General features: G+C 45.8%; 46 protein-coding genes, 3 tRNA genes and 1 pseudogene (1 of these 50 running past the window's edge). 25 read left to right on the forward strand and 25 right to left on the reverse strand.

The window, feature by feature from the left end:
• Window positions 1-183: 183 nt before the first annotated feature.
• Window positions 184-1110: an exo-alpha-sialidase gene (locus FFR00_RS05310; protein ID WP_137672349.1), complete on the reverse strand. Its 927-nt coding sequence runs from the start codon at window positions 1108-1110 to the stop codon at window positions 184-186.
• A gap of 182 nt (window positions 1111-1292) precedes the next feature.
• On the opposite strand from FFR00_RS05310, the gene FFR00_RS05315 reads away from it, so the two are divergent.
• Window positions 1293-1679 carry a DUF3302 domain-containing protein gene (locus FFR00_RS05315; RefSeq protein ID WP_137672350.1) on the forward strand — a complete coding sequence of 129 codons (387 nt, stop codon included), beginning with the start codon at window positions 1293-1295 and terminating at the stop codon, window positions 1677-1679.
• Window positions 1679-2821, forward strand: a complete 1143-nt coding sequence (locus FFR00_RS05320; RefSeq protein WP_137672351.1) for an HlyD family secretion protein — start codon at window positions 1679-1681, stop codon at window positions 2819-2821. Before FFR00_RS05315 ends, FFR00_RS05320 begins: the two co-directional genes overlap by 1 nt.
• An 81-nt stretch (window positions 2822-2902) precedes the next feature.
• On the opposite strand, the gene FFR00_RS05325 is transcribed toward FFR00_RS05320, so the two are convergent.
• Window positions 2903-3559: a YceH family protein gene (locus FFR00_RS05325; protein ID WP_137672352.1), complete on the reverse strand. Its 657-nt coding sequence runs from the start codon at window positions 3557-3559 to the stop codon at window positions 2903-2905.
• A 289-nt stretch (window positions 3560-3848) separates the two neighbouring features.
• Between FFR00_RS05325 and FFR00_RS05330 the strand changes: the two genes are divergently transcribed.
• From FFR00_RS05330 to FFR00_RS05340, 3 genes and pseudogenes are all read left to right on the forward strand, one after another.
• Entirely contained in the window at window positions 3849-4973 is a 1125-nt protein-coding gene (locus FFR00_RS05330; RefSeq protein ID WP_137672353.1) for a GGDEF domain-containing protein, read from the forward strand.
• A gap of 107 nt (window positions 4974-5080) precedes the next feature.
• The gene (locus FFR00_RS05335; RefSeq protein WP_137672354.1) at window positions 5081-5881 is read left to right on the forward strand and encodes an ABC transporter permease; all 801 of its coding nucleotides are present in this window, start codon (window positions 5081-5083) and stop codon (window positions 5879-5881) included.
• Between the two features lie 84 nt (window positions 5882-5965).
• A pseudogene (locus FFR00_RS05340) lies at window positions 5966-6716 on the forward strand (isocitrate lyase/phosphoenolpyruvate mutase family protein).
• Between the two features lie 70 nt (window positions 6717-6786).
• Here the strand turns inward: FFR00_RS05340 and FFR00_RS05345 are convergent.
• A complete protein-coding gene (locus tag FFR00_RS05345; RefSeq protein ID WP_137672355.1) occupies window positions 6787-7356 on the reverse strand; it encodes an NADPH-dependent FMN reductase in 570 nt (189 codons plus the stop codon).
• 106 nt (window positions 7357-7462) lie between these two features.
• Between FFR00_RS05345 and FFR00_RS05350 the strand changes: the two genes are divergently transcribed.
• Window positions 7463-8359, forward strand: coding sequence for a LysR family transcriptional regulator (locus tag FFR00_RS05350; RefSeq protein WP_137672356.1), 897 nt, complete (start codon window positions 7463-7465; stop codon window positions 8357-8359).
• Window positions 8360-8376: 17 nt separating this feature from the next.
• Here FFR00_RS05350 and FFR00_RS05355 read toward each other — a convergent pair whose 3' ends face one another.
• Window positions 8377-8970 carry a DUF1287 domain-containing protein gene (locus FFR00_RS05355; protein WP_137672357.1) on the reverse strand — a complete coding sequence of 198 codons (594 nt, stop codon included), beginning with the start codon at window positions 8968-8970 and terminating at the stop codon, window positions 8377-8379.
• 273 nt (window positions 8971-9243) lie between these two features.
• Here FFR00_RS05355 and FFR00_RS21755 point away from each other — a divergent pair, with 273 nt between their 5' ends.
• Complete coding sequence (locus tag FFR00_RS21755) at window positions 9244-9420, forward strand: hypothetical protein (RefSeq protein WP_016399804.1); 177 nt, start codon at window positions 9244-9246, stop codon at window positions 9418-9420.
• A 202-nt stretch (window positions 9421-9622) separates the two neighbouring features.
• Here the strand turns inward: FFR00_RS21755 and pulA are convergent, their stop codons facing one another.
• On the reverse strand, window positions 9623-12862 hold the full coding sequence (gene pulA / locus FFR00_RS05360) for a pullulanase-type alpha-1,6-glucosidase (RefSeq protein WP_137672358.1): 3240 nt from the start codon (window positions 12860-12862) through the stop codon (window positions 9623-9625).
• A gap of 894 nt (window positions 12863-13756) precedes the next feature.
• On the opposite strand from pulA, the gene codB reads away from it, so the two are divergent.
• From codB to codA, 3 genes are read left to right on the forward strand one after another with little or no spacing between them, the layout of a single operon-like run.
• Complete coding sequence (codB, locus tag FFR00_RS05365; protein WP_137672359.1) at window positions 13757-15016, forward strand: cytosine permease; 1260 nt, start codon at window positions 13757-13759, stop codon at window positions 15014-15016.
• Window positions 15017-15027: 11 nt separating this feature from the next.
• Window positions 15028-16224 carry a PucR family transcriptional regulator gene (locus FFR00_RS05370; protein ID WP_137672360.1) on the forward strand — a complete coding sequence of 399 codons (1197 nt, stop codon included), beginning with the start codon at window positions 15028-15030 and terminating at the stop codon, window positions 16222-16224.
• Window positions 16221-17486 carry a cytosine deaminase gene (codA, locus tag FFR00_RS05375; RefSeq protein ID WP_137672361.1) on the forward strand — a complete coding sequence of 422 codons (1266 nt, stop codon included), beginning with the start codon at window positions 16221-16223 and terminating at the stop codon, window positions 17484-17486. The genes FFR00_RS05370 and codA overlap by 4 nt, the downstream gene beginning before the upstream one ends.
• Before the next feature lie 101 nt (window positions 17487-17587).
• Here the strand turns inward: codA and FFR00_RS05380 are convergent, their stop codons facing one another.
• From FFR00_RS05380 to galM, 5 genes are all read right to left on the reverse strand, one after another.
• The gene (locus FFR00_RS05380; RefSeq protein ID WP_137672362.1) at window positions 17588-19471 is read right to left on the reverse strand and encodes a polysaccharide lyase; all 1884 of its coding nucleotides are present in this window, start codon (window positions 19469-19471) and stop codon (window positions 17588-17590) included.
• Between the two features lie 75 nt (window positions 19472-19546).
• Window positions 19547-21439, reverse strand: a complete 1893-nt coding sequence (locus FFR00_RS05385) for a polysaccharide lyase (protein ID WP_137672363.1) — start codon at window positions 21437-21439, stop codon at window positions 19547-19549.
• A 119-nt stretch (window positions 21440-21558) separates the two neighbouring features.
• Window positions 21559-23175, reverse strand: a complete 1617-nt coding sequence (locus FFR00_RS21800; protein ID WP_201798702.1) for a cellulase family glycosylhydrolase — start codon at window positions 23173-23175, stop codon at window positions 21559-21561.
• A gap of 597 nt (window positions 23176-23772) precedes the next feature.
• Window positions 23773-24318 (reverse strand): lipid-binding SYLF domain-containing protein, encoded by a 546-nt coding sequence (locus FFR00_RS05400; protein ID WP_137672364.1) that lies wholly within the window; start codon window positions 24316-24318, stop codon window positions 23773-23775.
• Window positions 24319-24417: 99 nt separating this feature from the next.
• The gene (gene galM, locus FFR00_RS05405) at window positions 24418-25449 is read right to left on the reverse strand and encodes a galactose-1-epimerase (RefSeq protein ID WP_137672365.1); all 1032 of its coding nucleotides are present in this window, start codon (window positions 25447-25449) and stop codon (window positions 24418-24420) included.
• A gap of 274 nt (window positions 25450-25723) precedes the next feature.
• Here galM and FFR00_RS05410 point away from each other — a divergent pair, with 274 nt between their 5' ends.
• Complete coding sequence (locus tag FFR00_RS05410) at window positions 25724-26071, forward strand: hypothetical protein (protein WP_137672366.1); 348 nt, start codon at window positions 25724-25726, stop codon at window positions 26069-26071.
• 18 nt (window positions 26072-26089) lie between these two features.
• On the opposite strand, the gene FFR00_RS05415 is transcribed toward FFR00_RS05410, so the two are convergent.
• From FFR00_RS05415 to FFR00_RS05445, 7 genes are all read right to left on the reverse strand, one after another.
• On the reverse strand, window positions 26090-26956 hold the full coding sequence (locus FFR00_RS05415) for an ABC transporter substrate-binding protein (RefSeq protein ID WP_137672367.1): 867 nt from the start codon (window positions 26954-26956) through the stop codon (window positions 26090-26092).
• A 581-nt stretch (window positions 26957-27537) separates the two neighbouring features.
• Window positions 27538-27614, reverse strand: a tRNA-Pro gene (locus FFR00_RS05420).
• A gap of 243 nt (window positions 27615-27857) precedes the next feature.
• Window positions 27858-27933 (reverse strand) — tRNA-His (locus FFR00_RS05425).
• Window positions 27934-27962: 29 nt separating this feature from the next.
• Window positions 27963-28039: transfer RNA gene (locus FFR00_RS05430), tRNA-Arg, on the reverse strand.
• Between the two features lie 151 nt (window positions 28040-28190).
• Complete coding sequence (locus tag FFR00_RS05435) at window positions 28191-29732, reverse strand: glutamate synthase-related protein (RefSeq protein WP_137672368.1); 1542 nt, start codon at window positions 29730-29732, stop codon at window positions 28191-28193.
• Window positions 29733-29821: 89 nt separating this feature from the next.
• Entirely contained in the window at window positions 29822-30268 is a 447-nt protein-coding gene (locus tag FFR00_RS05440; RefSeq protein ID WP_137672369.1) for a DUF3291 domain-containing protein, read from the reverse strand.
• 19 nt (window positions 30269-30287) lie between these two features.
• Window positions 30288-30767 (reverse strand): GNAT family N-acetyltransferase, encoded by a 480-nt coding sequence (locus FFR00_RS05445; protein WP_137672370.1) that lies wholly within the window; start codon window positions 30765-30767, stop codon window positions 30288-30290.
• Between the two features lie 117 nt (window positions 30768-30884).
• Between FFR00_RS05445 and FFR00_RS05450 the strand changes: the two genes are divergently transcribed.
• The gene (locus FFR00_RS05450) at window positions 30885-32282 is read left to right on the forward strand and encodes an MATE family efflux transporter (RefSeq protein ID WP_137672371.1); all 1398 of its coding nucleotides are present in this window, start codon (window positions 30885-30887) and stop codon (window positions 32280-32282) included.
• A gap of 55 nt (window positions 32283-32337) precedes the next feature.
• Here FFR00_RS05450 and FFR00_RS05455 read toward each other — a convergent pair whose 3' ends face one another.
• The 3 genes from FFR00_RS05455 to FFR00_RS05465 form a co-directional block, all read right to left on the reverse strand.
• A complete protein-coding gene (locus tag FFR00_RS05455) occupies window positions 32338-33309 on the reverse strand; it encodes an aldo/keto reductase family oxidoreductase (protein ID WP_137672372.1) in 972 nt (323 codons plus the stop codon).
• 147 nt (window positions 33310-33456) lie between these two features.
• Window positions 33457-34734, reverse strand: coding sequence for an FAD-binding oxidoreductase (locus FFR00_RS05460; RefSeq protein WP_137672373.1), 1278 nt, complete (start codon window positions 34732-34734; stop codon window positions 33457-33459).
• A gap of 51 nt (window positions 34735-34785) precedes the next feature.
• Entirely contained in the window at window positions 34786-36156 is a 1371-nt protein-coding gene (locus tag FFR00_RS05465) for a glutamine synthetase family protein (protein ID WP_137672374.1), read from the reverse strand.
• 233 nt (window positions 36157-36389) lie between these two features.
• Between FFR00_RS05465 and FFR00_RS05470 the strand changes: the two genes are divergently transcribed.
• The 7 genes from FFR00_RS05470 to FFR00_RS05500 are packed head-to-tail and all read left to right on the forward strand — an operon-like array spanning window position 36390 to window position 43807.
• A complete protein-coding gene (locus FFR00_RS05470) occupies window positions 36390-37721 on the forward strand; it encodes a glutamine synthetase family protein (RefSeq protein WP_137672375.1) in 1332 nt (443 codons plus the stop codon).
• A 32-nt stretch (window positions 37722-37753) separates the two neighbouring features.
• Window positions 37754-39112 carry an aspartate aminotransferase family protein gene (locus FFR00_RS05475; protein ID WP_137672376.1) on the forward strand — a complete coding sequence of 453 codons (1359 nt, stop codon included), beginning with the start codon at window positions 37754-37756 and terminating at the stop codon, window positions 39110-39112.
• A gap of 47 nt (window positions 39113-39159) precedes the next feature.
• Window positions 39160-40269 carry an extracellular solute-binding protein gene (locus tag FFR00_RS05480; RefSeq protein WP_137672377.1) on the forward strand — a complete coding sequence of 370 codons (1110 nt, stop codon included), beginning with the start codon at window positions 39160-39162 and terminating at the stop codon, window positions 40267-40269.
• Window positions 40270-40329: 60 nt separating this feature from the next.
• Entirely contained in the window at window positions 40330-41469 is a 1140-nt protein-coding gene (gene potG / locus FFR00_RS05485; protein ID WP_137672378.1) for a putrescine ABC transporter ATP-binding subunit PotG, read from the forward strand.
• Window positions 41466-42392, forward strand: coding sequence for a putrescine ABC transporter permease PotH (potH, locus tag FFR00_RS05490; RefSeq protein WP_137672379.1), 927 nt, complete (start codon window positions 41466-41468; stop codon window positions 42390-42392). Before potG ends, potH begins: the two co-directional genes overlap by 4 nt.
• The gene (locus FFR00_RS05495; protein ID WP_137672380.1) at window positions 42392-43237 is read left to right on the forward strand and encodes an ABC transporter permease subunit; all 846 of its coding nucleotides are present in this window, start codon (window positions 42392-42394) and stop codon (window positions 43235-43237) included. Before potH ends, FFR00_RS05495 begins: the two co-directional genes overlap by 1 nt.
• A 27-nt stretch (window positions 43238-43264) precedes the next feature.
• Complete coding sequence (locus FFR00_RS05500; RefSeq protein ID WP_137672381.1) at window positions 43265-43807, forward strand: cupin domain-containing protein; 543 nt, start codon at window positions 43265-43267, stop codon at window positions 43805-43807.
• Window positions 43808-43884: 77 nt separating this feature from the next.
• Here the strand turns inward: FFR00_RS05500 and FFR00_RS05505 are convergent, their stop codons facing one another.
• Both FFR00_RS05505 and FFR00_RS05510 read right to left on the reverse strand, forming a co-directional pair.
• On the reverse strand, window positions 43885-46971 hold the full coding sequence (locus tag FFR00_RS05505; protein WP_137672382.1) for an efflux RND transporter permease subunit: 3087 nt from the start codon (window positions 46969-46971) through the stop codon (window positions 43885-43887).
• Window positions 46968-48104, reverse strand: a complete 1137-nt coding sequence (locus tag FFR00_RS05510; RefSeq protein WP_235836166.1) for an efflux RND transporter periplasmic adaptor subunit — start codon at window positions 48102-48104, stop codon at window positions 46968-46970. The genes FFR00_RS05505 and FFR00_RS05510 overlap by 4 nt, the downstream gene beginning before the upstream one ends.
• A 200-nt stretch (window positions 48105-48304) precedes the next feature.
• On the opposite strand from FFR00_RS05510, the gene speB reads away from it, so the two are divergent.
• Window positions 48305-49225 (forward strand): agmatinase, encoded by a 921-nt coding sequence (speB, locus tag FFR00_RS05515; protein WP_137672383.1) that lies wholly within the window; start codon window positions 48305-48307, stop codon window positions 49223-49225.
• Between the two features lie 338 nt (window positions 49226-49563).
• Here the strand turns inward: speB and FFR00_RS05520 are convergent, their stop codons facing one another.
• Complete coding sequence (locus tag FFR00_RS05520; protein WP_137672384.1) at window positions 49564-49773, reverse strand: hypothetical protein; 210 nt, start codon at window positions 49771-49773, stop codon at window positions 49564-49566.
• A 117-nt stretch (window positions 49774-49890) separates the two neighbouring features.
• Window positions 49891-50445, reverse strand: a complete 555-nt coding sequence (locus FFR00_RS05525; RefSeq protein WP_137672385.1) for a hypothetical protein — start codon at window positions 50443-50445, stop codon at window positions 49891-49893.
• Window positions 50446-50913: 468 nt separating this feature from the next.
• Here FFR00_RS05525 and FFR00_RS05530 point away from each other — a divergent pair, with 468 nt between their 5' ends.
• The gene (locus tag FFR00_RS05530; protein WP_137672386.1) at window positions 50914-51105 is read left to right on the forward strand and encodes a hypothetical protein; all 192 of its coding nucleotides are present in this window, start codon (window positions 50914-50916) and stop codon (window positions 51103-51105) included.
• Window positions 51106-51113: 8 nt separating this feature from the next.
• On the opposite strand, the gene FFR00_RS05535 is transcribed toward FFR00_RS05530, so the two are convergent.
• Entirely contained in the window at window positions 51114-52610 is a 1497-nt protein-coding gene (locus FFR00_RS05535; protein ID WP_137672387.1) for an aldehyde dehydrogenase, read from the reverse strand.
• Window positions 52611-52745: 135 nt separating this feature from the next.
• Here FFR00_RS05535 and FFR00_RS05540 point away from each other — a divergent pair, with 135 nt between their 5' ends.
• The 4 genes from FFR00_RS05540 to FFR00_RS05555 form a co-directional block, all read left to right on the forward strand.
• On the forward strand, window positions 52746-53471 hold the full coding sequence (locus tag FFR00_RS05540; protein WP_137672388.1) for a gamma-glutamyl-gamma-aminobutyrate hydrolase family protein: 726 nt from the start codon (window positions 52746-52748) through the stop codon (window positions 53469-53471).
• A 128-nt stretch (window positions 53472-53599) separates the two neighbouring features.
• Complete coding sequence (locus tag FFR00_RS05545) at window positions 53600-55003, forward strand: efflux transporter outer membrane subunit (protein ID WP_137672389.1); 1404 nt, start codon at window positions 53600-53602, stop codon at window positions 55001-55003.
• Window positions 55004-55021: 18 nt separating this feature from the next.
• Window positions 55022-56185, forward strand: coding sequence for an efflux RND transporter periplasmic adaptor subunit (locus FFR00_RS05550; RefSeq protein ID WP_137672390.1), 1164 nt, complete (start codon window positions 55022-55024; stop codon window positions 56183-56185).
• Window positions 56186-56222: 37 nt separating this feature from the next.
• Window positions 56223-57671, forward strand: partial view of an efflux RND transporter permease subunit gene (locus tag FFR00_RS05555; RefSeq protein WP_137672391.1) — the 5' end (the start) only. Its footprint extends 1698 nt past the window's final position; 1449 of the gene's 3147 nt are visible here — the first part of the coding sequence; the start codon lies at window positions 56223-56225; the stop codon falls past the right edge of the window.

The raw sequence follows: 57671 nt of genomic DNA on the forward strand, positions 1-57671 counted from the left end.
TCAACTTGGTCTACCACTGCCAATTTAAAGGCAAGAGAATAATTTCGTTGGGTACGTTTACTGGTTGTTTTCATGACACTCTCCAATTTCATGTTGGATATGTGTCAACCTTATTTAGGACGGTACACTAGCACTAAAAAAGGCAGCTCAGGGCTGCCTTTTTTTTGTTCATTGCGGTAAGCGCTAATCTTGGCTTAAATCTAATTCGGCCAGATAAATAGCTGTTTTATCCTCATGGCTAGAATAGTAACTGCAATATATTGCATTACCTTGCTGCACCAAGCCGGGGTAACTAGTATCGCCATCAGATGGCAGCACTTGCACCTCATTCAGTTTTCCTTGGTCGGCATCTAACCAGCACAAACTGGTACGCACGGGTTGATATAAACGTACCGCGCATAACAAACGCCCATCATCTAATTTAAGCATGGCTGGCCCACCAATAGGAATACCTAGATCCTGCCACTGCCAATCCAAATAAGGCGGTTTGGCATAACCTAGCTGGCCGGTGCCACTGTCTTTGTCACGACGTAGCAAACACAAAGCGGCGCCGTCATCTAACAAGCTCAAGTCGTGCTCGTTAGGGTAAGCCAAGCCGTTTTGCGCTAAGCTAAATAGCGGGTCTAAGTGCATTTGGTAATCACCAGCTGCATCCATTTTATATAAGCTCACTTTATCTAAGCTGTAGTTATAAGCCACCGAGTAAGCACCATCGACTAAATAGCGGCTTCGCCACAACCACATATTGGCATCACCTTGGGCACATAGTTCAGACCAGGTACTGCCATCATCAGACCACGCAGTGAAGCTTTGTAGATCAAAGGTTTCGCTGCTGCGATTAACCCCCGCGCAGGTTAATAACAATCGGCCATCAGGACTTTGCACTAGCTTTGGGTCACGTAAGTCTATGCCATCAACGTGAATAAAGGCTGCTGAGCTAAAATCGTTTTCATCAAAGCTTCGACAAAGAATACGAATATCGCCTTCAATACTCACGTGGCCTTCGGCTTCGCGAAAGCATAACCACAAAGCCTGTTTAAACTCGCAGAGATCGGTAAAGGCATTGTGTTCCCCTTCATCCCAAACTCGCTCTACCGAACATAACTTCATAAACACCCTCTGAGCGATTAAACCAGCATCTAAGCTGAAATTTTAAGCTAATGATTTAAATGGCAAAGTAACTTAACAAGCACACCGAGCTAAAGCGCCATGACTTAATACCTTTATCGACGAATATCGTTTAAGCTGAATAACAGTTTTAGTTAATCGCAAAAATATCCCAAGGAGGGACTATGTTTTTGGATTTTTTCGCTTTAGGGCTACTGTTTTTTGTTGGCCTCACGCTGTTTTACGGAATTATCGCCATTCACGATATTCCCTATGAAATATCTAAACACCGTAATCACCCCCATCAAGACGCCATTCATGTAGCAGGCTGGATAAGCTTATTTACCTTGCATGTTATTTGGCCCTTTTTATGGATTTGGGCCACCTTATATCGAGAAGATCGTGGCTGGGGCTTTAAGCAACTCGAACAACAAGAACAAACCTTAGAGCAAAAAGAACAGCAACTAGAGTCTCGCGAAGATGAGCTTACTGCAGAAGTGGCTAAGCTCAAACGCCAAGTCGCCATTATTAGCAAACATGTGCAGCAGCTAGAACAACAGGAGAATCAATAATGGATTTATTGCTCATTCTCACTTACACCGGCATTTGCATTGCGGTGTTCAAAATATTCAATATTCCACTCACTAAATGGACAGTACCTACTGCGGTGCTTGGCGGCATTGTTATTATTGGGGTGCTGCTCATTTTAATGAATTACAACCATCCGTTTACCGCCCAAGCGAGGCAAATATATACCTCAGTGCCGATTATGCCCCTAGTTAGAGGTAAGGTTATTGATGTACCGGTAGTGCCAAATCAGCTGATTAAAGAAGGCGACATACTGTTTAAGTTAGACCCAGAGCCTTTTGAAGCCGTGGTTGCACAACGTGAAGCAGAAGTTGCAGCAGCGCAACAGCAAGTACCACAGCTATTGGCACAATTGGCCAGTGCACAAGCCACTACCAACGCAGCTAAAGCCGAACGAGACCGCACACAAAAGGCTTACCAACGTTATACCGAAGGCCGTAAAAAAGGCGGTAAAAACAGCCCCTTTACCGAGCTTGAAGTAGAAAATCGCCAACAAGCTTATTTGGCAGCCGAGGCGCAACTACAAGTGGCCGAAGCCAATGAAACCAATGCGCGATTGGCCTACGAGTCGCAAATAAATGGGGTAAATACCAATGTAGCCCGCTTGCAAAGCCAGTTAGATAAAGCCTTATTCGACTTAGAGCAAACAGTGGTACACGCCCCTACCGACGGCTATGTAACCCAAGTAGGTTTACGCAAAGGCATGGTGGCAGTCCCCATGCCGCTGCGCCCGGTAATGACCTTTATTCCTAAAGAAGAAAGTATTTTTGTAGGGGCTTTTTGGGAAAACTCTATCAAGCGTTTAAAAGCAGGAGACGAGGCCGAATTTATTGTCACCGCTCAACCAGGCATTGTGTTTAAAGGTACCGTTCTCCAAGTTATGCCAACCATTGCCGAAGGTGAATTTCAAGCAAATGGCAGCTTACGTGGTGCAGATGCCTTGTTTAAACACAGCCGTAGTTTAGTGATAATTGACCCAGAGCCGCGTTTTGACGACTTCGACTTTCCAATAGGGATCAGCGGCCAAGTGGCGATTTATACCGAACATTTCCATCATGTATCGGTGATACGAAAAGTACTGTTACGTATGCAAGGCTGGGTAAACTACATTTTCCCCTTCCATTAATGGCCCGTGACCCGTCCTAAAATAGGTTGACGGTTTTTAGGCCAGCTCCAGTAGCTGGCCTTTTTATTTGGAATAGATTCTTTATTGTTCTAACTCAACAACTCGTTGTTTGAGAACGGCTAACTCTTGGCGTAGCTCATCAATTTGCTGTTGTAGTTCAGCTTGTTGCACAGGCGCAACAGCAGCACTAACAGCACTAACAGCACTTGGCGCTGCGGCGGCAAACGAAGGCTCACCAGAGAACAAATGCGCATAACGAGACTCACGTTTACCGGGCTCTCGCTCTAATTTAACAACCAACTTACCGCTTTCGTGATCAGCAAGTGCTTGTAAGCTTTGCTCTACCTCTTGCACGCTAGCAAAATTAGCTAAGCGTTGGCTGCGAGTACGCAGTTCGCCGGGGGTTTGTGGGCCACGTAAAAACATTAAACACACAATAGCGCGTTCGCCTTCACTTAGCTGTAAGCCGCCAAATTGGGTATTACAAAAACGGTGCTGGTAACGGACTACGCGCCCCGACATGGGCGCTTCGGTAACAATCCGTAAATCTTGCAACTCCACCAAAATATCTTGAACTTCGGCTTCACTTAAAGCCATTACCGGTTCACGATTGCTTTTTTGGTTACACGCTAAGGTGAGCGCATTTAAAGACAGAGGGTATTGGTCAGGCGTGGTGGTTTCTTTCTCTAACAACGCACCTATCACTCGAGTTTGTTCTACACTTAAATTTTGTTCCACTCTACACCTCTCATTATCAACTAGGCTTACGCTAGAATTATGACATTTAGAATACGTTAAATAGCTTGCTTAAGCAGCTCTTGCTCGCACATTTCCGTACGCTAAATTAAACAAAGTTTTCAGCTTTAAGATTTCTTTTAATAAAGCCTCTTATTTGATGTTTTTTTGATGTAGATTAGCTTAACAGGTCTGATTACCCGCTAAGGTAGGCGTCCGCTCAACACGAGCGATTAAACGCGCATTGCCACCACGTGAAACGCTTAAGTAGGGACTTGCTGGACGCTATAGTATGGAATCATTTCGTTGGACTGCAGACTTTGAAACAGGTATCTCTGTTGTTGACGATCAACATCGGCATTTGATTGATCTTATTAATCAAATTGGCGATTTACTTACCGAAAATCAAGCCCCTAAAGGTGCTATTCAACAACTTAGCCAAGAGTTGGATACCTACGTAAAAGAGCATTTTCAAGAAGAAGAGATGCTAATGGCTCAGCATAAGGTAGATGCTCGCCATCGCCGCGCACATGTAAAAGCCCATCAGGAGTTTCTAGGTGAAGTGGCTAAACTCAGCCAATTCAACCACAACAGTCAACAAAGCAAAGTAAAACACCTACTCGACTACTTGATTCAATGGCTGGCTTACCACATTCTCGGCATTGACCAAGTATTGGCTAAACAGCTGCACTTTATTGAGCAAGGCGATAGCCCAGAGCACGCCTACTGCCAAACAGAACAACCCAATGATTTGGCGACCGAACCGCTCATTGCCGCCTTGCGTGGCTTGTTTCATCAAGTGAGTGTCCGTAACCACGAGCTATTAAAGCTAAATCAAAACCTTGAGCAAAAAGTGCAAGAGCGTACCCTTGCATTACAGAAAACCAACCAGCATTTACAGTCTTTAGCGCATACCGACGTGCTTACTGGCTTACCTAATCGCCGCCATGCCATGATCCAACTCATGGAGCTATGGAAACAATCAGTGGCTAACGATACCCCTTTAGCTTGCATGATGATTGATGCAGACCACTTTAAGCAGATTAACGACCGCAATGGTCATGATGCTGGTGATGCAGTATTAATGCTGCTGGCGAGAGCCTTGCGCGAATCGGTGCGTAACGACGACGTTGTAGCTCGTTTAGGGGGCGATGAGTTTTTACTTATTTGCCCTAATACCGACGAGCAAGGTGCATATCGCTTAGGAGGATCAATTCGCGAACGCATCGAGAATATGCAACTAAATCATCAAAAATATCAGGTGAGTGTGAGTGTTGGCGTGGCTAGTCGCAGCCCCAAAATGCCACACCACGAAGCCATGATGAAAGCCGCCGACAAAGCGGTATACCAAGCCAAAGCCGAGGGTAAAAACTGCGTAAGACTGTATAAACACAGCACCAGTAAACAAGCTTGTTGAGCCGCTAGCCCTAATCAGCACAAGACTCTACCAAAGCCCCGCGCTACACTAATAGCATGCAGGGCTAAGGGCTTGCTCGATGGTTTGTTTTAACGCTGGAATTCCTCATGACAATAGACATTAGCTGGTCGGCCCTAGGGCTATTTTGCCTAGTATTGCTTATTCCAGTGTTTATTAACTGGCGCTTTAATTTAGCCTTGGGTAAAGACATTGGCATCAGCCTAGTGCGCATGTTGTTGCAACTTGCTCTGCTTGGTGTGTATCTGCAATTTCTTTTTGAGCTAAACAGCCTGTGGATAAATCTACTATGGTTAACGGTCATGTTGTTAGTGGGGGCCAGCGCCATTATTGGCAAAGCCAAATTACCACGCAAAGCCTTATTTTTTCCGGTATTAAGTGGCTTAATATTGGGTTTAAGCCCACTACTGGTAATTTTGCTACTAGCACTACTCAAACCCACCCCAGCCTATAGCGCTCAATACCTCATTCCTTTAGCCGGAATGCTTTTAGGCAATAGCCTTAGTGGCAACATTGTGGCCTTACAACGGCTATTTAGCGCCTTAAACGAAAAAACCACTGAGTACCAAGGTTACCTAGCCCTTGGGGCTAGCCGCCAACAAGCCACCCAAGGTTTTGTGCAATCGGCTATGCAACAAGCGTTTGCCCCTGTTTTAGCCTCTATGAGTACCGTTGGTTTGGTTACCCTACCCGGTATGATGACTGGCCAAATCCTTGCAGGTAGAGACCCAATGGTGGCTGTTAAGTACCAACTGGTGATCCTTATCGCCATTTTTGTCATGCTCAGCATTTCTATCGCCACCACCCTTAGCTTGAGTATTCGTGTCGCCATTGGCCAAACGGGCTTGGTAAAGTTTGGTATCAACAAAACCAATGCTTCAACGGCTTAATCATTCAACATACTTGTTAAGTTTTCGGTTGTGGCTAAGTCAGTGTTCATAGTAACTTTTAGCTTTACCGCAAGGAGCATAACTATGACATTCAAAGACTTACACTACCAAACTGCACCATTGTTACTTTGCAATGTATGGGATGTCGCTAGCGCCCAACTCGCCGAGCAGCTAGGCTTTAAGGCTATTGGAACCTCAAGTGCAGCCATTGCGGCCTCGCAAGGTTTTGCCGACGGCGAGCAAATGCCTTTTGACAGCCTCTACTCAATAGTTAAACAAATCCGCCAACATTCAACACTTCCTTTCACTGTCGATATCGAATCTGGTTATAGCCGCGAAGCAAATAGCTGAGAACATAAAACGACTGAGTGACGCTGGTGTAGTAGGAATCAATATTGAAGATAGTGTGGTAGCTCAGCAACGCAGTTTATTAAACGCCGACGCGTTTGCAGCGACTATTGCACAAGTAAGGCAACAACTTAGCCAGCAGCAAATAGACATATTTATTAATGTGAGAAGTGATGTGTTTTTATTAAACACTCAAGATGCTATCGAACAAGCTAAACAACGCATCGCGCTTTATACCGCAGCAGGTGCTAACGGTATCTTTCTGCACTGCTTAGAAAAAGCGGAGGATATACAAGCCATTTGCGAGTTTAGTGAACTACCCATTAATGTTATGTGCATGCCACAACTAGCCGACTTTACTCAATTGCAAGCGTGGGGAGTGAAGCGAATCAGCATGGGTAACTTTTTGTTTGAGAATATGCAGCAGCACCTCAAAACCCAGCTTAATTGTATTACACTGCAGCAGTCTTTTGCGGGCTTGTTTTAAACCTGCACCTCTCCCCTAAACAGCACTATTAACCATGTGAAAACATAACTAATAGCCAATGCCAGCAGATTTAGTTGGCTAACTTTTTAGCGGTTGCTGCCACTTCTGCCCCTAACGCTTTTACCCGTTGCTCCATATCTGCATCGGCTAACTGGCCTTCGGCGTTAAAAGCTTGGTAAGACGAACCTACTGCCACTTGCTTAGGGCTAACCAAAACGCCTAAGTTGAACAAAATATCGCGCGTATGGGCTAAGCCACGTATGCCGCCTAAACCGCCCGGCGAGGTAGCCATAATACCGGCAACTTTACCTTGAAAGGCAGACCCAATATCAGCGTCTTTAGACGGACGCGACAACCAATCTAAGGCATTTTTTAGCACCCCAGAAATAGAACCGTTGTACTCTGGGCTAGCCAACAAAATACCATCGGCTTGGGCGAATAAGTGCTTTAAATCATTTACCGATGCCGGTGTGCCTTCGGCTTCTAAATCTTCTGAGTAAAGTGGAATAGCAAAATCGGCTAAATCAACGTAGCGTACTTCTGCGCCAGCTTCCTCCGCGCCTTGAGCGGCAATTTTTACTAAGTTCTTGTTAAATGATTGAGCGCGTAAGCTACCTGCAAGTGCGATTAATTTAGTCATTTTATGCTCCTCAGCATTACCTTCTAGATGAAGTTATTGTCGATTTGAGAACATTGTTGCATAAGCAAATTTGAAGAAGAACAACATACGTGCAACACTTCTGTGCATGAATGCACATAAGAATGATTGGAACGACATCCATATTGCTTACCAAGTGGCTAAGCTAGGCACACTTACTGCTGCGGCAGAAGCCTTGGATGTTCACCACAGTACGGTACTGCGCAGAATTAATGCCTTAGAAGAGCGGCTAGGCACCCGCTTGTTTCATCGTCATGCTCGCGGTTATCAGCCAACCGAATCCGGCATAATGCTAACTCAAGCCGCGGAAAGTACGCAAAACGACTTTAGCCGCTTATTAGGTAAGTTAGCAGGCACCGACAACCAACTGTCGGGGACTTTGGTGCTCACCACCGTGAACAATATGGCAGATATTTTGTTGCCAATATTGGCCGAGTTTCAAGCACTGTACCCACAAATAAAACTGGAATATGCAGCCGACAGTCGTATTTTAAAACTGGAACATGGCGAAGCCCATGTAAGCATTCGTCCAGGCAAAAAACCTAAAGACCTTGATTATGTGGTGCAAAGCCTAGGGGAAATACCCGTCACTTTGTATGGCTCTAAAGACTATGTAAAACGGTACGGGAAAATTGCGTCACTAGAGCAGGTGGTAGGCCATAAGTTTATTTCAACCATTGAGCCCTACTCGCAGATTAGTTTTATTGATTGGATGAATAGCGAGTTAGATCCGCAACAAATTGCTTTGAAGGTGAATGACTTTAATGCCTTTGTTCCTGCTATAAAGGCAGGCTTTGGCGCAGCGCCACTCAATTGTGAAACCGCCAAAGCCTATCCTGACCTACTGCCACTTATGGCACCACCAGAACATTGGGCGATTCCACAATGGCTTACCACACATGTAGATATGCACCGCACCAGTAAAGTACAGGCCTTTACTCAGTTTTTAAAGCAACGTTTTAGTACCTTAACAAACGCCAATTAGCCTGAATGTAGCGAGTACTACTGATTACTTTCACTGGGTTGATACCGATAATGGCCAGTAATTTGATAGCTAAATAGCATGTCTTCTAGTTGAGGCCCCAAACCAATGTTGTGCACTATTTTAGGCACACCATCGGCTGATAACTGATCACTCACAATACCAATATGCGGCAAGTTACCCGGTAGCATCCAGGTGACTATATCACCGACTTGGTAATCGCTAGCTTGCTGGCTACGCTCGAACGACTCGCCATGGCGAGCAAAAAACACCTGTAAATTAGGTACCCGACGATGATCAATATTGCGATCGGTGCGGCTTAAGCCCCAGATACGTTTAGACGGATACTGCGCAAAATGCTGCTTCATGTCTTCATGTACTTGAACTTGTAAATCAATGCCAAGTGCACGGTAGGAACGAATAAGCACATCGGTGCACACCCCAAAGTGTTCGGGCACATCACCATTAGGATAATCCAGTGCAAAGTAGGCACCATTGTAAATCACCGTGTGCTCTGTTCGCGCCAAGGCAGCATCAACCAACTGTTGCGAAAAAGTGCTGCCAAGCACCGGTAATGAAATCACGCCTACTAGCAACAACACCAACCTAAACATAATACTCCCTATCGATGACTTACCATTCACTCACTCAACGCTATCTTACATACTTTCGGCATCATTACTAACAATTGAGTCAATGTGAAGACGCCATTCACCCATATTTATCGATGCGAGCTTATAGTGCATAGCTAGATCAAGCTCACTAAATAAGCAAAATTCTCTAATACTATGGAGGTAGCTCTAAACCTCAATTGATGTAGATCATTTTTTGTAGGCTACTCGCTGGTTATGTTGAAAGTGTAACAACAATCAATAGAGGTAATAAAAATGGAATTAATACAAGATCCGCGTTGTTATACCGACGTTTGTATAGACGGCCAATGGTACCACTACGACCATTGCGGCACTTCAGCTTATATGCTTAAAGGTGGAGCGTCTTCGGGTATAGAATTACAAAGCATTCCCACCACCGAAAACGAATTAATCGAATTACTGTCTAGATAAGAGCTGGTAACTTACACCTGTTCGAGCTGAACGGGTGGCTAGTTTTGCCAAAGCATGCGCCACACATTGATTGGCTAAACAGCTAAGTGCAAGGCCTCCATTTCTGCTTGTGCCTTTCCCCTACACCAAAGACTAGCAAAGAAAAACGGCTACCCGAAGATAGCCGTTGTTGCTGCAGTATCGGCTGCAGTGTTTACCAGATTTATCCCTTCACTGGCAAGCCATCACCACGTGCGGCCAAACGAGGCTGAACGAATACTGCAGTGGTCATAGCAGGTACTTCAAAAGTGCCATCAGCAAACTCAGCGTCTTTAACCACTAAGTCTGTTGAACGTTGCTGTACGGGGTGCAACTCAAAACCCTGCGCATTGTTAATGCTAATTTGCTGGGTTTCTGCTGTTGCGTTCACCATAACCACAATCGCATCATAGTTACTGTCTAGGTCAGCACCTGAATGAATACCATTGTCGATTGATTGCACAATCACACCCGGTATTTGGTCTACCCCGGTATTGTGGAAGTCGATACGCGCCATAATGTCTTGCTTAGCATTCATGCGGAATAGCGTTGAGCTGGTGCGCATTTCCATTAAATCAAAGAAGCGTAGTTTGGCATCTTCAATATGTTGCGGCTCGGCTTGAGTTTCAGGGTTAGCAATGATTTTCTTAATCACATCATAGTTTGCGCCATCGATGTGTTTCATCGGCAAACCCTTGTTCCAGTTGTTATCTTGGGCGGTGAAATCAACACGGTTGTACCAATCGCCCGAGTCGTAGCTATCACGCTCCATTGACTTAGAACGTAGCAACTCTGAGCCCATGTGGATAAATGGTATACCTTGACCTGTCATCACCGTAGACAAGGCAACGGTTTGTATACGTGCACGTTGCTCTGGCGTTAACTCTTCGGCCAATTTGTACTGATTAATGTCCCACAGGGTTTGGTTATCGTGCTTAGATACGTAAGAAATATTCTCTTGGGCACTTTCGGTGTAGCCTGCTGGTTGCTCATCACCACCATAAAGCAATTCACTGCCTTTAATGCGATCGCCATTACGGTCAACAAATTGGAAATCAGCCAAGTTACCCGCCATGCCTACACGGATAAGGTCGGCGTTGTACATCCAAGTTTCGTTGTAAGTGCTGTCAGGCGTATCGGCATTGAGTTCATTGGCTAAAACCGCATTGGCAAAACCTTGCTGCTTACGTAGCTGATCACCATCATCAAATGGGCTACCACCACGAATACCATCACGTAAACGGTCAGAGAAGGTACCTATCCCAGTGCCAGCCATGTTTAGCTGGTTTGCTTGAACAAAACGAGCGTCATCTTGCACTTCACCAAAGGTCCAGCCTTCGCCGTAAAAGTAATTATCTGACGATACTTTTTGCACTTCTTCTAGTGCTTCGATCATTAAGTCTTTTGGTTGGTGACCCATTAAGTCAAAACGGAAACCATCAATTTGGTAATCACGCGCCCACACAATTAACGAGTCAACCATCAGTTTACCCATCATTTTGTGTTCGGTAGCAGTGTTGTCACAACAGGTTGAGTTTTCCACTACACCGGTATCAATAGTTAAGCGTTGGTAGTATCCCGGTACAATTTTATCCAATACCGACTTATCGTTGCTAGGGCCAGAACCATGGGTATGGTTATACACCACGTCCATAATCACTCGCATATCTTGCTGATGTAAATGCTTCACCATTTGGCGGAATTCTAAAATACGCTGTTTGCCATGTGCATCAGTAGCATAGCTGCCTTCTGGCACATTAAAGTGGAACGGGTCGTAACCCCAGTTAAAGCTATCGTACTGGCGTAAATCGTTCACTAAAGCTTGCACTTTTTCAGTGGCAGGGTTTTCATCAACATAAGCTTGCAGCACATCTTCAATCACCGCCGACTTATCGGTACCGTCTTCACACACGCCAGCATTGGCATTTAGCTCACACAACTCACCAATGGTGCCATCAATGTCTACGCGATTTACTTCATCAACCGTAGCAATATCAAACACTGGTAACAGGTGCACATTATTTAAACCGCGATCGCGTAACTGCATTAAATGCTTGTAACTGGCGCGTTCTTCATCGGTAAAGGCTAAGTACTTACCGGTATATTCTGGGTTACCATCTTCATCGGCAAAACTAAAATCTCGTACCTGTGTTTCGTACAATACGTAATCGGTAGGAGAGTCAATGGTTGGCGGAACAATGCTGTCCCAACCACTTGGGAACAATTCACTGTCATTTTGTAAATCGACAACCTGCGAATGGGTGCTATTAGCCGATAAACTTAGTGAGTAAGGGTCGGTCACCATTAGCGTTTCAATACGCTGGCTATTTGGGTGGTATACCTCAACTTGGTAACGGTAAAAAACATCCACCATATTAGGCATCGCTTCGCTAGACCAAATACCCGTTGCAGGATCAAACTCCATAGCCACAAAGCCCTGATCGGCGTGTGCGCTTAAGTCTTCATCGTACAAGGCCAGTTTTACATCTTTAGCCGTTGGCGCCCAAAGACGGAAAGTTGTTAAGCCATCTTGAATCACCGCACCCAGCGGCTCATCTTTAGCATTTTCCCAATATAGGTCATCTAGCGCCCCAGGAATTTGCAACAAGGTAGCGGCAACCACCTCTTCATCTTGATTATACGCCGCTGCCACTAGCTGACCTTTTATCACCTCGGCAGCTTGTTCTGCATTTAATTCGTAAGCTTGTAAATGCGCCAAATGAGGGAATTGAGCTTTCACATCTGCTGGCATCTCGGTAATGTTTAATTCTAAGGCTTCGCCACCCTCTATTGTTTTATCTTCGACATTTACCGAAATGCCGGCATTAGCAGAATGGTACAGTTTAAACTGGCTGCCATTTGCATCCCATAGAATGAGGTTATCACGCACCCAGTGTGCACTTGCGCCAACAATGCCAACTGGAGGTTGGTTTACCTCGGTGTAATCGGTATCTACATACACGTTGTCATCGCCCGTCTTTATCAAGCCATGTTTGTAGTCAGTGTAGTAGAAGCGTAGGTCACCAGTTTGGCCACCCTGCTCTAAATTACGCGGGATCATATTGATACACTCACCAGCATGATAAGCGTCAATCACCCAGTAAGCGCCGTAAGTCTCGTTAATGCCGGTGTATGCCATGCCAGCATCCCAACCACCTGTAGCATCACCATCGCTGCCATCACCCCAACCATTACAACTGGCATCGTTCCAGCCGTGAATAGTCCAACCTTGGTAGTACTCCTCTAAAGACTGATTGCTTGCTTTAGCATCGTCTAAACGGTAATAAACGGCAATTTGACCGTCTTTTAGCTCTACAAGACCGTTTTGATCACCATTGTCATTGTTACTGCTGCTATTACAGGCAGCCAACGAAACAGCCGCCAGCACTGGCAAAGTTAACTTTGCAACTTTGGATAATTCCATTCCGAGATAACCTCATTAGTTTTATTTTTATAGTGTTTAATGCTTTGAAACTTTCATTTTTTAGCCTATACACCTAAATAAACCAAAACTGTGAGATATGCCTAGCTCAGGTTTAAGCGCTCAAATATCAACCAAGCAGTTTCTAATTTGCCAGCCTTTGTCACTATATTATTCTAAAAAATAAAAATAACTTAGATAATAAAACCATAAACAATTGTTATTTCAGACCTTTAAGGACTTTGAGAGGTAATTTTCAAGCACTGACTTAAAAAAGAAAAGCACCAGTAATCAGAATTAGTGCTTAAAAAGGGGCTAACTTTCCATTGAGTAAGTGCTAGCAGATACAGCACTAAACTAGGGTCTGTTGATCTTTGGTGTTGAAATGTTGTTCGAGATAAGCGGGCTTTAATCGCGGCGAGCACTTAGAAGCCTAGTGGGCTAAGCTAGAAGTGCTTAACAAAGAGTAAAGTTCGCTTATCCAAACCCTTCGGGCAGCATTTCTTAGCCATTTATTTAGCGTTAGCGAGTGATTATTAAGCCCACTTAACTGCACACTCAATGCCTTGCCTAAATGGCTAATAAATTGCTGCAAAAACCATCAGCAAAGATCAATATACCCTAGGCATAGTTACGCCCCAAAAACCATCAGATACGCGCCATAGTAGTGCGTTTAATTGCAGCCTTTTTTGAAACAAATTTCTCCAGCCCTACTCGCAGCAATTTTATGTGCAAACGGTACATTTCGTGCAGAACAAAAATCACCCATTTGCACAACAAAACTCAAGCCAAAAGAAGAGCATATTTGGCACAGCTTTTGGAACGCTTAACACGATGGAATAACTAGCGTGACCACCAATATAGCGATTGTTGTCACCAATAGATGGAGTTAACACAATGAGCCAAACTAACGATTTTCCACTCTCGGCGGTTCCACAAGACGCCCGTAAAGGTTTTTGGTCTACCGCTTTTGTACTTTTAGGGTTTACTTTCTTCACTTCCACCATGTGGGCAGGTGGCACACTCGGTACCTCATTTAGTTTCACCGAGCTGCTGTGGATCATACTAATAGGTAATTTGCTATTAGGTAGCTATGCCGCAGGGCTGGCTTATGTGGCGTATAAAACCGGCTTAAACTCGGTATTGCTAGGGCGATACTGTTTTGGAGAGCATGGTAGCAAGCTATCTGACATTATCTTAGGTTTTACCCAAATAGGCTGGTACGCCTGGGGTACCGCCACCATAGCGATTATTTTGCTTAAGCTGCTCAACTTACCCGAAAGCTACGCAACACCTTTAATGGTGCTGTTTGGTTTTGGCTTTTGTATTACCGCATTTATTGGCTACAAAGCCTTAGAAATTCTTTCCAAAATATCTGTCCCCGCCATGTTGGCATTTATCGGCCTATCGATTTACCAAGGCAGTATTGATATAGGTGGCCTCTCTCAACTTAGCAGCATTGTGCCAAGCGATACCATGGCATTCTCTGCGGCAATTACTTTAGTATTTGGTACCTTTGTGAGCGGCGGAACCCAAGCAACCAATTGGAGTCGTTTTGCTAAGTCTGGCCGCATAGCGGTTATCACTACTTTGTTAGCTTTCTTTATTGGCAATGGCTTAATGGTATTTGTCGGCGCGTTCGGCGCGATGGTTTACCAGCAAGCCGACATCGTAGACGTACTAGTAAGCCAAGGCTTTATTCTGGTTGCTATTCTGATGTTATTTGCCAACATCTGGACAACCCAAGACAACACTATTTATAACTTTGCCGCCGCCGGCTGTAACTTGATGAGAACCGACAAACGCCGCTTAATTACTCTAGTAGGTGCGGCCATCGGCACCCTGCTAGCAGTATTTGGCATGTATAACCTGCTTATCCCATTTTTAATCCTTTTGGGTACCTTTATTCCACCCATTGGCGCCATCATCATGGCTGATTTTTGGTTTAAACATCGTGGAAACCCACCAGCATTAGAGCAAATTAAGCTACCTAGTTTCGATAAATGTGGTTTAGCTGCGTACGCGGTTGGTTCGGCTGCAGCCTACTATTCCCCTTGGATAGCGCCGTTAGTTGGGATTGTTGTGTCGGCCAGTTTCTATGGTGTATTGCTGCACATTAGCTCGGCTCAGCCCTTAGCCAAACAAACGGCCAGTTAAGGAGGTAGTGCTTGGCTATTCGCGCTAAAGATATTCCCCTAATCCCCGGTTTAGAGAGCATTAACTTGCTTACCGGGGAAGCTTCTCAACAAACTATTCGCTGGCCATACTTAGCAGAGAACAAAGAGCTAGCACCTTGGTTAACCGGTGGTGAACTCGTCTTTGTTACCGGTATAAATTTGCAACGAAGTGAACAAGAGTATTATCAACTTATAGATGAAGCTTTAGAGAAGTCGGCGGCAGGCATGGTTATTCTGACCCACTCAGAATTTATCGACACCATTCCCGAGAGCGTGATTAGCTATGCCAACCAACATCAATTTGCAGTACTAGAGCAGCCTTACAGCTTGCCTATGGTTAAAGTTACCGAGCTAATTTGTAAGGCCTTAATTCAAGACAACCTATCTAGCCACTCGCTACAGCATTTCATTAGCCATGTGATTAATAGCCCCAACCAACTATCGATGTTGTCTCGACACCGCGCCAAAGAATTAGGCTTAAACTTTGATGCGGCGATTAGTATTGCCCAACTACAACCACAAGTTAGCGATGCAAGTGACTTAAATGTTTGGGTATTTCAGCTTCGCCAGTGGCTAAATCACATGCGAAGCCCCTACCCGCTAATTGAAGATCATCACGGCTGGTATTTATTGTTGCCCATTCAAGCTCAAGACTCTTTAGAGCAACAGCGTATCCTTTGGCAGCAGCTCAATCAGTATTTAATGCCACAAAAGCTTAAATACAATTTGGGTGTGAGTGTTAGCCCACAAGGGCTAAACCAGTTGGCCAATGCCGCTTTGCAGGCTAGACAAGCTGCAGAGTTTAGCCAATTACAAAGCCATCATTCCGCCATTGTGCACTACTTGGATTTAGGGGTGAGCCGAGTATTTGCCGCCATTGAGGATCCACAAATTTTACTGAACTTTTGCTGCGACAAACTCGGGCCCTTATTCCATTGCCAAGAACCTAGCTTAATCACCCTTAAGCATACTCTACGCTGCTACTTTGACAATTTAGCCAACCTAAGACAGACCGCCAAAGAGCTAAATATTCACCGAAATACGCTCAGCAACCGTCTCGCCAAGGTACAAACACTCACTGGTTGCGACCTAGAACAAGCGCAGCAACGTCTAGAATTACAAAATGCCCTGCTGATGGAGCCAATTACAATCCAGCGGCAACAACATTCTGTTCAAGGATTATCATGAAAATTATTAACGCACGTTTAAGAGGGCAGACAGAGCTGTTTAGTCTATCTGTTACCCAAGGGCTAATTACTCATATCACTCCGCAAACCGCGGCTTTATCAGCTAACTTGCCAGAATATGAAGAAGCGATAGATGCCGCCGGTAATTTATTGTCTGCTCCTTTTGTTGAGCCGCATATTCACTTAGACGCAGTGCTCACTGCCGGGCAGCCCTCTTGGAACATGAGCGGAACCTTGTTTGAGGGGATTGAGCGCTGGAGCGAACGTAAACCGCTGCTCACCCCCGAAGACATCGAACAACGCGTGTTAAAAACTGTGCAACTGTTGGTTGAAAATGGAGTGCAGTACATTCGCACCCATGTGGATGTGACCGATCCACAACTCACCGCACTTAAAACCATTGCCAAGCTAAAATCTAAGCTGTCTTCTGCAATCAATTTACAAATTGTTGCCTTTCCCCAAGAAGGGATCTGGTCTTTTCCCAATGGCAAAACCTTAATGGAGCAAGCCATTAAAGAGGGAGCAGATGTAATAGGCGGAATTCCCCATTTTGAATTTACCCGCGAATATGGGGTAGAGTCGATGCACTGGGTGGTGGAGCTCGCCAAACAACATGATCTATTGGTAGATGTGCACTGCGACGAAATTGACGACGAAGCATCGCGCTTTTTGGAGGTGCTAGCCACCGCAGCCCTAGAGCTTGATATGGGCGAGCGCGTTACCGCCAGCCACACTACCGCGATGCATTCTTACAACAACGCCTATTGTTCTAAATTATTTAGGCTACTCAAAAAATCTAAAATAAACTTTGTCTCTTGCCCTACCGAGAGCATTCACTTGCAAGGCCGCTTTGATACCTACCCTAAACGACGCGGCGTAACTCGAGTGAAAGAGTTATGTGAAGCCGGCATGAATGTCTGCTTTGCCCAAGATTCTATTCAAGACCCTTGGTATACCTTAGGCAACGGTAAACTTCTAAGAGTATTAGACGCTGGCTTACACATCTGCCACATGATGGGTTATAAAGAGCTATCTAAAGCCTTGGATCTTATTACCAACAATGGCGCTAAAACCTTACAAGTAGAAGCTGAATACGGTATTGAGGTAGGCAAACCTGCAAACTTTATTTTGCTAGAAGGAGAAGACGATTTATCGGTGATTCAACGCCAAGGCGAAGTACTGTTATCGGTACGAAATGGCGAAATACTGATTCAGCGTCAACCAGCTAAGCTAATTAAACATTGCTCTTTCTCTAAAGAGTAAACCTCGGTAAGTCATTAGCTTGAATGCGGACTTGCAGGCAAAAATAGGGAGCATTACTCAAGTAAATGAGCAGTGCCCCACTACAGTTTTCTCACTAAAAACTAGTCTAGCCAAGGACCAGGATAACCAATGCGATTAGGCGAGATGATAAACTCATCAAACCATGCAAACTCGTCTTTGGTGGCATTCCATTGGTCGCCACTGCTTCCGCCAAAAAAGGTACTAAAGAACACTTTGGTAATCTTATTGTTTGGCTCATCGGCTGCACGGAACATCACTTCGTCGTAGTAAGCGGCTTTTTTGCCATCTAACCAGCCTTCCATTAAACCATCGGTATACCCTGGAGTATTTAAGCGGAAGTGCATTTCCACATGGTGCCATTGGTTAGGAATAAACTTCGCTTGAAAACCCTCGGTATTCCACCACCAGCGGGTGCGGTCATGCGCAAAGTGAGTATAGAACTCGGCTTTACCCGCTTCGCGCCACATTAAACGCCCCTTCCATTCATGAGTTCGGTCAACAAAAGAAACCGAGCCAGACAGACCAGGAAGTTTACCGCCCAGCACAAAATCGAAGTTTTCATCAAACTTCACCCAGTAGGACAAGTACATTTCTTCGTATTCACCATTAATACTCATATGCCACTGAGCACCACTGTCAGAAGACGTTCGCTTACCTTGAGGGTAAAGGGCACGCACTGATTTTCCTGTTGGGCCGTAATGTACATCCTCGTCCACAAACAAACGCTGCTCCACAGCACCATTTACCCACTTGGTAGGAGACCAAGCATTAACCCACTCTTTTTTAGTCGGAAAGCCTGAGTTGAGATTGTCCATGTTGTAGTAAGCCACACCTTCACTTGGCTCTGGCGGCTCAACTGGGTCAACTGGAGAAATTAAGTCGTCGCCTTTAGAAAGGTCAACAACCCGAACATTATCGTAGCGAATATAAGTGGTTTTACTTGGTGCCCAACTCGAATCTGCACCACCATAAAAGGTGCTAAAGAAGAACCGGTTAATCAAGGTTTCATCGTTAATAGTGCCACGAAGGTCGATGTTCTCAGCAGAAGACACAACATCACCATCCACTTTAAGAACCACTTTACCGTCGTAGGCCTCAGGGGCGGAATTCAACTTTACTTCCAAGGCCAATTGCTGCCACCGACCACTAACAAACGCGCCCTCATAGCTGCGCTCACCATCGCCGCAACGTTCAATGCGATTTTGGCCGTAATAGTACGCTTGAGCAGAGCCATTAGGTCGCCACATGGGACGTACGCTCCAGCCATTTGGAATAGCTTCAGAGCACCCCGTTGTATGCACCGTTGGTGACAAACCCGGCAACTTGCCGCCACGAACAAACTCAAAACCATCTTCAAAAAAGATGTCATAAACTAAACTGTAATGTTCACCGCCGGGAATAGACACTTTAGTTTGCAAGCGTTCTGAACCTCTACTGGTAGGCGCATAACTCACCCGCAAGCACTGGTCGCGCCCATCACCACAGTCTTGAACAACAGTGGTATCGTTAACATTTTTCCACTCATCTCCAGAGGAATAGGACTCGAAATCTTCAATGTAAACGAGGTTTCCTTCTGGCAATTCTGGCGGCTCAGGTATTACCGGCTCGCCAATTTGACAGCTAACCTGGTTAAAACTCCCCACCCCTTTAATTCCAAAGTCGGTACTTTCTCCGGGTTTTAACAGGCGGTTAAACTCGCTACCAGAGGCTGTAAACACTTGTCCGGTATCTTTAACATCAGCACTCCACGCGCTGCTTAATGCCACATCGTTATCAAAAACAATATTCACATTCCAAACTTGGTTACTGCTTCCAGCATTGCTAACTTCAATATCTTTAAGCATGAAGCGTTCGCCACTCCAGTTCTTAATTGTGCCAATGGAACAATCAAGACCAGCGCTTGCTTGGCCCGCATAGGCAACTAACAATAAAGCCAATGCTGGGCTTAGCGTTGCAGTTTTCATGGTATCTCCCAATATATATTTCAAATTTTGAGGGTGGTGCAATCGTCAATACACCACTTTGGTTTAATTAAAAGCTTAAAAAATACGTATTTTCACGAAATCACAAGCGTTGCTGGCATAAAAGTTAATGCTGGTGCCGCTTATCTGATTACTTGAGCGATAGTTGCTATCGACATTCAATTGGCCTGCGCCATTGAGCGATTCCACCACGCCGCGAAAATCACACTGTTTATTACTGTCACTATCCCAAACCTGCAGGGTTCTATTCACTAAATTCTTGGTTAAATCGACGCAGCTCGAGGTGCGTAAATCCAACTCAACTCGGCCGTTGCCGGAATACTGATGACAACTGCTAGAGGGTGGAACAGGCTGATCGGGTAGTTTCTCTTCGCTACTTGGAATGAGCCGTAACCAGTTAAAATTAAACTGACCACTATGTACTTCTATGCTTAGGTCGTGGGAACCAGCACTTAGCTCACCAAGAGAAAAGCGCTGGGTTTTATAAACATGGTAATCACCGGTGTTATCGACAAGTTCATTAGAGAGGCGCACCTCTCCGTCAAGCAATATAGAAATCAACCCCGTATCGCGATTGGCCCCGGTTCGTAACTCAAGGTCATAATCCTTAGTTTGGTTTAACAGCAAGTCATAACTCAGGCTTTCACCATTGGAAATCCAACCAATGTTGTAACTACCGCTCGAATCTTGGGTGGCTTGTATATCTACATCACCAGAACGGTAAGCCCCGCCTTTGTTGCCGGCTGCACTGTCAACGGCTCTGGCGTAATCTTCAGCTTGTATAGTTAACTCGCCTGAGCTTTTAGCAATAGGAAAGGTGAAATCATCATCGATATTCTCGCTACTACAAACCCACCACGGTTGCCCATTTGCATCTCGTTGATCGCAATCTTTACGCAAATAATCAGCACACTGCTCAGCAAAGTTATCCTTGGCTGTGCCTAAGAGTTTAGCTGCTGTAGTACAGGACAGATCATTCTTGGTGTCTACTGGCGTAATAGGCTGCGAATCATCAGGGTTGGAACAATCAGTCCACACCTTAAAGTCATCCATATAGATGTACTCGTTTTTGGGGGAATGAAAACGTTCATCGGTGGCGCCACCACCGCGATAGGTATGGAAGATCAGGTCGTTAATCTTAACGTTGCTTTTTCCCGCTCCTCGGTATTCAACGTCATCCATATCCAGCCCCACTTCACCATCAATCTCCATGCGAAGTAAGCCGTCTTTCTGTCCTGGGGTATTTAGTTTGATGTACTGCCGAATGGTGTACCAACGATCCGCTTCCACCTGAGCAAACTTATAATCAATACCACAGTTCCCCTGCCTTGGTTCTAAGCGATTAGGAAAATAGCTATACACAACCAAATTGCCATTTTTGCGCCACATTAAGCGAGCTGAAAAGCCGTTTTTAATAGTGTCTAAGTTTTGGGTACAGCCAACCGGGATCCGTCCTGGCCCACCAGCTAAACCCGGCAACTTACCACCCGAAGCCCAAACAAAATCTTTGCCAAACTTGATGCGGTATTGCATTACCGCTTCATCGCTTTCAGTAAACTTTTGATCAAACAAAATACCACTGTTTGTGCCGCCAGCTATGTTGGCGGGATAATGAGTTCTTAGCACGCCATTCCCCACTGCATTGCGAGCACGCCAAGTGGTTCCCGCGCGATCTAAACCTCGAACATCACCCGCTGCATTTTTTTCTAATACACCAAAGTCTGTGGTGGCCATCGCCTGGGTGTAGGAGCTAAATGCCCCCGAATGCTTATTAAAGTTGATGTCTTTGACCAATTGACAACTATTGGCAGAGTTAGCTTGAGATGAAACGCCAGCTAGCATAGCGCAAGAGGCTAATACCAACGCTTGGTAACCAGGCTTATATAATCGAGTGGGCACTCTAAACTGAACAGCATTGGATGCCATTTGGTTTTTCCGTGAATTAAACATATGAAACTCTCCAAGCAAAAACCTGTAGCGAACACTAAGCTACTCAGGCAGCAAGACGAGGCATGCTGCATGAGTAAGAGATTTAAATCGCGAGGTTTAAGCTCAAAATAGATGAATGATTATTGGCTACAGTTTGATAAAAACTGCCAGGAATTATCGCTACCGGGCTCAGTTTTGGTATACCACTTGGCTAAGTAAAGCTTGCCTTCATGCACCATTTGGTCTCCCTTCTCAAGGTGATTGGCTTCGCCACCAGACCAATCTTTGCGGGTCCAATTGGGATATACAGTTACACCTTGGCATTCACCAGCGTTATCTGAGTTATCGTTCCCACCGTTGTCCGAATCAAACTTTTCAAGCTGAAGCCAATTTAGATTCCAGGCGCCATCAGTGGCTTTAATAATCAAATCCTGTTGACCTTTGCTTAGCTCAACCTTATGGCTAAGAGTTGTCCAGTTTTGCCAGCCGCCTGTAGGGGCAATATCCAATAGCCCATAAACCTCGCCATCAACTGACTGCAGCTGCAAAGCCGTTTGGCGCTCTTGCGCTGCCACCCGATAGGAAACTATATATTGTCCCGCTTCACTAACATTGACCCGATAGGCCATGGTGTCACCAGCATCAACCCAACCAACATTCTCACCACCACCCACATCTGTGGTTGGCTGTGTTTTCACACCATTCATTGTGCAGTAATCTTCGGCCTGAATTTTTCCGGGAACAACGATGACCTCACAAGCTGGATTGTCATTACCGCCGTTATCGCCCCCATTATCTTCTCCGGCAGTTGGCCAGTTTAAAATAATGTCTCGCGCTTTCTGGCCTGATTCAGTGTATGCACCGGAACTATCTAGTGCTGAAGCCCCCTCTAACTTGTCGTTATACGCCCAATTGGCATGGCTAATGTTGTTTTTCTCCAAGAAGGCCATCCAGGCATCAGTGCTGCTGTGGTCAACAGAACCATCTCCGTTAGCACTCACACTACCCCATTCTGTGGCAAATAAAGCAATACCGTTATCTAGGGCCGTTCTTGCAGCAGAGCGCAGCCACTCGCTGTGAGTTGCAGCATAAAAATGTAGGGTGTAGGCAATGTTGACTCCATCAATAGGATCTTGTGAGGCTTCATCTACTTTTTGTGACCACTGAGGAGTACCAACAACAATCAGATTGTCAGGGTCTTCAACACGAATGGCAGAAATAACAGCTTCTGAATAAGGCTTTATCTCAGACCAAGGTACCTGTAGAGGTTCGTTATAAATCTCGTAAATCACATTCTCATAGTGGCCATAATCTTTAGCCATGCGAGAGAAAAAGTTAATCGCTTCACTCCAATCGTGTTCATGGGCATGGTGAGAATGCCAATCAATAATCACGTACATATCATTGGCAATAGCCGCTTCAACAACCCTACGAACCCTAGCTTCATTGCCATCGGGATCATCAAAGTAGCCTCCATTTTCATCAACACCCATTGCTGCACGAACCAGCGTGGCATTCATGTCAGACTTCATTTTTTCAACTGCTGAGGCCTGGTAAAACTTTTCGCCACCCCATCCATTGTTACTCCAAAACAGGCTCATACCAGCAAAGCTTTTAGGCTCACCGCCAGCCAAAATTTGGTTCCCACTCACTGTTAATGGCTCTAGAGCATAAGCAAAAGATATTGCAAATGTACTGGCTAATACACAGCCTTTTAACACTGCAGAACCAACATTTAATTTATTCCTTATTTTCATTTTTATTAATTCCTTTTTAGTCACCTCATTAACACCAGGCCACTCAATCAAGAAAAACGTTTAATAAATGACCAAGCCGCTAATTATTAAAAACACATAAAAACCAAACAATCAATAAAAATCATCAACAGAAAAAATAATGTGAAAAACCATGAAACAAGTGAGATCGGCCACCAAATTTGTGACAAAAAACACCAAGGATTAAAAAATTTAATAAAGCAAAGAAATAAAAAATAAACCATTTAAAATACAAAAACATAAATAATATAAAATTTACAATAGGCTTTAAAAACTCATTCTTTATCAACGATAAAATCAACTAAGACAAAGTAAATTGTTTATTCATATGGAGGAATATAGCTTCCATAGATAATGAACGAGTCACTAAAATCTAGGCCATATAGAATATAGCCAAGTGTAAAATTTGGTCTTGAACTTATCGCTTAAAATAGCCTTGCTTTATAAAGATCAAGGCTAACAACAAGGTAAGGAAATAAATCGATGAATTTAATTTATTGGAGAAATGGATTGAAAACTTGGCATCTAAAATAATAACGGGCCTAGTAGGCCCGTTATTGGATAACAGTAGCTATATATTTATTCGGCAGTAAAGTTAAACTTTTGCCCGCCAATACTAGCTTCGTACATTAAACCGCCTTTAGCTAAGGTAAATACTGCGTAGCCACTCACGTAGTGGGCTTTAGATTGAGTAGTGCCTGCTGCGGCACCAGTGCCAGATGTACCCGCTTGAGCAGACGCACCAACCGTTAAGGCCACCGCACTGGCTTGCGCGCCAAATTCAAAGCTGCCACTGGTAAATTCGTCGAAAGCACGTTTGTCTTGAAGGAAGATGATTTGGCTAAACGCTTGCCCACCAAGCTGGAAACCAAGTGTAACTTGACCCATATTCACGCTGCCGGTAGATGCTCCGCCTCGGTAAACTTTACCTTCACCGTAAGCACCACCAATACCAATGCCACCTTTCCCTATAGTAGGAAACACCGCATAGCCATAAGCATTGTTAAAAAAGGGGGTGGTTCTATCAGATTTTTTAAACTGTTGTATTGTTGTCTGATAATCATCAGCCACCGCTTGAAAGCTCAAGACCAATACACCAATACACAGTGCCAACCATTTCTTCATAAATAAACGTCCCTAGATGTGGAGTAAGGTGCAAGCAGCATACACGATGTATATAAAAATCGGTATGCTGCGCAAAAATACTTCTAAGGGACTGTAAACTTAGGCCTTTGGTTGATATATGTGATAACGCGTTTGATAGCGGTAGGTTTCGCCAGGTTCTAGCCAGCAACTTTGGTGCGGCCAATCTGGGCGATTAGGTGAATCTGGTAAGAACTGAGTTTCTAACGCTACGCCGCTATGCGCTTGATAAGTTTCTCCGTTAAACCCTGGATTACCGGTTAAGAAGTTGCCGGTATAAAGCTGAATAGCCGGTTTGTTGGTATACACCTCCATGGCTAATGAGGCATCGTCGGCCACGATTCGCGCCACAGCCTCTCCACTCTCTATTACAGATTTTTGCAATAAGTAGCTGTGGTCATACCCGCCGACTAGTTGTTGGTCGGCGTCTTTTTTCAAATCATCGGCAATGGCTTTAGCCTGCCTAAAATCAAAGCCTGTATCACTCACCTCTTTTAATCCGTCTACCGGAATACCATCTTCTGCTACAGGCAAGTATTGGTCGGCGGCAATGTATAGTTGATGCTGCAAAATAGTAGAACTCGCGGCATTCAAGTTAAAGTAACTGTGGTCAGTTAGGTTCACTGGGCAGGCTTTATCTACTGTTGCCGAGTAGTCCAACACTAATTGGTTATCTTCATCTAGGGTGTAATCAAGCTGTGCTTGCATGTTGCCCGGAAAACCACATTCGCCGTCTGGCGAGATAATGGTAAAGCGTACTTTGTTGTCAGCTAGTTGTTCGCCATGCCAGTCTCGGTGACTAAAGTCACTGGCGCCATGCAGTTGGTGTTCACCTTGGTTAGCTTTTAAAACAATGCCTTTGCCTTGATACTCGATATGCGCTTGTTTAATACGGTTAGCATAACGGCCAACGGTAGCGCCCAAAAATGCGTTTTGTTTTAGGTAATCGTCAAAGCTGTCGCAACCCAGAACTACTTCTCGTAACTCGCCGCTGCTCATTTTAATCTTTAAGCTGGCCAAGGTTGCCCCCCAAGCCAGTAGCGTTGCTTCACTGCCTTGTTTATTTTTTAAGGTAAACGTTTGCACTTCGGGGTTGGATTTAGCGAACGACATTTACAGCTCCTAGATAAATAATAATAGGGGGTAGGTTAAGTCTTTACGCTTGGCATAAACTAAAGCCAAGGCCAGCGGGGCTTACAGAGTACTTAACCTAGATGATTACACGATAATATATTTACCAAACAAATCTACCTAAGCATAAAAAACATAATGCGCTTAACAAGAAATTTGTGAGGCTTATCGCCTTATCCTAGCCTTAAGCAAGCGGTGTTTCATCACTTACACGCCAGCGTTATACTGTGTTTGGCGCAAACCATAAGGATTAGCTTTGTCATACTCGTTGCTTCATACAGGTGTTATTGGAATAACCACATTGCTGCTCACCGCATGCTCTACTGGGTATCATGGCTCTTACGCCGAACGCAGTTTTTATCAAGGGGATGCCAGTAGCCTTAACTATATTGGGCCAGCAAGTGGCGAACACTGCCAAACTCATGCTTTATACCTTCTCCCATTAAAACAAAGCCCTTCTACTCAGCTGGCACTGCAGCAAGCTAAACAGTCACAAGCGGCCACTTTAATGCTAAGCGATGTAAGCATTAGTGATACCACTAAATGGCGAGTAGGTTATGCGATACAGTGCATTACTGTTGAGGCCGATGCTTACGGTAAATAGGCTTACATTTACCGATGATTAGTGCAGCTTTAGCCACAAAGGGCTGTGCTCGCTTGGAGTGTCTGGGTGCAGATAAGGGTTGTCGAGCTTAATCACTGTTCGTGTAAGTAGCTGTTTGGCTAAGTCATCGTAATGATAGCGCGCAAACAACTCGTCAAAGCTGCCATCACTAATGGCAATCCACAATCCTTGCTCAATTCGGGCGGCTAAGTCGAGATTATTGCTATTAACAAAGAAATAGATCGGGGCGCGGTAGCTAATAGCCAAATGAGGCTCGGCAACAAAATCTTCTTTAGGGTGCTGCTTTAATTCGGCAAAGATTTCATTAATGCCACGGGGGAAATAATCAAAGCGCTGCCGCTGTAACATGCCAAATAAGCCCTCGTAACTCATGCCCTCAACCACCGAAATTTGGTTGGCTTCGAGTATTTTATTATCAGGCCAGCCTTTACCTTGCCCCGCAGTAAAGGCCTGTAAATCTTGCAGAGTATTAATATGAGCAAAACGGCCAAGATCTTCTCGCCGTATCATTAACAAGCGCTGTCCTAATAAACCTTTTAACAAAGGAATACGTATCGGTAGATAGTTGGCTTCGCGCTCGCTAGAACTCATGGTCCACACCACGTCTATATCTTGGCTTTTAGATAATTGCTGTAAAGCGCGGTTTTGGCTCATTTTTACATTGCTACTCTCTAAGCGAAATGGACCTAGATCTGTTTTCGTTTTACTTAAACTCAGTGAGAGTAGATCAATGAAATAAGCGTTGCGGGTATCTTTGTCACTTTGCGGGGCAACATGCTGAACCACCAGCGTATTTAGCTCAGCAGCAGTAGACGCTGAGCAAAAGGCAATAAACAGTAAAGAGGTGGCTAATAAGTGCTTCATATTAAATAAATTACTCAGTCATCAGACTTTAAGTGTACAAAATATCTACGCTCTTCAATAGCGCTCAACTCTAAAGTTCTCATAATAAATTGATCAGTCTGTAAATAATTCACACATTACTACTATGGATAAATATAGCGGCGATTGAGCACATCGTTTAGCCAGCGGTATAACAAAGGTAAAAAAGCCAAATCCAGACTTGCTTACCTCAGAATACGGACAAACTGCAGATACAAACATGCCCGTCATTTCTAACAAGGCTTTGAATGTGGTCGGTGATGAGCAAGGTTAAGAGGGAACTCCCGACTCTAGGTAGAGAAATTACCCAAACCCTAAGCCTGCTCAATGAGCAGGCTTATTTAATGCGGTCGGTGATGAGCAAGGTTAAAAGGCGAACTCCCTGCTTTCTCACCTCAAAACATGGACACAATGCCGATACAAAAAAGCCTCGTTATTTCTGACGAGGCTTTGAATGTGGTCGGTGATGAACAAGGTTAAGAGGAAATTCCCGACTCTAGGTAGAGAAATTACCCAAACCCTAGAAAGCAAAAAGCCTGCTCAATGAGCAGGCTTTTTTAAGGTGGTCGGTGATGAGAGATTCGAACTCCCGACCCTCTGGTCCCAAACCAGATGCGCTACCAAGCTGCGCTAATCACCGATTTCTTAGTGTTTATAGAGGCTACCCTCTGGTCCCACTCTTTATGAGCTTCGCGATGATGCGCTACCAAGCTGCGCTAATCACCGATTTCTTAGTGTTTATAGAAGCTACCCTCTGGTCCCACTCTTTATGAGCTTCGCGATGATGCGTTACTAAAAACACTATCACCGATTAAGTTACTTTTGGATAAATCCAGTGCCTAACTTTAGCGCTTTAGATTAACGAATTTCGCTAACCTGAATATGGGGTGAGTAATGGGGCTTGAACCCACGACAACCGGAATCACAATCCGGGGCTCTACCAACTGAGCTATACCCACCATAGAGTTTTCAAGCGTTTCCGAAGTAATGGCGCACCCGACAGGAGTCGAACCTGTGACCTTCGCCTCCGGAGGGCGACGCTCTATCCAGCTGAGCTACGGGTGCTCAACGCTGGAGGAGCCGTATATTAGGGTTTTCGCCCCCTTCTGTAAAGACATTTTATAAAAAAAAATGTATTTGCTGGCTTTTCTTACAAGTGCTGAAAAAGCCGCCAGATTTATGCCCCCATTAGTACTTTTTATCGCCAGCTACACGATTACGCGATGGGACTAAAGCCCGCATAAGCTACGCCACTAAGATGCGCCATTTCTCGATGCCACGTTGCCAAATCCTTTTTACTGAACTGATTTAAATGCTCATGACCGCACGCTCTGGCCATCACGGTCATTAATGCCACCGAGGCATCAAAAAAGTTAGCCAATTGTTGAGCCGATTTATCAACGTTCAAACGTTGGCGCAAGTCGGCATTTTGAGTAGCAATGCCTGCCGGACAGTTATTGGTATTGCATATTCGAGCCGCAACACAACCAATCGCCTGCATCGCGCTGTTAGAAATCGCAATACCATCAGCGCCCAAAGCCATGGCTTTGACAAAGTCCATTGGCAAACGTAAACCGCCGGTAATAATGAGCGTAACTCTGCCGCTTGCACCTTGCTGATCTAAGTAACGGCGTGCCCTAGCCAAAGCTGGAATAGTGGGTACGCTAATGTGGTCTCTAAATATTTCTGGGGCTGCACCCGTGCCACCGCCACGCCCATCGAGAATGATGTAATCGGCACTAGCATCTAAAGCAAACTGAATATCACGCTCAATATGATTTGCACTTAACTTAAAGCCAACTGGAATACCGCCGCTCATCTCGCGCACGCGATCTGCGAAATGCTTAAAATCACTCACGCTGTGCAAATCTTGAAATGTAGGCGGCGAAATCGCCGATACACCTTCTGGAATGCCCCTTACCAAGGAAATTTTACCTTGGTTTTTATTACCCGGAAGATGTCCACCAGTGCCTGTTTTCGCCCCTTGCCCCCCTTTAAAGTGAAAAGCTTGCACTGCTGCTAGTAAAGACTCTTTATAGCCAAACTTGGCACTGGCTAATTCGTAAAAATAACGTGAGTTTTGTTGCTGCTCTTCAGCCAACATACCACCTTCGCCAGAACATATCCCAGTACCGGCTATTTCAGCTCCCTTGGCCAAAGCAATTTTGGCTTCTTCAGATAACGCTCCAAAGCTCATATCGGACACAAATAAGGGGATATCTAAGCGCAGCGGCTTTTTGGCCTCTGGACCAATAATCAACTCCGTAGAAACAGGATGGTCTTCTAACAAAGGTTTGGTGGCCATTTGCGCCACCATAATTTGAATATCGTCCCAATGCGGTAACAAATGCCTCGGTACTCCCATCGAGGTCATGGCGCCGTGATGCCCAAGTTGGGATAAACCCTCGCGAGCTAACTGGTGAATAAACGCCACGGTAGGTTCTTCTGTTGTAGGAGTTGCACTAGGCGCAACATTAACCGCGCTAGCTTGCGGAGCTTCTTTGCCGATTTGCTCACTGCTTATTTGCTTGTGGCTACCGTCGCAAAACGGGCTATTAGCGGTGGTTTTACAGGCACATAAGTAGGCGTCACCGGATTGTTCTGCCTTAAAAGCTTTAGGGCTTAAGCCTGTACCGGCATGGCTGCCATCGCAAAAAGGCTGGGCTTTAGAACGACCACAACTGCAAAAGTAATATTGGTCACCTTTTACTAAATTTACCTTTTTAGGTTTGTTATCGGCAATAATTGCTTTGCTCATACACACTCCTTACGCTAACTTGCCTAGGCTAATTTACGCTGCCTTGCATTCAATCAGCTTAGTCGCTTTTGGCTGGCATGAGGGCTTAGTTACTTAGTCGCTGGCGCTTTGACCTTACTTTTAAAACTAAAAGCATGTTCAGATTCACCATGCTCTCGCAAGTGCTCTAGTCGCGCTAACGCTTCCTCTATCGTTGGCCGATACCCCGATTCAACCCACCACAATACATAGGTCGCCAGCGGTGATTTATCAAACCTCTCACTGCGGCGGCGCATAAAATCAACATGATGAGTCTTAAACATAAATGCCTGTAAACTGGCTACCGACTGCCATACCGACATATTCACAATGATTCTGGGATTGCTAAAAGCCTGTATCTCGGTCGCGTTGCCGGTCTCGTCTTTTAATCGCCATATAAACCCCTCGCTGGCTTCGGCCAGAGCATTAATCGGTTCAAGATTGTCTACGAACTCTTTCAAGCGAGGAGAACCCAATTCATCTTTAGCAGTGGCAATATTAAGCTGAGCTAGATGCATGTTTTTATCCTGTTGTATGTTAAAGAACTAAGCGCATTGGAACATCAATAATCCCTTTGGTTTCACGGCGTTCTTGTTCAGCCACAAAACCCCATGCCTGATAAATCACCTTCGCGTTAAGCGATGCGTTTACCGTAAACTCACCACAATTACCATTGGCTAAGCAAGACGCTTTAGCTTGCTGCCACAAGCGCGACGCTAATCCTTGCCCTTGAACGCTTTCGGCGACAAACAGATGATACAAATGCTGATTATCTCGCGTAGCCACCACCCCCACCAGCTCAGTATTATTTTCTAATGTTTGCTCAGCAAGGTGATAACGAAAGCCTTGTTGAAGATAAGAGCGAACCGCCTGTTCGCTCATGGCATCTAGCAAGCGAGCGGCGCCAGCCGGGCTAAAGTCCTCAACCAAAAAGCGCCGAGTAAGTTGACTGACTAAAACACTAATGGCCGCAGCATCATCAAGCTCAGCCAAGCGAACGGTGAAGCCTTTATCCATCTAGTATCCTTAAGATTAACCGCAGCTTAAACCAACTAAAGCCTTAAGCTTTGTACAATCAGTTAAGCATATACCTTAATTCGCAGTTTTCCTCTTGCCTGCTTAGGTAATCCGAATATGATGGTTGCACTTTCACTCCTTAGCTTTACCCAGCGTTTAGAACACAAGTGGCTGCTCATGCTCAGTAAAAATATTACTCAACAATTTTGGCGTTATTCCATCCCCTCTGTGGTCGCAATGATCGTGAGTGGCATTTACTTGATTATAGATGGAATATTTATTGGCCAAATATTGGGTGCCGAAGGCTTGGCAGCGATTAACTTGGTGTGGCCAATTATTTTCTTAGTCACCGGCTTAGGTTTAATGGTAGGGGTGGGGGCAGGAGCACTCATTTCGATTGCCAGCGGCGAGGGAGACAAGCAACGCGTACAAAGCTTGTTTAACCATGCCTTATTACTAATGGTGTTAATGGCGCTCATATTCAGCGCTATTTTAGCCTTACTGGGGGCCAACCCAATTACCTGGCAAGGCGCCAGCGGTAATATTCAGCAATTGGCAGAAAGCTACTTAGGCATACTGGGCAACGGTGCATTAGTGGTGCTGTTTAGCTGCGCACTGCCTATTTTGATCCGTAACGACAACTCGCCCAATTTTGCCACCATTTTGATGGTAATAGGCGCATTAGCCAATATCGGCCTCGACTACTTATTCATTGTAAAATGGAACTGGGAACTAGCGGGCGCCGCCTACGCAACTTTGGGTGCACAAGCCATTGTGATGCTGTTAGCCCTCGTTTATTTTGGCTCACGCTATAGCAACTTACATTTTCAGTTTAGTGGTTTTAGGCTAAATACCCGCTACTTGGCGAACATTTCTAATTTGGGCTTAAGTAGCTTTTTCACCACCGTTTATACCGCTTTTATTACGCTGATTCATAACTACCTCTTTTTACGCTACGGCAGCATAACCGAAACTGGCGCTTACGCGATTGTGCTTTATCTGAGTGTGATTTATTACTTTATCGCTGAAGGTTTTGCCAACGGTATGCAGCCGCTAATCTCTTATAACTATGGTGCCAAGCGTTATGACAACGTACTTAAAGTAATGGCCTTGGGGTTTAGCATTATTTTGGGTACTGGGGTGGCAGCCGTACTACTGATGAATGGATTTAGCGAGTTTAGCGTGGGAGTGTTTAATAACGATGACCCAGCTCTGCTAGACGCCACCGTAAGCGGCATTCGCTTGCATCTTTGGGCTATGCCCTTAGATGGCTTAGTATTTACCGGTGCAGTGGTGTTTCAGTCAATCAACCGGGCCAGCCGTGCCACCTTTATTTCGCTTGGCAACATGGCTATTCAACTGCCCTTTATATTGGTTTTACCATTCCTGTTTGGAGTAAAAGGAATTTGGCTGGTGATGCCCTTATCTACGGTGTTGCTCAGCCTGTTAGTTGCATGGTGGCTGGTAAAACTGGTGCAACAGTTTAAGGCTGAACTCGCTTTAAAACAGGCCTGAGAAAGACATAAAAAAAGCCGAGCATCAGCTCGACTTTTAAAGATAAGTCATCAGCCTATGGTAAGGCCTGACCACGCGAAGTGACGTAAAGTTGGTACCACTGCTCGCGGCTTAGCTCAACTTTAGTAGCATCTGCACAGGCGCGAATGCGATCAACATTAACACTACCAATCACCGGCTGAATACCCGCTGGGTGGCATATTAACCACGCCAATACAATGGCCTCAGGAGAGGTAGAGTACTGGTCTGCATACTGGCGAACTAACTGCGCGGTATCGCGCTGTTGTTGATTTGCGTTAGATAGGTCGGCACCACTAAATAAACCACGCGCTAAACTGCCCCAAGCTTGAATTTGCACCTTATTCATCGCGCAATATTCTAGGGTGCCCGCAGCAAAACTATGCCCTTTCACTTGCTCGTCGTTCACTGCAATGTTGTGATTTAACCAATCAAGCTTAGACAAGCTCATTTCTAGTTGGTTAGCCACCAGCGGGAAGCTGAGTACTGATTGCAAATGTGCAATTTGAGCACCGCTCATGTTAGACACACCAAAATGCTGTACTTTGCCGCTGTCTTTAAGCGCTTGTAATACTTCGGCTACTTCATCCATTTCAGCTAGCGGATCAGGGCGATGTAGCATCATCACATCAATGCTGTCACTTTGCAGGCGACGTAACGAGTCTTCAACACTTTGACGAATATAATCTGCCGACCAATCGTAGCGACCACACCACTGATCATCACCAAAGCGAATCGCACATTTGGTTTGCAAAATAATTTGCTCACGTAACTCTGGGCGCTGCGCCAATACCTGACCAAATACCTGCTCGGCCTTACCCATGGTGTAAATGTCGGCGTGGTCGAAATAGTTAATGCCAATCTCTAAAGCAGCATCAATTGCCGCGTTCGCTTGATTTACATGGTCTTGGTTTACTGGAGAGTTGTCCCAGTTACCGCCTAAGCCCATACAGCCATAAACGAGGCGGCTCGCCTTAGGTAAAACTAAATTAATTGGAGATGCAGCCATTTGTCGCATGCCTTTATTGTTACGAATATTGAGCAAGTATAACGATAAATCTTCACAGGCTAATAGGTTTATAGGCAGAATTTACGCACTATAGTTCGAATCAGTAAAGCAACGCAGAGCTAAACCAAGTAAGCACTGCATTAAACTTTAAAGAAGATCGCGTAAGCGATAGTAGCTCATGGCTAATACCAAAGCCGGCGTGCGTAACAACCGCCCACCAGGGAAAGGCATATGGGGGATTTTTTCAAAAATATCGAAGCGTTCAGATGTTGCCATAATCGACTCAGCCATTAGCTGGCCAGCCAATCCGGTAGCGGCAATGCCATGCCCAGAAAAGCCCTGCGCAAAATATACATTAGGGGCAATACGGCCAAAGTGTGGGGCGCGGTTAATGGTTATGCCCACATTGCCTCCCCACGCAAACTCGACTTGTTCATCTGCCAATTGCGGGAATACCCAATCCATACGTTGCTTCATGGTTTTTGCGAGATCGCGAGGCTCTATGCCGGAGTAACTCACCCGGCCACCAAACAACATGCGATGATCACCAGAACAGCGGTAGTAATCCAATACAAAATTAATGTCACACACTGCCATATTGTTAGCAATTAACTCACGAATTCGCTGCTCGCCTAAGGGCTTGGTCGCGCAAATGTAAGTACCCACTGGCATCACTCGGCTTTCTAATTTGCTATTCAGCCCTTCCATATAGGCGTTACACGCCAGCACCACATGGGAACAAGTCACACTGCCACTGGCAGTGGTTACGCTTACTTTACTGCCATGCTCAATCTTGGTGACTTTACTGTCTTCATAAATCTCGGCGCCTGCTAATTCAGCGGCTTTAACTAAACCCAAGGTATAATTTAGTGGGTGCAAATGGCCACTATTGGGGTCGAACATGCCGCCTAAGTAACGCGGACTAGAGAGCTGGCTTTCTAGCTTGTCACGGTTCCAATATTCTAGTTGGTCATAACCATAATCGGTGCTGAGTTGCTCATGCCATGCTTTAAGCTCTGTTACATGGCGATCTTTAATTGCCACATGAATTTGACCGTCTTGCCAATCACAATCAATTTTGTGCTTGTTAATATTGGCCTTGGTAACGGCTAAAGCCTCTACCGATAAATCCCACATCTTTTTCGCATCATCTTTACCCATTAGCTTTTCAAGCGTTGACTGCTCCGAGGCCCAGCCAAAAATTGCTTGGCCGCCACTGCGACCCGAGGCGCCCCAGCCTGCTCCCTCACCTTCCAATAAGATGACTTTATAACCTTTGCTGGCCAACTCTAGGGCGGTAGTCGCGCCGGTTATGCCTGCACCAACCACACATACATCTGCTTGCTGGTCTCCTTTCAGTTGCGGATAATCAAGCTGCAGATTCGCACTCGCCGCATAATAGGAATTTGCATGTTGCGCTTTCATGTACTCACCTTTGATCTAAAAATAAACTACTGCTTCTCTGCTCGCTAAGCGCTACACCATTTGTTGATACCACTGCTGCTCTAAGGGCGAGACTTGTGCTTCAAAGCGATGCCATTCGCTGAGCTTATTAGCGTGATAAACGTGGCTAAAGTCCTCACCTAAGAGAGACCATAACGTAGAGTGGGAAAAAGTCTTTAAGGCTTGCTGCCAATAGGTAGGTAAAGCCGGCGCGTTAGCTTTACTGGCGTCACCACTAATCGCTTCGGCGCAATCTAACTGCTGTTCAATGCCATAATCAATACCCGCCAATAAGGCCGACATAACAATGTATGGATTACAATCTGCGCCTGCTACGCGATGTTCAATACGTGTATTCGCCTTACTACCAGAAGGAATACGCAAGGCAACAGTGCGGTTATCCCAGCCCCAGTTTGCCTGTAGCGGCACAAACATATCGGGTTGAAAACGGCGATAAGAGTTGGCGTTAGGTGCCAGTAAGGCAATGGCTTGTGGCATGGTGTCGAGTAAACCCGCAAGGGCGTGTTCCAACAAAGCGCTATCTTTAGCAAATCGATTATTGCCCAATTCATCTAACATGCTGATGTGCACATGGCAGCCATTACCCGAATGCTCGGCATAGGGCTTGGCCATAAACGTGGCTAAATAACCATGTTGTTTAGCCACTGCCTTAATGGCGCGTTTAAGCAAAATGGCTTGGTCGCAGGCTAAAAGCGGATCTTCTTGGTGCTGCAAGGTCACTTCAAATTGGCCGGGCGCATATTCGGCAATCACATTGTCGCTGGGAATGTTTTGGGTATGGCAGTATTCTTGAATGTCTCGAATAAACTCAGAAAATTCGTCTAGCTCATCTAGGGAGTAAACTTGGGTTTGCTGCATGCGTTGTTGCGATTTAGGTAATAAAGGCGCTTGCGGTTGGCGATTTTCACTACGCGCATCCAGTAAGTAAAACTCCCACTCTATAGCAACACAAGGGAACATACCGCGCTGCTGCAAGCGGCTAAGGGTTTTAGTTAATAACTGACGAGGGTCGGCAAAAAATGGCTGGCCGTCCACTTCATGCATAGTGACAAGCGCTTGCGCGGCGTTTTTCTTCCATGGGATAACACTTAAACTATGCGGCAGTATGTGACAAATTCTATCGCCGTCACCCTGTTCAAAACCTAGCCCTGTTTCTTCAACTGTTTCACCACATATGTCTAGGGCAAACACCGATGCAGGCAAACACATACCTTCTTTGGCTATTTTTTCCAAAGATGCCGCTTCAATACGTTTACCACGGATCACCCCATTCATATCTGAAAGCATTAAATCAATGCTTTCTAGATGCGGATGAGCGGCCAAAAAGTGGTGTACTTGCTCAAGCAAACTATCTGCTTGTTCCTGCGGCTGGTGTTTCAACATAATTAACAGTCCCTCAGTAAAAACGTCCCTTACAGCCCTTAGATTTACAACATAGTGTTAAGTATAATGCAAATAATTTTGCCTTATAAGCCAAAAAAGACGCTATATTTAGGTTTTAGTTAACACCTTGTTGACTTTATCGCCAAATCGTGACAATTCTAATTAGCACGGAGCAAAAAGCCGAGGGCGTCGATATATGCCCTAGTTTACTTAACAATAAATAACAGGTAATTATGGATAACGTCAGGAAGTGGTTTGCGGATAACAAGATAACCGAAGTTGAATGCCTCATCCCCGATATTACCGGTAACGCCCGCGGTAAAATTATCCCCGCAAGCAAATACCTCAAAGAAGGCGGTATGCGCCTTCCAGAATCAATTTTCTACCAAACTGTAACTGGTGACTGGCCAGATGACGATGAACTGTTCGACTGGACCGAAAAGGACATGAACCTTGAACCCGACACCGACAGCGTACGTTTTGTGCCTTGGGCAAAAGAACCCACCGCTCAGCTTATTCATGATTGCTACACCGCCGACGGTGAGTTAATTGGTATGGCGCCGCGCTCGGTGCTAAAAAAAGTGCTGGCCTTATATGAGAAAGAAGGTTGGAAGCCCATTGTTGCCCCAGAGCTCGAGTTTTTCTTAGTGAAGAAAAACGTCGATTGGGACTACCCCCTTGAGCCGCCCATTGGTCGCAATGGTCGCCCAGAAACTGCTCGCCAATCATTTAGTATTGACGCGGTAAACGAATTTGACCCGCTGTTTGAAGATATGTACGACTACTGTGAGGCGCAAAACCTCGATGTAGATACCTTGGTGCATGAATCCGGTGCTGCACAAATGGAGATTAATTTTGATCATGGCGAGCCAGTACTCGCCTGTGACCAAGTCTTTTTGTTTAAACGCACCATGCGCGAAGCCGCGCTACAACACGATACCTACGCCACGTTCATGGCTAAACCTATGGAAGATGAACCCGGTAGTGCCATGCACATTCACCAAAGTTTGGAAGATTTTGATGGCAACAATCTGTTTGCCAATAGTGATGGCAGCAACAGCGAGCAGTTTTTAAGTTTTATTGCTGGCCTACAGCAATACACTCCCGCCAGCATTGCCTTTTACGCACCCAACGTGAATAGCTATCGCCGTTTAATGTTTGGAGACTCAGCACCGATTAATCTGCAATGGGGCATCGACAACCGCACCGTAGGTTTACGTGTCCCCTTGTCTGATGCGCAAAACCGCCGAGTAGAAAACCGCTTTGCTGGCGCCGATGCCAACCCTTATTTGGCAATGGCGCTTACCTTGGCCTGCGGCTACATAGGCATGAAAAATAAACTCGTACCGTCTGCCCAAGAAACCGGAGACGTTAGCGAAGACCGCTACACCTTGCCCGGCACCTTAGAAGAAGCGCTGGTTAAGCTAGAGCAGTGTGACGAACTCAAGGACATTCTCGGCGAGCGTTTTGTTAACTGCTACGTGGCGGTGAAGCGCAAAGAATACCAAACCTATTTCAAAGTGATTAGTTCATGGGAACGTGAGTTTTTATTGCTCAACGTATAAACAATCAGTTACCCCGGCCATTAGGAGGCAAAATGAGCACAGCAACATTAACGATACAACAACAAGACAGCGCCCACTGCTTGCACCCTTTCACTAACTTTAAGGAGTTAAATGAGAAAGGAGCTAGAGTGATAGAACGAGGCGAAGGTGTTTTTGTATACGATAATGAAGGTAACAAGTTGCTCGATGCCATGGCCGGACTATGGTGTGTAAATTTAGGCTATGGTCGCCAAGAGTTGGTTGATGCGGCGGCCAAACAAATGCAGCAACTGCCGTACTACAACTTGTTTTTTCAAACCACTCATAGCCCAGCGGTAGAGCTGTCTAAACTGTTGGCTGAGCTTACGCCCGAGGGATTGAATCGAGCATTTTTTACAGGCTCAGGATCAGAATGTAACGACACCGTGGTGCGTATGGTACGCCATTATTGGGCCAGCAAAGGCCAACCTAACAAGCTCGAAATCATTAGCCGTAACAATGCTTATCACGGCAGCACTATGGCGGGTGCAAGCCTTGGCGGTATGGGTTTTATGCACGCCCAAGGTGGATTACCCCTGCCCAACATTTGCCATATAGACCAACCCTATTGGTTTGAAGAGGGCCAAGGCCAAGATCCGCAGGCCTTTGGTGTAGAGCGCGCTCGCCAGTTAGAGCAAAAAATCCTCGAATTAGGTGAAGACAAGGTCGCCGCCTTTATCGCCGAGCCCATTCAAGGAGCTGGCGGAGTAATTATTCCCCCCGACAGCTACTGGCCAGAGATTCAACGGATCTGCGATAAGTACCAAATATTACTGATAGTAGATGAAGTGATTTGCGGCTTTGGCCGCACTGGCGAATGGTTTGCCAGCCAAACCTATAACATTAAGCCCGACCTGTTGTGCTTAGCCAAAGGCATTACTTCAGGATACTTGCCACTGGGCGCAGTAATGGTGTCGGATAAAGTGGCACAAGGCTTAATTGACGCCGATACCGAGTTTGCCCACGGCTTTACTTACTCCGGTCACCCAGCGGCTTGCGCTGTAGCCATTGAAAACATTCGCATCATGCAGCAAGAAAACATCGTTAACACTGTGCGTAACGACACCGCCCCTTACCTTGCCCAACGCTGGCAAGAGTTGGGCGAGCATCCTTTAGTGGGTGAAGCACGCAGTAAAGGTATGGTGGCCGCCATAGAGTTAGTCGCCAATAAAAACACCAATCAGCGCTACGGCAAGGATGTTGGCGCTGGCGGCGTATGTCGCGATATATGCATTAACAATGGATTAATTATGCGCGCCTGTGGCGACACCATGATTATTTCCCCTCCATTGGTTATCACTAAACAACAAATAGATCAGTTAATCACACTGGCAAAACAAAGTTTGGATGACACTCTGCAGGCATTGAGTTAATCCGCGAAGCAGTACGAGCAAACACCACATGGAATTGGAGAACATTGATGAACAAAGCTAGCCTGAAGCTAACCATAGCTTCCCTGTTAACTGCCAGCGCAATGAACCTGCAGGCAGCAGAAGAAAAAGTGCTTAATGTATACAATTGGTCAGATTATATCGCCGAAGATACCATTGCTCAGTTTGAAGCCGAAACAGGCATTAAGGTGGTTTACGACGTATTTGACTCAAACGAAGTGCTAGAAGCTAAAATCCTATCGGGATCAACTGGCTTCGATCTTGTGGTTCCTACCTCAGACTTTTTAGCTCGCCAAGTTCAAGCAGGCGCGTTTATCAAATTAGACAAAACAAAACTCACTAATTATAGCAATTTAGATGCTAAAATTATGGACATGCTTGATGACACTGCAGATCCGGGCAACCAATATGCAGTACCCTATTTATGGGGAACCACAGGCTTAGGTTACAACGTAAACAAAGTTAAAGAAGTGCTTGGCGAAGACGCCCCCACCAATAGTTGGGATTTAGTGTTTAAACCAGAGAATATGGAAAAACTGCAAAAGTGTGGTGTCGCATTTTTAAACGCCCCAACTGAGCTGTTTGCAGCGGCGCTGCACTATGTGGGTAAAGACCCAAATAGTGTTGACCCTAACGATTACAAAGACACCGGCGAAGCTTACCAGCTGCTAAAAGCAGTTCGCCCTTACGTCACTTATTTCCACTCTTCGCAATACATAAATGACTTAGCGAATGGGGACATTTGTGTGGCTATTGGTTGGTCTGGCGATGTGCTACAAGCCTCAGATCGCGCGGCAGAAGCCGACAATGGCGTAGAGGTGGAATATGTAATCCCGCAGGAAGGCGCTTTAGCGTGGTTTGATCTCATGGCCATTCCAGCAGATGCGCCACATAAAGATAACGCGCATAAATTCATTAACTTTTTATTGCAGCCTAAGGTGATTTCAGAAATCTCTAACTACGTGTGGTACGCCAACCCAACGCCAGCGTCGAAGGAGTTTATTGATCCCGAAATTATTGAGCACCCAGGTATTTACCCAAGTGACGAAACCCTAGCCAAGCTGTATGGCGCAAAGGTAACGCCAGCGAAAGTGTCACGAACACTCACTCGCTCTTGGACTAAGTTTCTTCAAAACTAGCGAGTCGCTTGCCACCTAAGGGTGGCAAGCACGTTTTTGTTTCATGATGGAGGATCCGCAATGGCTGCGGTGTCACACATTTCAAAGCTTCCGGTAGACGGAGAAAAGGCTCCGGAGCCTTTGTTACACATTGAAAGTATTAGCAAAGATTACGATGGAGCCATCGCGGTAGATAACGTAAGCCTTACCATTAATAAAGGTGAGATTTTTGCACTGCTAGGTGCATCAGGTTGTGGTAAATCAACGCTGTTAAGAATGCTGGCCGGCTTTGAAAAACCCAGCTCGGGCAGCATTATTCTCGACGGCCAAGATCTTATTGGCGTGCCGCCGCATCGACGCCCCGTCAATATGATGTTTCAGTCTTATGCCTTGTTCCCGCATATGACCGTAGAACAAAACATCGCCTTTGGTTTGAAACAAGACAAACTCCCAAAAGACGAAATAGCCGACACCGTGGCAAGAATGCTTGAATTGGTGCGCATGAGAAACTACGCCAAGCGTAAGCCTCATCAACTATCTGGCGGCCAGCGCCAGCGCGTAGCGCTTGCCAGAAGCTTAGCCAAGCGCCCTAAATTACTGTTACTAGATGAACCAATGGGCGCATTGGATAAAAACCTTCGTGGGCAAATGCAGCTTGAAGTAGTGGATATTCTTGAGAAAGTGGGCGTAACTTGCGTAATGGTAACCCACGACCAAGAAGAAGCCATGACCATGGCTAGCCGGATTGCGATTATGAATCGTGGCCAGTTTATTCAAGTGGGCGAACCAGAAGAAATTTACGAATACCCCAACTCGCGTTTTAGCGCCGAATTTATTGGCTCGGTGAACGTGTTCGAGGGTGTATTACGCGATAACGATAACGACAGCGCCACCATTGATAGCCAAGAACTGGGCTTTCCCATTAGCCTCAACCACGGTGTATCTTCAGCGCCCGGCGTACCATTTATGGTCGCGGTACGCCCCGAAAAAATGAGTATTTTCAAAACTCTAAAAGGACGTACTAACAACGTTTGCCAAGGCACCGTAGAAGACATTGCCTACTTAGGCGACCAATCAATTTATTATGTGCGCTTGGCCAGCGGTAAGCGGGTAACGGCAGCCATGCCTAACAGCAGTCGCCATCGCAACAACATGCCCACTTGGGAAGACCAAGTTTACCTATGCTGGCAAGCCGATAGCTGCGTGGTGTTAAAAATATGACCACTCAATCATCAGCCAAGCTCAAAAAGTGGCTCACTCGCCTTACGCCCAGTGGCCGCTGTGCGATACTCGCCGTGCCCTACTTTTGGTTATTTCTATTCTTTTTGATGCCGTTTTTCATCGTCTTCAAAATTAGTTTTGCCGAAGCGGTTATTGCTATTCCACCTTACACTCAGCTGATGACAATGGCCGAGGAGCAGGTGCAAATACTGCTTAACCTAGGCAACTACGCTTACTTAATTGAAGACAGCCTGTACATTAGCTCTTACTTGCAGTCGGTACGAATTGCTTCCATCTCAACCTTGTTATGTTTAGTTATTGGCTTTCCCATGGCTTGGGCAATTGTTCACTCTAGCCCCGCCAATCGTAATATATTGTTAATGCTAATTATTTTACCCTCGTGGACCAGCTTTTTGATCCGTGTTTACGCATGGATTGGCATTCTTAAAAACAACGGCTTCTTAAACAATATCTTGATGTACACCGGGATTATCGACGAACCTTTGCGAATATTGCATACCGATACCGCGGTGTATATTGGCATTGTATACACCTATTTACCGTTCATGATTTTGCCTTTATATACCGCCTTAATGCGCGTCGATTACTCCTTAGTAGAAGCCGCTCGCGACTTAGGTGCGTCTACCACCACCGTGCTACTTAAAGTGCTGTTGCCATTAACCAAGGCCGGTATTATTGCCGGCTCGATGTTGGTATTTATTCCAGCCGTGGGCGAGTTTGTTATTCCTGAATTATTAGGCGGCCCAGACTCCATTTTGATTGGTAAAATTCTCTGGCAAGAGTTCTTTAATAACCGCGATTGGCCGGTGGCTGCCGCCGTTGCCTCAGTGATGTTACTGCTATTAATGGTGCCGATTATGTTCTTTTATCGCTATCAAAAACGTGAAATGGAGGCCGGCTAATGGACGCCATCCCCGTTTACAAAACCAAGTGGAAGTGGGCGATACTCGGCTTAGGCTTATCTTTTCTTTACTTGCCTATTTTAAGCCTGATCATCTACTCGTTTAATGCCAACCGTTTAGTCACGGTATGGAGTGGTTTTTCTACCAAATGGTACGGCGCCTTGTTTGACGACGCCCTACTAATGAACGGCATTACGCTTAGCTTGTTAATTGGTTTTATGTCGGCCACCGCCGCAGTGGTACTGGGCACGTTAGCCGCTTTTGTGATGACCCGTTATAACAAGTTTAGAGGCGAAACCAGCTTTGCCTTTATGATTACTGCGCCCTTAGTTATGCCAGAAGTCATCACCGGTTTAAGCCTGTTACTGCTGTTCATTTCTTTGGGCCAAGTGTTTGATTTATTTAGCCAACGCGGCATGTTAACCATTTGGATTGCCCACGTTACTTTTTGTACGGCCTATGTCTCGGTAGTGGTGAGTTCGCGCCTGCGTGAGCTAGACAAAAGCATTGAAGAAGCCGCCATGGATTTAGGGGCAACCCCCTTAAAAGTATTTTTTGTGATTACCTTACCCACCATTTTACCGGCGATTGTGGCGGGTTGGTTATTGGCCTTCACCTTGTCCTTAGACGACTTAGTCATCGCGAGCTTTGTCTCGGGCCCGAGCGCAACAACCTTGCCAATGGTGGTATTTTCTAGCGTAAGGTTAGGGGTAAGTCCCAAAATTAATGCCCTAGCCACACTGATAATTGGTGTAGTATCTGTCGCTACTTTTATTGCTTGGTGGATTATGGCCAAAGCAGAGAAACGTCGCTTGCAGGAATTAAGAACCGGCAATGCTAAATAGGCGTTAGAAATTGAGGAAACAAACTTAATGGATGTTGGAAAACGCCTGAAAAGTATTCGCTTAATGCGCGGCATTTCGCAACGAGAATTAGCAAAATTAAGCGGGGTCACTAACAGTATGATCTCGCAAATTGAGCAGAACCAAGTTAACCCTTCGGTAGGCTCTTTGAAAAAGATCCTTGATGCAATTCCTATTTCTATGGGCGAGTTTTTCACCTTAGAAATGGAAAGCGACGACAAGATTTTTTATAGCGAAGACGAGCTCACCGACTTAGGTGATGGCATGGTAAAAATGCTATTGGTAGGCAGCAAACATAATGGCCGCCAGTTGGCTATTTTACGCGAAATTTACCCACCCGGCGCAGATACCGGCACCGAGTTTATTCAACATGAAGGCGAAGAAGGCGGGATTGTGATTCGTGGGGAAATTGAGATTACCGTTGGCAGCAAATCTAAAGTATTAAAAGCCGGCGACTCCTACTACTTTGAAACCCGCAAACCGCACCGCTTCCGCAATAAAAGCAAAGATGAATGTGAGTTAATTAGCGCCGCGACTCCGCCAACCTTCTAGCCACAACATTCAGATAAATTATTGCTACAAAAAAGCCGCTATTAGCGGCTTTTTTGTTTGTCTTTATTTATAGCAATTTAGTGAGCCACTGTGGGTTCGCCCACCGATGGAATTTTACGTTTACCTTTTGCGATCAAAGAGAACACTACCGGCACAAAGAAGAACGACAACATCGTGGTTAATACCGTGCCGCCAGCAATGGCCACCGCAAACGGAGGCCAAAAACCGCCACCTTCTAATATCAGGGGTAAAAAGCCACCCACGGTAGTAATGGTGGTAGAGCTAATATGGCGAGTACAGCTTAGCACTCCAAAACAAATTGCTTCTGCTTCACCAGCACAGGCTTTGGGATCGGATTTCAGCTCGGCCACAATCACAATGGCCGCGTTAATCGCCAAACCCACCAAACCTAACAAACCAATAATCACGGTAAAACCAAAGGGGAAATTGCCTAAATAAACACTTAGCAAACCCAAACCCGCTGCTTGAATGGCGGTAATCATAATTAGAAAGCTCAAGCGGAAAGAGTTAAACGACACCACCACCACGGTGACCAGCAGTACTGCAATAATCCCCACACTGGCGAGTAAGTTGCCAACGGCTTCGTTACGCTCGGCTCCTTCGCCACCAAACTCAATCGAGTAACCTGCAGGCAAAGGAACGTTCTCTTCTTCTAAACGCTGACTAAATACCTCTAGCACTTGGTCAGGTAAAATATCGGTTCGCAAATAGCCTTCTACCACGTTTACTCGCCGACCATTACGCCGCGGTATTTCGCCGCGACTTGGCCTAATTTCTAGCTCTGCCAAAGAGGCCAAAGGAATATTGCCGGCAATTTCACTGGTTAAAGTAATATCGCCTAAGTTTTCTAGTTGCTGGCGCTGGTCATCGGCTAAACGAATACGCACCGGCAAAGACTCGCTGGCTTCTAATACGCTACCGTTAATTCGGCCTTGCAAGTTCGCCTGCAACTGCCCTGCAATTTGAGTAAGCGCGACACCGCTTAAACGAGAGGCCTCTTCATTTACCTTTAGCCACACCTTGGGCGTACCCGCTAACAAGGTGGCGCGGGTATGAGTAACATACGGGATTTCTGAGAGTATGCGTCGGTATTCGTCACCAAGCTCTTTAAGCTGATCCAAATTTGGCCCATAAACGCGTAGCTCAATAGGCGCATTAAACGGAGGGCCCTGCTCAAGTTTTCTTACCAGAATTTGCGCCTGAGGATAGAGCAAATCAAACTCGGCCTGCAGGTTTGGAATCAATCGGTTGGCGGCGCGAAAATCGTCGGTGGTAATCATCGCTTGGGCGTAGTTTTTTGCCCCTTGCTGGCGCAGCATTAAGTTGTAATAAAATGAAGGAGCATTGTTACCAACAAACCAACTCACCGACTTAATGCCTTGTTTTGCGTAAAGATGCTCTGTGAGCTCTTCGGTTAAACGCTCGGTAGCGTAAATGCTCGACTGCGGCGCCATGTACACTTCAATTTGGAACATGTCACGGTCAGACGGCGGGAAGAACTGCTCGGTTAAACTGCCAGCACTGTAAAAGCCAAATAATGGCAAGGCCGTAACCAATAAAATAGCAATTTTAGGGTAGCGTAAACTAGCGTGCAAAACAGCCTGAAAACCACGACTGAGGGCAGGAAACTGGATGCCTTTCTCATACCAATGATCCGCGGTTTGTTGCGAAGGTAAAAAGTGACCAGAGAAGGTGGCCACTAGGGTATGCGAGATAAAGTAAGAACCAATCAGCGAGAAAATAACACTTAAGGCGATACCGCCAACAAACTCGCCAGCCGGCCCAGGCATTAAAACAATTGGCAAGAAGGCCAAAATAGTGGTTAAGGTTGAGCCTAACAGGGGTAACCAAAGGTGGCTTAGCGACTCTTTCACCGACTGCAAACCGCTCTTACCCTGCTGACGTTTTTGAGCAATGGTATCGGCCATAACAATGGCGTTATCAACCATAATCCCCAAAGCCACCACCAAGCCAGTTACCGACATTTGGTGGATCGGCAGACCATAAAACTTCATACACGCCAGCGTGAACATTACCGTTAAAGGTAAAGACAAGCCCACAATTAAGGCTGAGCGCCACCCCAAAGTAAGCAACAGCACTACCACAATAATGGCAAAACCAATCAGTACATTTACCACCAGTTCGCCAAGGCGTTTAGCGGTATAACCGTCTTGCTCAAAGATAATGTCGGCGCTTACATTGGTGGGTAAAATGCTTCTAAATTCATCAAGGGTTTGATTAACTCGAGCACTCCACTGATCCACTCGGTATTCGGCCAACATCCGCACACCCACCACAATCGCGTAATCACGCTCAACCACGGCAATTTGTTCTGGTGGAGATTTTAGCTGGCGGGTCACGGTGGCCAAATCACCTAAGCGGTAAACATAACCATTTTCGGCGCTGCTAACCGGGATGTTTTTAATCCGTTCTAAAGAGTTGAGTTCGCCCTCAAGCTCCAACTGCATGCGGGTGTTTTCGTTAGTGAGTTCACCGGCAGATACTTTGGCATCGGCCCCTGCAATAATTTGCGATACTTGATCAGTGGTAAGCCCCATGGCCCCCGCTTGATATGGCTCAATCTCAACCAGAATTTCTTCTTCACCCTGCCCCTGCAAATCTACAAAGTCAGTACCCGACACGTTACGTAAACGGTTTTGTAGCTCTTTGGCATAACGGCCCAAAATGGCTAAGTCGGTGTCGCCCGGCCCCGTCCAGCGCAGTGCTATTAAGCTGGTAAAGGCATAACCTCGGTCATCATCAACGACCGGTTCAGAGGAGCCATCAGGTAACAGTGGCGGCAATTCGCCCACCAAATCTCGCACCCTTGCCCAAACCGGTACTACATCAATTACGGCGTCTTTTAATTCAACTTGAAGTACCGAAAAGCCAGGGCGAGAAGACGACTGCACTCGCTTAATCTCGGGAAGTTTACGAATTTTGTTTTCGATAAGCTCGGTCACCAAGGCTTCTACGCGCTCGGCGGAAGCGCCAGGGTACTGAGTAACAATACTGGCAAAACGGCTAGTAATTTTAGGGTCTTCGCTGCGCGGCAGGGTGCTTACCGCGCCCATTCCCGCCACAATAATTAGCGTGATTAACAGGGCAATTAAGCGCCCATTGTTAAAAAGAGCGCCTATCATTGGCTTGCCTCTTCCAAGGCGCCGCTCGGATTAACGGTTTGCCCCGGCACGTAACGGTGCATGCCAGTCGCTACTATGGCTTCGCCCGCTTGCAAGGCACCACGCACAAAGGCTTGGTCTTCGGTAGCATAACGAACGCTTACATCACGCCGTTCTAGTTTAAAATGCCCGTCACTTTGCGCCACAATGGCGTACACATTCCACAAACCTCTAATGCCGTCGGTAATGGCGGTCACGGGAATCCAGTAACCTGGCTCTTCTACCGTTTCTACCACATTTAAGTAAGCCAGTTGGCCACTCACTAAATTATCGTTGTCAGGCAAGGCAAAGCGTAATTGAACAGTTCGAGTAACCGGATCAACTTGGCCACCAGCAGCCACCAAGTCTACGGCGTAGTGGCGCTTAGCCACAGTAACCGACTTAGGTTTCACCATATCAACTTGTTCTAACAAACGCACCGGCACCCCTACTTTTACCTCATTCGCGCCTTTTTGCAGTACCGTTAGTACCGGTTGAGACGCCCCCACTACTGCCCCCTCAGATACAGTACGGCGATCGATAATGCCGCTGTACGGCGCGACCAAGGTAGATTTTTCAATACGGGTGCGGTTAGCTTTAATAGAGGCATCAATACGGGCTTTATTGGCCCACAAGGATTTTTGCTGCGCGACCAGTTCATCAACATTTTGCGCCGAGGCATAGCCGTCATCATTCAGCGACTTTACCCGTTTCAAGTTCGCTTTAACCAAAGAGGCATCGGCGGCAAGCTGTTGTAGCTGTGCTTGAAGGTCAATGTACTCAATCTCGAGTAGCTCGGTATCAAGCTGCATTAGAATAGCGCCTTGCTCAACCCTTTCACCTTCATCTACATAAATATTAGAGATTTTACCCGCAAGTTCAAAGCCAATATCAGCACGTTGCTTAGCAATTACTTGCCCTACAAACTGCCGCTCTACGGCATAATTGTCGCTAAGAACCGGCACAAAAGCTTTCACTTGTGCAATATTAATAGGCTCGTTGGCAAGGCTTGTAGAATCGTCGGCATGGGCCAAATTAGAAGAAGCATTCACTAACACCGCTCCTACAAAAAGAGAGGCAAACAAAAAGGTGAATGAAAATAACGACCTATGCATATTAACGTCCGTGTGACTTAGTGGTAAAAGCTCTACTCAGTGTAGGAAGTGTGCTCATTAGTGTCTAGTGTTTGCGCATTCTATTCACAAAAAGATTCATATAAAAAACCGTTCAATGTAGCAAAATACAAAACACTTGCGCTTATAATCAGCCTACTACAAAATAAATTGTTAATTATTTTATAACAACGGATGTTTTTATGAGTACCTTGGCGGATCACCCAGACTATTCTCTATATTCAAATGCGAATACTTTTTTACGCCAAACCTTAGATCATCGCCCTGTGCTTAGCTCGGCTGATGTGGTGATTACCGGCCTCCCTTTTGATTTAGCCACCACTGGCCGTTCTGGTGCCCGCTTAGGGCCAGATGCGGTGCGCCGAGCATCAGTAAATTTAGCCTGGGAAGAGACACGTTGGCCTTGGGATTTTAAGTTGTTAGAGCGTATCAGTTTAGTGGACGCAGGCGATTTAGTATTTGATTGTGGCGAGCAAGCCCAGTTTACTCAGCGAGTAGAAGACTATGCCACCAGCTTACTTAAAGCGGGCAAAACCATGCTGAGCTTGGGCGGTGACCATTTTGTTACCCTGCCGTTGTTACGTGCCCATGCCAAACACTACGGTAAAATGGCGTTGCTGCACTTCGACGCTCACACCGACACCTACAGCGCAGGTAGCCGTTACGACCATGGCACCATGTTTTATCACGCGCCCAAAGAGGGATTAATCGATCCCGCTTGTTCCCTACAACTAGGCATTAGAACCGATTACGAGAAAGCCAATCATCCCTTTGAAGTGATTAATGCCGACCAAGCCAATAACTTAAGCATTGAGCAAATTGTTCAGCAAATTCGCCAACGCATCGGTGACAAACCCTTATACCTTAGTTTTGACATTGACTGCTTAGACCCCGCTTATGCACCGGGCACCGGCACACCAGTAGGTGGCGGATTAAGCACTAACCGAATCCTACAAATCCTGCGTGGCTTGCAAGGCGTAAACATTGTCGGAATGGACGTTGTAGAGGTGGCTCCTGCTTACGATAACAGCGAAGTAACGGCACTCGCGGCCGCAACCATTGCGGTTGAGCTACTGCACTTGTGGGCTGTTAAACATCGATAATTCGCTATTGAAAAATAGATTAAGGTATGAAAAGGGCTTTCGCGCAGTTGAAGAATGAACGCTTCAATAACCGGCGCAGCTTTGCTGCGTCCGGCGCCGAAGGCGCGTAGTTGATTGACTTGTTACATGCTTTACACGAAATCATTTAAATCCAGTTCTTCACGACTGCCAATAACGCTTAAATATGGCTTACTGAAATGCCGGCCTGCCGGAGTATATGACAGACCTAGATCATACAGTGGTTGTTCTGCATTCAGGTGTTCAGTGATGTTCTTGTGATACTTTTTTCTAGCACCATAGAAGTAGATGCCAGCCCCCATGAGGATAATTGGTAAAGATCAGACACCCAAGGTTCCTATGCTTTCTTGTATTTCGTAATTACCAGACAAGACACCAATAAATAGTATGCCGCTAACAAATGCAGCGAAGCCACATTTTACTTTAGCTGAATCATACGCTTCGAAACTTTTATCGTATTCTGGCTGCAATCTATCCAGCTTTCGAATTGCAGAAGCCACAATTTTTTTCTGATCTTCATTCAAATCCATGATGCTCTCATAGGCATGTAACGCCAAGCTAAGAGGCGGAAAAAGTTTTGGCTACACTGGCGAAGAATGAGCCAAGCCAAACTTTTGGAGTCCTTGCTTGAGCGCCTTGTTATATTTTTATTTAATCGACTCAATAAATTTTGAGCCAACATTTTCATATTTATAGTTTAAATTGCTACTTACACTGGTGATACCATTTTTAGCCATTAAACCTAAAACTAAGTTAATAGATGTTTCTACTAATTCTTTAGCAGAATCAAAGGTTACATTATGCTTAATGGTTTCATTTTGACTACAGAGAAGAACTTTATCATTGTGCGCCAGTTTAAAATCGCGATACTTTTTAACGCTAACTTCGCCCCATAATTTTGATGTTTTGTTTCGGAGATTTTGAAGCTTTTCATCTAGCGAATCTTCGTATTTTAATATCAAGTTACGTTGGGAGAGATATTCGTGTCGCTCGTTTTTACTTTCATAAGCATCTGTGTCAAATAGTCTAGCTAGTGAAATTAAGATCTCATCATGCATTGAACGTTTTAGAATCGAACCAAACTCTATTGATTTAGAAGATAGAATATCAATAGATTCTCGACAGTCGAATATTTCGCTGTATACCTGAATTGTTCGTCGCACTCTAATCGCTTCTGATAAATATCTGTTGAACTGATCCATGAAGCGAAACTCTCCTAAAAATATAACAGCTTATTAAGAGGAAAAATTCCTTGTTTAAACAAGGAATTTTTCCTCTTATCACGCATTTATTGAAATGCCAGATTATCACTTTTCCTTGGCATCATCAGCCACCTAAGACAAGAAATAACAAAAAGCTCAGCACGAAAGGATGCAAGTGTTTGTGGAAAGGAGGAATCTCAAAAAGGCTGTGTGAAAAAACAGTAAATATCAAGAAATAGACAAAGAATCGAGGGCGCTAACATTGCCCCTTTTTACCCAAATAGTGAGCTTATCCCCTTTGTGTCAGTCAATACTTGCTTAAGGTCGACGAGCCAATTTCAATAAGATAAAACGCAAGCATTGCTCGCCTTAACAAATTTGCACAAAAGCTTGGCGAAAACGGGCGAATACACCTCAGTTTAGGTGGGGGCAACTATACTTTAGGTACCCATGTATGGAGGGCTAGCGATGAGCGATTGTTACTTGCTGCCCAAGGGAACTGATTTGATTCGAGCGGTTAAGTACATTGGCGAGCATCATTGTCATGATGCTCGTTCTCTCAACGAAGTTGCATTTCGATTTGATTTAAACCCTCTCGACCAGCAGTTTATCTTGGACCACTTTATTGAAACGCCCGACACTCACGAATCGGGCAAATAGCCTTGTCACTAACTTAAGTCTATCCAGGTTGATTTAAGTTCGGTGTATTTTTCGAGTGCGTGCAGCGATTTGTCTCGGCCATTACCCGATTGTTTAAAGCCACCAAATGGCATGGTCATATCGCCACCATCCCAATTGTTTACAAATACTGTTCCTGCTCGTATAGCACGTGAAGTGCGCACTGCGGTGTTAATGTCGGCAGTCCACACCCCTGCAGCTAAGCCGTATTCGGTATCGTTGGCTAAGGCGATTCCCTGCTCTAGTTCATCAAACACTTGAATCACTAACACGGGGCCAAACACCTCCTGTTTTACAATGTCTAAATTGGCATCAACGTCGTCAAAAATAGTCGGTTGAATATAAAAACCACCGCTTTCTTTACGTGTTTGCTGACCACCACATAGCAACTTGGCTCCTTGTGCTTTAGCCGCCTCTATAAAGCCGAGTACCCGTTGCATTTGGCCTTCGTCAACCATTGCCCCCATGCTGGTATTAGGATCTAAAGGATTGCCTGGCTGCCACTGCTCCACTGAGGCCAACATTTTTTCTACTAAGGCTTGATGCACACTGCGATGCACAATTAAGCGCGATCCTGCGGTACATACTTCACCTTGGTTATAAAAAATTGCGGCTACTGCGGTGGCCGCCGCTTTGTCTAAATCGGCAACGTCGGCACACACTAGGTTGGGGCTTTTACCGCCACATTCCATAAATGCACGCTTAAGGTTTGATTGACCAGAAAACTCCACCAGCTTTTTACCTACCGCAGTGGAGCCAGTAAAGGTGATGCAATCTACGTCCATGTGCAGCGCTAGGGCTTGGCCTGCAGTGTGGCCGTAACCTGGCAATACATTGAATACGCCGTTTGGTATACCTGCTTGTTTGGCTAATTTGGCTAAATACAGTGCGCTTAAGGGGGACTTTTCTGAAGGTTTTAAAATGACCGAGTTACCGGTGGCGAGAGCGGGACCAATTTTCCATGAAGCCATCACCAGTGGGAAATTCCACGGTACAATAGCAGCCACCACCCCTAAGGCTTCACGCGTAACTAAGGCCAGGGCATCGCCAGTGACAGGAGCGACTTCGTCATAGACCTTGTCTATTGCCTCTCCATTCCAGGCGATACAACGTGCGGTGGCGGGCGCGTCGTAAGACAAGGCATCACCAATTGGCTTGCCCATGTCTAAGCTTTCTAATAAGGCGAGTTGCGCTTGGTGCTGCTCTATTAGCTGTGCAAACACCTGCAATACTTGTTTACGTTCTGCGGGGGCAAGGTTTGACCACACCCCACTTTGGTAGGCATTGCGAGCAGCTTGCACGGCTAATTCAACATCTGCAGCGTCACATTCCGCCAGCTCTGCTAAAATTTCACCAGTGGCCGGATTAATACTGGTAAAGGTTTTACCTGACACAGCATCAACAAATTCACCGTTAATAAATGCTTGTTTTGGGAAGTCTAAATCTAGTGCCTGTTGTTGCCAATATTGTAAGTTATGCTGAACCATGATCCCTCCGGTTTATGCCGCCACTCGTTACGTTATATTTAACAAAGCTACACAAATTTAGATAATTATTCCATACTTGATACAGTTTATTTAACAGTTGGTTTTTATACACATTGCTTTTTCTGGGTTTTTACTATGCAAATAGCGCTTCTTAATTGCGACCGAGTTGACAGCCAATTAGTTGAAGAATTTGGCGAATATCCCGACATGTTTAAGCAGCATCTATTGGCTCAAGACAGCAAGCTACAATTCGACGTGTTTGACGTGCTCAACAACGAATTACCGAAATTGAATCAGTTTGATGGATTTTTAATTACCGGCAGCCGCCATAACGCCTACGACCAACAACCATGGATTTTGCAATTAGTAAGCTGGGTTCAACAGTGTGAACAATTACAACGCCCCTTGGCGGGCATTTGTTTTGGGCATCAAATTATCGCCCGTGCTTTAGGTGGTAAAGTAGAGAAGTCTGCCAAAGGATGGGGCTTAGGTGTCGCGGCCAACAACTTGTTACAAAAACCGTCTTGGGTCAGCCCCTCGCTTGAGGATGAGGACACAGCCAAAGCCGAACCGTTTCGTATTTTAGTTAGCCACCAAGATCAAGTGACTCAATTGCCTCCGCAAGCAGAGTTACTGGCCAGCAGTGATTTTTGCCCTAACTTTATGTACCAAATAGACCAGCATATCTTGGCTATTCAGGGTCATCCCGAATTTGCGCCAGACTACGCCGCAGCACTAATAGATAAACGACAAATGATCTTATCCCCTACCCAGTTCGTTCTAGCTAAAACAAGTTTGAAACGTCCGCTCAATGCAGACTCGGTGTTCGATTGGATAGTGCAAATGTATAAGTTGCAATAAGCACCTAGCTTTGGAATAAAAACCAAAGCGACTGTAAATTAAGGTAAAAGCAATAATCTGCACTCGACATCACTGGCTAAGCAACGTTAAATAACACCATCTGTAGGGAAATAGACAAAGGAACAGCAATGCGCTTGGCTGCATGGGTTTGGATACCAGCACTACTTGCCACCTTAACCGGTTGCAGCATGACCGATACCCCGAAGCACCAGCCCTCTGGTGAGTTGGCGGCAAGCAGTTGGACCAGCCAATTTCAGCAAGGCGAGTTTACCGAGCAACGCTTTGAGCAAGCACTCCCGCTTTCATTGCAACCGCTACTTAAAGAAGCATTACGCAGTAACCCGCAACTGCAACAACAAGGGTTTGCTCTAGACCAACAGCTTTATCAAATTCGAATTCAAAATGCTCAGCAGTGGCCCAGCATTGACGCCTTTGTAAGTGGCCAACGTAGCGGCACTAATAACGATAGCGCCAGTCAGTTTAGAGTAGGCTTAGATTTTAGTTGGGAAATCGACTGGCTTGGCAAGCTAGATGCTCGCCAACAAGCTGCAGTATTAGATGCCAAAGTTAGCTTTGAACAGTGGCAACAAGCTCAAATTCGCTTAGCCGCCAACACAGCTCAACAATGGTATAACGTGATAGAAGCTCAGCTACAAAAGCAACTAATTGCCGAGCGTTACGATAACTTAAAAGCCAACTTACAAATTATTGAAGAGAGCTACCAAGGCGGCCTTAACAGCGCGTTAGATGTATACCTTGCCAGGGCAGATTTAAGCGCTGCTCGCGCCCAGTTAAATTCGCGAACCACCCAACTTACCCAAGCCCAACGAGAGTTGGAGTTGTTGTTAGGTCGCTACCCCAGTGGCCTTATTCAAGTAGACGGCGTATTAGATGTACCACTGGCGGCAATGCCAGCGGGTGTTCCCTCAGAGTTGCTTAATCGACGGCACGACATTAAAGCGGCGCAATACCAACTGGCGGCTGCCGATTTACGAGTGTATGCCGCGTATCGAGATCGCTTCCCTAGCCTAACGCTTACCGCCAGTGGTGGTGGCCAAAGTGACCAACTCGGGCAACTGTTGGATGCAGAATCTTTGGTGTGGTCTTTGTTTGCTGGGGTGACAGCCCCCATTTTTGACGCAGCCCGCCGCGAGAATCAACAACTGCAGCAATACGCGAAAGCTCAATCTCTCAATGCCGCTTATGTAGAACAAGTATTAAATAGCTTTGCTGAAGTAGAGCAAAGCTTAAACCTTGAACCCAGCCTGTATCAAAATGCCCAACTACTCGCCACTGCTGCAGAAGATTCTAAACAAGCCGAGTCATTGGCCTTTGAAAACTATCTGGCGGGTTTAAATGAGTATGTCACAGTGTTGGAATCGCAACGCCGCGCCTTTGATGCGCGTAGCAGTGCCATTAACGCCTTAAACTTGCAGTTACAAAACCGTATTGAGCTTTACCTGGCACTAGGTGGAGGCTTAAACCAAGCCCAAACTACGCGAGAGGCCTTTGCCTCAGAGCCATTATTTTAACAGGGAGTTACGCCTAATATGGCCAAACTGATACGTCTTAGCTTGCCTCTATTGGTGATCATCACTGGTTTACTGATAAGCCAATACATTAAGGCAAACAAACCTCAGGCTCAGCGCAAACCTCAAGCCCAGCTAGCTGAGCTGGCGGTAGAAGTGATGCCATTAGCCACCCAACGCTATCAAGCAAAAGTTAACTCTTACGGCAGCGTACAAGCACATACCGAAGCCAGTTTAATTGCCCAGGTTGCCGGCAGCATTACCTACGTATCAGACAGTTTTCGTGAAGGGGCTTTTTTTGAAAAAGGCGAGGTACTGGTAAAAATAGATGCCCGTGACTACCAAAATGCCATCACCATTGCCGAAGCAGAGTTGCAGTCAACTCAGCTATTGCTGGCCGAAGAACAAGCCAAAGTGGAACAAGCCTTACGCGACTGGAAACGCCTAGGCAAAGGTAAACCCGCCAACGATTTGGTACTACGCAAACCGCAGTTGGCAGCCCAAGAAGCGGGATTAGCCTCGGCCAAGGCCAAGCTCACCAAGGCCAAATTAGATTTAGAGCGCACCGTTATTCGCGCCCCCTATGCTGGGCGAGTTTTAGAAAAAAGTGCGGAATTGGGTGAATACGTGAGCAGCGGTAAATCGCTCGCCAGCAGCTACGCCATCGACTATTTAGAAGTACGCTTGCCACTGAGCTTGAATGAGCAAAGTGTGTTGAATATTCCTGAAAACTTCCGTCGTTCAAACGCTGATGTGGTTAAACCGCAAGTGAGTTTACGCTCTAACTTTGGCGCGCATGAGTATCAGTGGAACGCTCAAGTTGAGCGCAGTGAAGCCGCCCTAGACAGTGCCAGTCGTCAGTTGTACCTAGTGGCACAAATTAACGATCCTTACGGCCCTGCCAACGAGAACAAGCCTTCTCTTAAAATCGGCCAATTTGTACGAGCCACCATTCAAGGTAAAACCCTAGAGCAGGTATTTGTAATACCGCGCAGCGCTCTGTATTCAGGCCAACAGGTAATTATTTTGGAAGACGGTTTATTGCAACGCAAAACCGTAAGCATTATTTGGCAAGACCAAGATAGCTACATTGTAGAAAGCGGTATAAGTGCCGGACAAACCTTAGTTACTACGCCACTCGGGCGTGTGATAAGCGGCACTCCTGCCAAGCCGATAGGAGCCTAACCATGCACCTCTTAGCTACTTTACCTAGGATGTTATTATGCATGGATTAATCGCCTGGTTTACGCGTAACCATGTTGCCGCCAACTTGCTAATGGTGTTAATTGTTGGTTTAGGACTTTACTCGGCAAAGTTTCGTTTGCCCTTAGAGGTATTCCCAGAGTTTGAACTGGACATGGTAAACGTAAGCATATCGCTGCCCGGTTCAAGCCCAGAAGAAAGCGAAGAAAGCCTCGCCATTCGCATTGAAGAAGCGATTAGCGACATTGAAGGCATCGAGCAAATATCGTCTGTTTCACAAGAAGATGCTGCGCGGGTCAGTGCTGAAATCAACTCTCACTACGATACTCGCGATGTAATGAGCGACATTAAATCGCGCATTGATGCGGTAAATACCTTCCCCAGTGACGCCGAACGCCCGGTAGTGAGCTTAAGCCAACGCAAACGTGAAACGATTACCGTGGCAGTATCGGGCGACATTGCGCATAAAGAGCTGCGCTTAGTCGCCGAATCCATTCGTGACGAGTTGTTACAACTCCCTGAGCTAACCCAAGTAGAGTTAGATTCGGTAGCGCCCTACGAAATCTCCATTGAGGTGTCAGAGCAAAAACTCCGTGAATATGGTTTAGAGCTGAGCAAAGTGGCGCAAATTATTAGCCAAGCCTCTTTAGATTTGTCGGCCGGTTCAGTGAAAACCCAAGGCGGCGAAATTTTACTGCGTACCAAAGGCCAAGCTTATGTGGGCGATGAATTTGCCGACCTACTGATCATTAGCCGCGCCGATGGTACTCGCATTAAGCTATCTGATATAGCAACAGTGGTAGACGGCTTTGAAGAAACGCCGATTATTAACCGTTTTAATAAACAACCCACGGTAATGATAGAGGTTTATCGCGTAGGTGACCAAAGTGCGATTGCCATCTCCGATGCGGTAAAACAATACATCACCAATAAACAGCCTTATTTGCCACAAGGGCTGGCACTAAACTATTGGCGAGATAGCGCCAAAGTGGTGAAAGCGCGTTTAAACACCCTTAAAAATAGTGCCATTCAGGGCTGTATTTTAGTCGCGCTACTTTTGGCTATATTTCTTCGCCCCGCCATTGCGGTGTGGGTATGTATTGGTATTCCCATTAGCTTTATGGGCGGCTTGCTAATGATGCCAACCATGGATGTAACGATAAATATTATCTCCCTATTTGCCTTTATTATGGTGCTGGGGATCTTGGTGGATGACGCCATTGTGACGGGCGAGAATATTTACACCCACTTGAAAGCCGGAGAAGACCCCTTACATGCCGCGATTAAGGGCACCCAAGAAGTCGCGATACCGGTAACCTTTGGCGTACTTACCACTGTAGCGGCCTTTCTCCCGCTAATGATGATAGATGGAGTGAGGGGCAAAATTTTTGCACAAATTCCACTAATTGTTATTCCCGTACTGATGTTCTCTTTAGTTGAGTCGAAACTGATTTTGCCGGCGCACTTA

Source organism: Agarivorans sp. Toyoura001 (assembly GCF_005405585.1).
Lineage (GTDB): Bacteria > Pseudomonadota > Gammaproteobacteria > Enterobacterales > Celerinatantimonadaceae > Agarivorans.

Bases quoted from the DNA above. Each gene is read 5' to 3' on its own strand.
- FFR00_RS05505 (WP_137672382.1), bottom strand. From the start codon at position 46,971: ATGATAGGCGCTCTTTTTAACAATGGGCGCTTAATTGCCCTGTTAATC.
- FFR00_RS21800 (WP_201798702.1), bottom strand. From the start codon at position 23,175: ATGAAAATAAGGAATAAATTAAATGTTGGTTCTGCAGTGTTAAAAGGC.
- potG (WP_137672378.1), top strand. From the start codon at position 40,330: ATGGCTGCGGTGTCACACATTTCAAAGCTTCCGGTAGACGGAGAAAAG.
- FFR00_RS05480 (WP_137672377.1), top strand. From the start codon at position 39,160: ATGAACAAAGCTAGCCTGAAGCTAACCATAGCTTCCCTGTTAACTGCC.
- FFR00_RS05380 (WP_137672362.1), bottom strand. From the start codon at position 19,471: ATGAAAACTGCAACGCTAAGCCCAGCATTGGCTTTATTGTTAGTTGCC.
- FFR00_RS05445 (WP_137672370.1), bottom strand. From the start codon at position 30,767: ATGGATAAAGGCTTCACCGTTCGCTTGGCTGAGCTTGATGATGCTGCG.
- FFR00_RS05450 (WP_137672371.1), top strand. From the start codon at position 30,885: ATGATGGTTGCACTTTCACTCCTTAGCTTTACCCAGCGTTTAGAACAC.
- FFR00_RS05540 (WP_137672388.1), top strand. From the start codon at position 52,746: ATGCAAATAGCGCTTCTTAATTGCGACCGAGTTGACAGCCAATTAGTT.
- FFR00_RS05475 (WP_137672376.1), top strand. From the start codon at position 37,754: ATGAGCACAGCAACATTAACGATACAACAACAAGACAGCGCCCACTGC.
- FFR00_RS05440 (WP_137672369.1), bottom strand. From the start codon at position 30,268: ATGCATCTAGCTCAGCTTAATATTGCCACTGCTAAAGATGAATTGGGT.
- FFR00_RS05345 (WP_137672355.1), bottom strand. From the start codon at position 7,356: ATGACTAAATTAATCGCACTTGCAGGTAGCTTACGCGCTCAATCATTT.
- FFR00_RS05355 (WP_137672357.1), bottom strand. From the start codon at position 8,970: ATGTTTAGGTTGGTGTTGTTGCTAGTAGGCGTGATTTCATTACCGGTG.
- FFR00_RS05470 (WP_137672375.1), top strand. From the start codon at position 36,390: ATGGATAACGTCAGGAAGTGGTTTGCGGATAACAAGATAACCGAAGTT.
- pulA (WP_137672358.1), bottom strand. From the start codon at position 12,862: ATGGAATTATCCAAAGTTGCAAAGTTAACTTTGCCAGTGCTGGCGGCT.
- FFR00_RS05455 (WP_137672372.1), bottom strand. From the start codon at position 33,309: ATGGCTGCATCTCCAATTAATTTAGTTTTACCTAAGGCGAGCCGCCTC.
- FFR00_RS05435 (WP_137672368.1), bottom strand. From the start codon at position 29,732: ATGAGCAAAGCAATTATTGCCGATAACAAACCTAAAAAGGTAAATTTA.
- codB (WP_137672359.1), top strand. From the start codon at position 13,757: ATGAGCCAAACTAACGATTTTCCACTCTCGGCGGTTCCACAAGACGCC.
- FFR00_RS21755 (WP_016399804.1), top strand. From the start codon at position 9,244: ATGGAATTAATACAAGATCCGCGTTGTTATACCGACGTTTGTATAGAC.
- codA (WP_137672361.1), top strand. From the start codon at position 16,221: ATGAAAATTATTAACGCACGTTTAAGAGGGCAGACAGAGCTGTTTAGT.
- FFR00_RS05320 (WP_137672351.1), top strand. From the start codon at position 1,679: ATGGATTTATTGCTCATTCTCACTTACACCGGCATTTGCATTGCGGTG.
- FFR00_RS05500 (WP_137672381.1), top strand. From the start codon at position 43,265: ATGGATGTTGGAAAACGCCTGAAAAGTATTCGCTTAATGCGCGGCATT.
- FFR00_RS05415 (WP_137672367.1), bottom strand. From the start codon at position 26,956: ATGAAGCACTTATTAGCCACCTCTTTACTGTTTATTGCCTTTTGCTCA.
- FFR00_RS05530 (WP_137672386.1), top strand. From the start codon at position 50,914: ATGAGCGATTGTTACTTGCTGCCCAAGGGAACTGATTTGATTCGAGCG.
- FFR00_RS05460 (WP_137672373.1), bottom strand. From the start codon at position 34,734: ATGAAAGCGCAACATGCAAATTCCTATTATGCGGCGAGTGCGAATCTG.
- FFR00_RS05330 (WP_137672353.1), top strand. From the start codon at position 3,849: ATGGAATCATTTCGTTGGACTGCAGACTTTGAAACAGGTATCTCTGTT.
- FFR00_RS05310 (WP_137672349.1), bottom strand. From the start codon at position 1,110: ATGAAGTTATGTTCGGTAGAGCGAGTTTGGGATGAAGGGGAACACAAT.
- FFR00_RS05510 (WP_235836166.1), bottom strand. From the start codon at position 48,104: ATGCATAGGTCGTTATTTTCATTCACCTTTTTGTTTGCCTCTCTTTTT.
- FFR00_RS05350 (WP_137672356.1), top strand. From the start codon at position 7,463: ATGAATGCACATAAGAATGATTGGAACGACATCCATATTGCTTACCAA.
- FFR00_RS05525 (WP_137672385.1), bottom strand. From the start codon at position 50,445: ATGGATCAGTTCAACAGATATTTATCAGAAGCGATTAGAGTGCGACGA.
- FFR00_RS05520 (WP_137672384.1), bottom strand. From the start codon at position 49,773: ATGGATTTGAATGAAGATCAGAAAAAAATTGTGGCTTCTGCAATTCGA.
- FFR00_RS05385 (WP_137672363.1), bottom strand. From the start codon at position 21,439: ATGTTTAATTCACGGAAAAACCAAATGGCATCCAATGCTGTTCAGTTT.
- FFR00_RS05550 (WP_137672390.1), top strand. From the start codon at position 55,022: ATGGCCAAACTGATACGTCTTAGCTTGCCTCTATTGGTGATCATCACT.
- FFR00_RS05535 (WP_137672387.1), bottom strand. From the start codon at position 52,610: ATGGTTCAGCATAACTTACAATATTGGCAACAACAGGCACTAGATTTA.
- FFR00_RS05400 (WP_137672364.1), bottom strand. From the start codon at position 24,318: ATGAAGAAATGGTTGGCACTGTGTATTGGTGTATTGGTCTTGAGCTTT.
- speB (WP_137672383.1), top strand. From the start codon at position 48,305: ATGAGTACCTTGGCGGATCACCCAGACTATTCTCTATATTCAAATGCG.
- FFR00_RS05545 (WP_137672389.1), top strand. From the start codon at position 53,600: ATGCGCTTGGCTGCATGGGTTTGGATACCAGCACTACTTGCCACCTTA.
- FFR00_RS05315 (WP_137672350.1), top strand. From the start codon at position 1,293: ATGTTTTTGGATTTTTTCGCTTTAGGGCTACTGTTTTTTGTTGGCCTC.
- galM (WP_137672365.1), bottom strand. From the start codon at position 25,449: ATGTCGTTCGCTAAATCCAACCCCGAAGTGCAAACGTTTACCTTAAAA.
- FFR00_RS05335 (WP_137672354.1), top strand. From the start codon at position 5,081: ATGACAATAGACATTAGCTGGTCGGCCCTAGGGCTATTTTGCCTAGTA.
- FFR00_RS05495 (WP_137672380.1), top strand. From the start codon at position 42,392: ATGGACGCCATCCCCGTTTACAAAACCAAGTGGAAGTGGGCGATACTC.
- potH (WP_137672379.1), top strand. From the start codon at position 41,466: ATGACCACTCAATCATCAGCCAAGCTCAAAAAGTGGCTCACTCGCCTT.
- FFR00_RS05465 (WP_137672374.1), bottom strand. From the start codon at position 36,156: ATGTTGAAACACCAGCCGCAGGAACAAGCAGATAGTTTGCTTGAGCAA.